This is a genomic window from Amycolatopsis vastitatis (assembly GCF_002234595.1).
Lineage (GTDB): Bacteria > Actinomycetota > Actinomycetes > Mycobacteriales > Pseudonocardiaceae > Amycolatopsis > Amycolatopsis vastitatis.
The window spans coordinates 1-46,402 of record NZ_NMUL01000032.1 but is presented as its reverse complement, the minus strand read 5'-3'; the positions used below and the strand labels follow the sequence as shown (position 1 = coordinate 46,402).

Here is a 46,402-nt window from a genome sequence, read left to right as displayed (position 1 = left end):
CCCCCGCGTTACCACTCACGACCGCGTCAGCGGCGGACCTCCGCCAGCTCGACCGGACGGCGTTCGCGGCGGGAGACTTCGCACGCCTCGGCGATGTAGAACGCTTCGAGCGCGTCGGCCGCGACGCACGGCGAAGGGGCGCGACCCGCGACGACGTCGAGGAACGCCCGCAGTTCCGTCGTGTACGCCGGGCGGAAGCGCTCCATGAACCCCGGGTACGCCGGCCCCGGCAACGGCGCCACGCCCGGCTCCACCGACCGCAGCGGCGACCGGTCGTCCAGGCCTACGACGACCCCCGAAACCGAGCCCAGCACGTCGAGGCGCACGTCGTAGCCCGCGCCGTTGTAGCGGGTCAGTGACACGGTCGCCAGGGTTCCGTCGTCCAGGGTCAGCGTCGCCGCCGCCGTGTCGACGTCGCCCGCGTCGGCGAAGAACTGCTCGCCGCGGTTGGCGCCGACCGCGTACACCTCGGTGACCTCGCGGCCGCTGACCCAGCGGACGACGTCGAAGTCGTGCACGCCGCAGTCGCGGAACAGCCCGCCCGAGTGCGCCACGTACTCCGCCGGCGGAGGCGCCGGGTCGAACGTCGTCGCGCGCAGCGTGTGCAGCCAGCCCAGCTCGCCCGACGCGACCGCCGCCCGCGCCGCCGCGTAGCCCGCGTCGAACCGGCGTTGGAAGCCGATCTGGACCGGGACGTCCGAAGCGCCGATGCGGTCGATGACGGCCAGGGTGCCCGGGATGTCCGCGGCCACCGGCTTCTCGCAGAACACCGGGATGCCCGCGTCGACCGCGGCGATGATCAGGCCAGGGTGCGCGTCGGTGGCCGCCGTGACGACCAGCCCGTCCAGCCCCGCGGCGAACAGCGCGTCCAGCGACTCGGCGGCTTCGACACCGATCTTCGCGGCGGCGGACGCGGCTCGCGCGGTGTCGACGTCGGCCACGACGACCGACTCGACCTCCTCGAAGCCCTTGAGCGTTTCCGCGTGCGCGGTGCCGATCCGGCCGGTGCCCGCCAATCCCAACCTCATCGTGGTGTTCCTCCTGTTTCGGAAAACTGGGAAGTGGTCGAGCGGACCACCAGGGAGGGGTGCAGCAGGTGCCGGACCGGCTCCGTGCGCTCCCCGCGGACGCGTTCGAGCAAGGCCGCGAAGGCCAGCCGCGCCATGTCCTTGCGCGGCTGGTCCACCGTGGTCAGGGAAAGGTGCCGCAGCGCGGCGAGCGAGGTGTTGTCGTAGCCGACGACCGAGACGTCCTCGGGCACGCGGAGCCCGGCCTCTTCGAGGGCCGAGATCGCGCCCACGGCGTTGAAGTCGTTGCCGGAGACCAAACCCGTCGGCAGCTCGGCTCGCGAGTACGCGGCGAGCAGCTCCCGCACGGCCTTCTCGCCCCCGATGTCGGTGTGTTCGCTGCGCACGACGATCGACTCGAGACCGTGCCGCCGCATCGCCGACTCGAAGCCGCGCCGCCGCTGCGCCGCTCCGGCTGCGCCGCCGCCGTCGAGGTGCGCGATGCGCCGGTGCCCGAGGCCGACCAGGTGGTCGACGGCCAGCGCGGATCCCGCTTCGCCGTCGTCGTTCACCGTGTCCACTGTGGACGACCGGGCCGTCCGCGAGACCAGGACCACCGGGCACTGCCGGGCCGCGACCTGGATCGCCGAGGCCGGGACGACCGGGGAGAGCAGGATGATCCCGGCCGGACGGAAGGAAAGCAGGTTGTGCAGGGCGTTCCACTCACGCGTGGGGCTGCGGCCACCGGTGTTGAGGATCAGGTCGAACCCCGCCGCCTGCGCGGCGGTGTCCAGCTCTTCGACGATGTCGGCGAAGAAGGCGTTGCGCAGGTCGTTGACCATCACGCCGAGCACGGTGGACGTCCGGCTGGCCAGCGACCGCGCCATCACGTGCGGCTGGTAGCCGAGCTCTTCGGCCGCGCGCAGCACGGCCGCGCGCCGCGCGTCGGAGACCTTCGGTGAATTGTTCATCACCAGGGAGACCAGCGCGCGGGAAACTCCCGCCCGTTCGGCGACGTCCTCCATGGTCGGACGCACCATGCGCACCTCCCCTGATCACCGGAAACTCGGCCTTGACTTTGCTGTGACGGACGCTACAAGATTAGAGCGCTCTAATCAATAGAGCGCTCCAACGGACCAACGGAGGCCCTTGTGACAGCGACGATCCGCGTGGCCGCCGCCCCCATCTCCTGGGGCGTCTGCGAAGTCCCCGGCTGGGGCCGGGTGCTGGACGCGGCGACCGTGCTCGGCGAGATGGCGGCCCTCGGCGTCCAGGCCACCGAGCTGGGCCCGCCCGGTTACCTGCCCCGCGACCCGGCGGAGCTGCGGGAGCTGCTCGGGAAGTACGGCCTGCGGCTCGTCGGCGGCTTCCTCGCCGTCGTGCTGCACGAAAACCAGCAGCAAGCGCTCGAGGAAGCCGAGGAGTCGGCCGCGCTCTTCGCCGCCTGCGGGGGTGACGTCCTCGTCCTGGCCGCCGCGACCGGTCTCGACGGCTACGACGACCGCCCGAAGCTCACCGACACCGAATGGGCGACGCTCGTCGGCACCGCCGGCATGATCCGTGACATCGCCGCCGCCCACGGCCTGCGCACCGTGCTGCACCCGCACGTCGGGACGCACGTGGAGCAGCAGGACGAGGTCGAGCGCTTCCTCGCCGATTCCGATCTCGGCTTGTGCCTCGACACCGGGCACCTGATGATCGGCGGGACGGATCCGGTCGAGCTGGCGAAACGGTATCCCGAACGGGTGGGGCACGTGCATCTGAAGGACGTCCGAGAAGACCTGGCGGCCGAGGTCCGCGCGGGCAGGCTCGGCTACACCGACGCGGTCGGGCGGGGCCTCTACACCCCGCTCGGCGAGGGGGATGTGGACGTGGCGTCGATGGTGCGCTCCGTCCAGGCGGCCGGCTACGACGGCTGGTACGTCCTCGAACAGGACACCGCCCTCGGCGAGGAGAGCCCCGACGACCTGCCCCGGCGGGACACCGGGCGCAGCCTGGCCCATCTCGCGAAGATCACCGACTCCCTGTAACTGGTCCCAAAGGAGTGACTGTGTTCTCTTTCCGGAAACTGGCCGTGGCGGCCGCGATCACCGCCACCGGGCTGGTGCTCGCCGCGTGCAGCGGCCCCACCGCCGACAACTCGAACAGCAGCTCCAGCTCTTCGCCCGCCGCCGCGCCCAGCTCGGGTGGCCCGCTGAAGGTCGCCGTCGTCACGCACGGCAGCGCCGGTGACGCCTTCTGGAACGTCGTGAAGAACGGCGCCGAGCAGGCGGGCAAGGACCTGAACGTCGGCGTCGACTACTACTCCGACGGCGACCCCGGCAACCAGGCGAAGCTGATCGACAACGCCGTCGCGCAGAAGGTCGGCGGCCTGGTCGTCTCGATGGCGAACCCGCAGGCCCTGCAGACGTCGATCCAGAACGCCGTCAAGGCCGGCATTCCGGTCGTCACCATCAACTCCGGCGAGGACTTCAGCGCCCAGTTCGGGGCCATCGCCCACGTCGGCCAGAGCGAGGGCCTCGCGGGCCAGGGCGCCGGCCAGCGGCTCAAGGCGGCAGGCAAGACGAAGCTGCTGTGCGTCATCCACGAGGCCGGCAACATCGGCCAGAACCAGCGCTGTGACGGCGCGAAGCAGACCTTCGGCAACGTCAGCACGCTGCAGGTCGACATCTCCAACCCGACCGACGCGCAGTCGCGGATCCGCGGCGCGCTGCAGTCCGACCCGTCGATCGACGCGGTGCTGGCCCTGAACTCGCAGGTCGCGGCCCGCGCGGTGAGCGCGGCGAAGGAAGCGAGCTCCAAGGCGCAAGTCGCCACGTTCGACCTGAACGCCGACGTCGTCGCGGCCATCAAGGACGGCAGCATCCTCTTCGCCGTCGACCAGCAGCAGTACGAGCAGGGCTACCTGCCGATCGTGTTCCTCAAGCTGTACAAGGAGAACGGCAACACCATCGGCGGCGGCCACCCGGTCCAGACCGGCCCGGGCTTCGTCGACAAGACCAACATCGACACCGTGGCCCCGTACGCGCAGCGCGGCACGCGATGACCGCAGCCATCCAGGCACACCCCGACGAGCGCGTCGCCAGGAAAGGCCTGATGGACCGTCTGGTCGTCCGGCCGGAGATCGGCGCGCTCCTCGGCGCGGTGCTGGTGTTCGTCTTCTTCTCCGTGGTCACCGGCCAGTTCCTCAGCCCGCTGGGCGTGGCGACCTGGCTCGACGACTCGTCGACCCTGGGCATCATGGCCGTCGTGGTCGCGCTGCTCATGGTCGGCGGCGAGTTCGACCTGTCGGCGGGCGTGATGACGGCGTCGACGTCGCTGGTCACCGCGATCCTGGCGACGCAGGCGGGCTGGAACGTCTGGCTCGCGCTGCTGGCGTCGCTGGTCTTCGCGCTCGGCGTCGGCGCGTTCAACGGCTGGCTGGTGATGAAGACCGGACTGCCCAGCTTCATCGTCACGCTGGGATCGTTCCTGGCCCTGCAGGGGCTCAACCTCGGCGTGACGCGGCTGGTCACCAACACCGTCCAGGTGTCGGGCATGCGCTCGACCAGCGGCTACGAGTCCGCCGGCGGGGTGTTCGCGTCCACCTTCGACATCGGCGGCACGGAGTTCCAGTCCTCGATCCTCTGGTGGATCGCCGTCACCGCGATCGCCGCGTGGCTGCTGGTGCGGACCCGGTTCGGCAACTGGATCTTCGCCGTCGGCGGGTCGCAGGTGTCGGCCCGCTCGGTCGGCGTGCCGGTGGTGCGCACGAAGATCCTGCTGTTCATGGGCACCGCGCTCGGCGCGTGGCTGGTCGGCTCGATCAACATCCTGCGCTTCGCCAGCGTGCAGGCCAACCAGGGCATCGGGCTGGAGTTCCAGTACATCATCGCGGCGGTGATCGGCGGCTGCCTGCTCACCGGCGGGTTCGGCTCGGCGGTGGGCGCGGCGATCGGCGCGCTGATCTTCGGCATGGCGCGCCAGGGCATCGTGTTCGCGCAGTGGAACAGCGACTGGTTCATGCTGTTCCTCGGCATCATGCTGCTGGCCGCGGTCCTGGTGAACAACGCCTTCCGGCGCCGCGCGGAAAGGGTACGCCGATGAGCCTGATCGAAGTTCGCGAGGTCGGAAAGACGTACGGCAGTGTCATCGCGCTACGCGATGTGTCCACTGTGGTCAACGCGGGCGAGGTCACCTGCGTGCTCGGCGACAACGGCGCCGGGAAGTCCACGCTGATCAAGATCCTGGCCGGCGTGCACCAGCACGACCGCGGCGAGTTCCTCGTGGACGGCGAGCCGGTGCGGTTCGCCTCGCCCCGCGAGGCCCTGGACCGCGGCATCGCGACCGTGTACCAGGACCTCGCGGTGGTCCCGCTGATGAGCGTCTGGCGGAACTTCTTCCTCGGCTCCGAGCCGACGACCGGGTTCGGCCCCTTCCGGATGCTGGACCGCAAGAAGGGCCGCGAGACGACCAAGAAGGCGTTGTCCGACATGGGCATCGACCTGCGGGACGTCGAGCAGCCGGTCGGGACGCTCTCGGGCGGCGAACGCCAGTGCGTGGCGATCGCGCGGGCGGTGTACTTCGGCGCGAAGGTGCTGATCCTCGACGAGCCGACCGCCGCGCTGGGCGTCAAGCAGGCGGGGGTCGTCCTGAAGTACGTCGCCCAGGCGCGTGACCGCGGCCTCGGCGTCGTCCTGATCACGCACAACCCGCACCACGCGTACCCGGTCGCCGACCGGTTCCTGCTGCTCAAGCGGGGTGCCGCGCTCGGGCACTACGAGAAGTCCGAGATCGACATCAACGAGCTGACGCGGCAGATGGCGGGCGGTGCGGAACTGGAAGCGCTGGAACACGAGCTGCGGCAGGTGGAAAAGGCGTGAGTCTCGAAGCGTTGACGATCGGCCGGGTCGGAGTCGACCTCTACCCCGAGCAGAGCGGCGTCCCCCTGGCCGGGGTCAGCACGTTCGCCAAGTCGCTCGGCGGGACCGCGACCAACGTCGCGGTCGCCGCCGCGCGGCTCGGCCGCCGGACGGCGGTGCTGACCAAGGTCGGGCCGGACGGCTTCGGCGACTACGTCCGGCAAGCCCTGGACGGCTTCGGCGTGTCCCCGGCGTACGTGGGCACCTCCGACGGTCTTCAGACGCCGGTCGTGTTCTGCGAGCTGAACCCGCCCGCGGACCCGCCGCTGCTGTTCTACCGCTCCCCCATCGCCCCCGATCTCACGCTCACCGACGACGACGTGCCCTGGGACGTCGTCGGGTCGGTGCCGCTGCTGTGGGTCACCGGCACCGGCGTCTCCGCCGAACCCGCGCGGACGACCCAGCGCAAGATCCTCGAGGCCCGCGGACGGCGGGAGCACACCGTCCTGGACCTGGACTACCGGCCGATGTTCTGGCCGTCGGTCGAGGAAGCCCGCGAAGAGATCGGCGGGATGCTCGACCACGTCACGGTCGCGGTCGGCAACCGGACCGAGGTGGAGGTCGCCGTCGGCACCGCGGACCCGGACACCGCCGCGGACCGGATGCTCGCACGGGGGCTGCGCCTGGCCGTGATCAAGAAGGGCGCCGAAGGTGTCCTCGTGGCGACTCCGGACGGCCGCTGGACGGTGTCGCCGCAACGCGTCGAAGTCGTCTGCGGGCTCGGCGCCGGCGACGGCTTCGGCGGCGCCCTGATCCACGGGCTGCTCTCAGGCTGGGACCCGGTGCGCATCGCCGAGTACGCGAACGCGGCGGGCGCGCTCGTCGCGTCCCGGCTGGCCTGCGCCGACGCCATGCCGGCCCCCGAGGAGATCGAGGAGCTGCTGTGATCCTCACGGACGAGCGCTGGAAGGAGCTCCTGCACGTCCGCGCCACGAACCCGGGCGCGATCCGGCAGGCGTACGCGACGCGCAAACGGCGTGCCACGCTGCTGTCCGACAACGGGACGCTGTTCCTGGTCGCGGCCGACCACCCGGCCAGGGGAGCCTTGTCGGTCGGCGAGGACCCCCTCGCCATGGCCGACCGGCGGACGCTGCTCGACCGGCTGCTCGTCGCGCTGGCGAACCCGGCGGTCGACGGCCTGCTCGGCACCCCCGATGTCGTCGAGGAGCTGCTGCTGCTCGGCGCGCTGCACGACAAGGTGGTCTTCGGGTCGATGAACCGCGGCGGCCTGGCCGGCGCCGACTGGGAGATCGACGACCGGTTCACCGGCTACGACGCCCGGACGCTGGTCGACTGCGGGCTCGACGGCGGCAAGATGCTGCTGCGGCTCGTCGACTCCGACCCGGGCACGGTCCCGACCCTGCAGTCCTGCGCGGACGCCGTCACCGAACTGGCGGCGTACGGCCTGGTCGCCATGGTCGAGCCACTCCCCTACGCCCGTTCGGACGGGAAACTCGTCCTGCAGACGGATCCCGTGTCACTCGCGCGAGCGGTTACGGTGGCCTCCGGGCTCGGCACGACGTCGGCGCACACCTGGCTGAAGCTGCCGTCCACCGACTCGCCCGAAGTCCTGGGCGCGACGACGCTGCCGGTGGTCGTGCTCGGCGGCATGCCGTCCGGCGACACCGCCGCCGACCTCGCGTCGTGGGGCCGGACGCTGCGCCACGACGTCGTGCGCGGCCTGGTCGTCGGCCGCACCCTGCTCTACCCGCCCGACGGCGATGTCGGCGCCGCCGTGGAAGCCGCCGCGAAGGTCTTGGAGGCCGCGAAGTGAGCACGAGGTACTCTTTCCCGCCGAGTGCGCATGGGCACAGCAAGCTGCACCGTCCACTCGGGACACTGTCGGACGACGCCGATCCGGTCCGGCTCACGCCGGACAGCGCGGGCTGGACGTTCACGGGGCTGCGCGTCCTCTCGCTGGCCCCCGGCGAGGTGCGGACCTTGCACACCGGCGAGTTCGAAGCGTTCGTGCTGCCGCTCTCCGGTTCCGCGACCGTCCGGGTCGACGGACAGGTCTTCGAGCTGGCTGGCCGTGAGTCCGTCTTCACGCGGGTGACGGACTTCGCCTACGTCCCCAGGGACGCCGAAGTCGAGTTGTCGACTGAGGACGGTCTGGAAGTCGCACTGCCGATGGCCCGCTGCACCCGCCGCCTCTCACCGAAATACGGCCCCGCCGAAGACGTGCCGGTCGAGGTGCGCGGCGCCGGGCAGGCGACGCGGCAGGTGACCAACTTCGGCGTGCCCGGGGTGTGGGACCACGCCGACAAGCTCAACGCGTGCGAGCTGATCACGCCGGGCGGCAACTGGTCGTCGTACCCGCCGCACAAGCACGACGAGGTGAGCGAGTGCGAGGTCGTCAACGAGGAGATCTACTACTTCCGCATCGCCGGCCGTGACGGCGTGACGCCGTCGCGCGAAGGCTTCGGCCTGCACCGGACCTACACCGCGGACGGCGACCTGGACGAGGACGTCGCCGTGCGCGACCACGACGTCTTCCTCATCCCGCGCGGCTACCACGGCCCGTGCGTCGCCGCGCCGGGCTACCCGATGTACTACCTGAACGTCCTGGCCGGTCCGGCCGACGAGCGGTCCATGGCGTTCTGCGACGACCCGGCCCACGGCTGGGTCCGCGATACGTGGGCGACGCAGGACCTCGACCCGCGGTGCCCCGTCACGAGTCACGAAGGGCGTGTGCAGTGAAGCTGACGACGGCTCAGGCGCTGGTCCGCTGGATCCTCGCCCAGCGCTCGGAAACCCTCGACGGGCACGAGGTTCCGCTGTTCCCCGGGGTGTTCGCGATCTTCGGGCACGGCAACGTCCTCGGCCTCGGCACCGCGCTGGAAGAACACCGCGGGGACATCCCGGTCTGGCGCGGGCACACCGAGCAGGGCATGGCACTGGCCGCGGTCGGCTACGCGAAGGCCACGCACCGGCGGCAGGTCGGCGTCGTGACGTCGTCGATCGGGCCGGGCGCGCTCAACATGGTGACCGCGGCCGGGGTCGCGCACGCGAACCGGCTGCCGGTGCTGCTGCTGCCGGGCGACACGTTCACCAGCCGGGCCCCGGACCCGGTGCTGCAGCAGGTGGAGCACTTCGGGGACGCGACCGCGACGGTGAACGACGCGTTCCGCGCGGTCTCGCGCTACTTCGACCGGATCACCCGGCCCGAGCAGCTGCTTTCGACGTTGCCGCAGGTCGCGCGCGTGCTCACCGATCCGGCTGACGCCGGCCCGGTGACCCTGGCCCTGCCGCAGGACGTCCAGGCGGAGACGTACGACTTCCCGGACGCGCTGTTCGAGCCGGTGACGCACCGTCCGCAGCGCCCGCGTCCGGACCGGCGTTCGGTCACCGAGGCGGCCGGGGTCCTGCGTTCGGCGAAACGGCCGCTGATGGTGCTCGGCGGCGGTGTCCGGTACTCGGGTGCCGGGCAGCGAGCCCTCGACTTCGCCGAGCGGCACGGGATTCCTCTGGTGGAAACGACCGCCGGCCGCACGCTGGTTCCGCACACGCATCCGCTGCACGCGGGGCCGCTGGGCGTCACCGGCTCGACGTCGGCGAACGTCGTCGCGGGCGCGGCGGACGTCGTGCTCGCGGTCGGGACGCGGCTGCAGGACTTCACGACGGCGTCGTGGACGGTGTTCTCCCCCGACGTCCGCCTGGTGGCGCTCAACGCGGCCCGGTTCGACGCCGTCAAGCACGGTGCACTGTCGGTCGTCGGGGACGCCGACGCGGGCCTGACGGACCTCGCCGCCCAGCTGGAGAGCTGGCGCGTCGACCCGGCGTGGAACGCGCGGGCCGCGGCCGAGCGCGCTTCCTGGGACGCGCACATCGACACGCTGCGGTCGGCTGTCTCCGAACTGCCGGCGTATGCGCAGGTCGTCGGCGTGGTGAACGAGCTGTCGGCGCCGGAGGACTACGTCATGACGGCGTCCGGCGGGCTGCCGGGCGAGCTGATCGGCGGCTGGCGCGGGTCCGGCTCGGTCTCGATGGACGTCGAGTACGGGTTTTCGTGCATGGGTTACGAGCTGTCGGGCGCGTGGGGCGCGGCGATCGCCCATCCGGGTCTCGTCACGACCCTGCTGGGCGACGGCTCGTACCTGATGCTGAACTCGGAGCTGTTCTCGGCCGCGTTCGCCGGTCACCCGTTCGTCGCGGTCGTGTGCGACAACGACGGGTATGCGGTGATCGCGCGGCTCCAGGAGGGCCAGGGCGGCAAGCCGTTCAACAACTTCTACGCCGACTGCACGACTTCGCACGCTTCGCCGCCGCGAGTGGACTTCGCGCGCCACGCGGAATCGCTGGGCTGCCTGGCGTTCTCGGCGTCCACTGTGGACTCGCTGCGGAACGCGTACGCCGAGGCGCGCAAGGCGGCCGTGGCCGAGCGGCGCCCGGCGGTGGTCGTGGTGAAGACGCAGCCGTCGGCGTGGACCGAGGCCGGGGCCTGGTGGGAGGTCGGGGTGCCGGAGCACCTCGCGGGCCGGGACGAGTACGAACGCGCGAAGGGCGGTCAGGTGCGCTACCTCGGGTCCTGACAGCGCAAGATCCCGACAGCGCAAGATCCCGACAGCAGGCCGCGGGGGCGCCCCCCGTTTTCCACTTTACCGGAGGGCACCGACATTTTCGGTCGTCGCGCGCACCCGCGGCCGCAGGGTGAACCCGCTCGGCTTGAGCGTCAGCGATTCGACGATCTCGAGTTCGTACGCCGGATCGACGTCGAAGTCGTAGCGCTGCAGCACCATCCCGAGGGCCAGCACCGCTTCGTGCAGCGCGAACTGACGGCCGATGCAGGCGCGCTCGCCCGTCCCGAACGGCTTGTACGCCTGCGCCGGCCGCTTCTTCACCGCAGCGGGCTCGAACCGGTCCGGGTCGAAGACCTCGGGATCGGCCCACACCTTCGGGTCGCGGTGGAGCAGCGGGAGCGGCACGATCACCCAGTCGCCCTTGCGCATCCGGTACTTCCCGCCGAGCACGACGTCTTCGCGAGCCGCGCGGGCATAACCCGGCGCTGTCGGCCAGAGCCGCATCGCCTCGTCGAGCACGCGACGCACGTAACGCAGCTTCGCGACGTCGGAGAACGCCGGCTCGCGGCCGTCCCACACCGCGTCGACCTCGGCGCGGGCCTTCGCCAGCAGCTCGGGGTGGCGGGTCAGGTAGTACAGTGCGAACGACAGCGCGCCGGACGTCGTCTCGTGGCCGGCGACGACGAACGTGATCGCCTGGTTGCGGATGTTCACCGGGTCCAGCCGCTCGCCCGTCTCCGGGTGGCCTTCGGTGAGCATCAGGCCGAGCAGGTCACGGCTCTCCTCGCCGCCGCGGCGCCGCCCGGCGATGACCTCGTCGACCAGGTTCGTCATGGTCGCGATGTCGGCCCGGTTCTGCGCGGCCGACCCGGCGAACGCGCGCCGGATGAACGGCAGCTTCGCGTTCTGCAGCTGCGCGAACCGCAGCGCGCGGAGCATCGCCGTGACGAACGGGTGCGGCTCGACGCGTTCGAAGGAGCCGAAGCGGTAGCCGAACCCGGCCAGGCCGATCGTCTCGAGGGTCAGCCGCGTCATGTCGGCGGAGACGTCGACCGGCCCGGTCGCCGCGTCCCACGCCGCCACGAGCTCGCGGGCGGCCTCCAGCATCACCGGGTGGTAGCGGCGCATCGCCTCCGCGGAGAAGGCCGGCTGCAGGATGTCGTGCGCCAGCCGCCAGTTCGGCTCGTGCGTGTGCGCGGTGAACAGGCCGTCGCCGCCGAGCGCGCGCAGGTTCTCGACGCCCATGCCGACGTGCTTGCCGAACTTCGTCTCGTCGTTCAGCTCGGTGACCAGGTCGACGCCGGAGACGAGGACGACTTCCATGTCGAAGAACTTGCGGCTGAAGATCGGCCCGAGCCGCTTGCCGAGGCGCACGGTGTCCTGCAGCGGCGTGCGGGGGTTCGCCCCGAGCAGGTCGCCGACCAGCGGCAGGCGGCCCGGCCGGTGCGGAATCCCGGTGGTGTCCACGGCAGCTCCCTATTGAACCCGAATCCAATAGGGTCACGATCCCCCGCTGTTGAACCTGTGTCAAGTAAGCTCGGGAGATGCGGACGAGGCTGAGCACCGAGCGGCGGCGCGAGCAGCTCCTGGCCATCGGCGCCGGCTTGTTCGCGAAGCGGCCGTACGACGAGGTGTGGATCGACGAGGTCGCCGAGATCGCGCAGGTCTCGCGCGGCCTGCTGTACCACTACTTCCCGACCAAGAAGGACTTCTTCGCCGAGATCGTCCGCGGCCAGCGCGACCAGCTCCTGGAGATGAGCGCGCCCGACCCGGCGCTGCCCGTGACCGAGCAGTTGCGGGCCGGGCTCGACGTCTACCTGGAGTTCGCGCGCACCCACCCCGACGGCTACCGGATCGTGCACCGCGCCACCGGCGGCGCCGACGGCGAGATCCGGGAGATCCGCGAGGCGGGGATGACCGCGAACGCCGACCGCATCCTGGCCGCGCTCGGCGAGCTGACCACCGTCACCGAGACGACGCGGGTGGCCGTCCGCGGCTGGCTGACGTTCGTCGCCACGGTGATCCTCGACTGGCTCGACCAGCCGAAGATCACCCAGGACGAGCTGCGCGACCTCTGCGTCCGGACGCTGTTCGCGGCGGTGGGCGTCACCCCGTGACGGCCGGCGACGCGGCGTCCCCGGCGAGTTTCCGCGGCGCGCCGGAGCCGTCCGCCGGAACGGCCCAGACGGCGTTGTCCAGTCCATAGAGGACGGTGTGGTCGTCCGGCCAGAGCGCCTGGTCGTCGACGCTGCGGGTCTCGGCCAGCTCGGTCTCCCGCTGGCTAGCCAGATCCAGCACCGAGAGCCGCCAGACGCCCGCGCCGACCTTCTTCTTGAAGGCGACGCGCTTGCCGTCCGGAGACAGCGACGGGCATTCGACGTTCTCCCTGACCGCCTTCCCGCGAAAACGCGCGTAGTCGGCTTGGACGAGGTACGTCTTGCCCTTGCTGCCCAGGGTGGCGTAGAAGCGGTTGCCGTCGGGGGCGAAGGTGATGCCCCAGTAGTTGACGTCGGACGCGAAGTAGCGGTCGCCGACGACGAATACCGGCAGCTCCTCGATCGTCTTGACGAGCCGTCCGCTGTCGACCTCGTAGAGCCCCGCGCGGGTCGAGAAGCCGGTTTGCGCGTAGGAATCGCCGGTGACGAACAACGTCCAGGAGACGCGCTTGCCGTCCGGCGACACCCGGGCGCGGCTCGGCGTGCCCGGCAGCGTCTCGGTGTGGCGGACGCCGAGGTGGTCGTCGAGGACGAGGACGTCGGTCACCGCCGGGAGCGTGCCCGGCTGCACGGCCAGGCACACCGCGGTCTGTTTCGCGACCGCGAACCGGTCGCACTTCAGGGCACTGAGCTGCGGTTTCGCGCTTGGATCGGCGAGCGGGACGGCGCCGACCCGGCCCGTCGGGACACTGCGGAACAGCAGCTGCCCGGGCGCCAGGGTCAGCTGCGCGACAGGTTCGGCATCCGCACTGTCGTGGCGGGCGCTGACCGTGTACGTGACAGCCGCGGCGACCAAGAGCGCGGTTCCGGTGAAGGCGAGGACGAGTTTCTTCACGGCCGCACCGGCTTCACGAACGCGGCGGCGAGCGCGACGGCGGCCAGGCAGGCCGCCGCGACGAGCACCGCGGGCCGCAGGTCCCACAGCGTCCACGCCAGTCCGAAGAGGACGGACGAAAGCATCCGGGCCACGGCCTGCCCGGTCTGGACGACGGCCATCCCGGTGGCACGCAGCCCGGCCGGGATGAGCGGGCCGGCGGCGGCCATCAGGACGCCGTCGGTGGCCGCGTAGAACACACCGTGCAGGCCGAGGGCGACGACGGCGAGCCAGAGCCCCGCCCGCGGACCGCAGAGCAGCACCAGCGCCACGACCAGCGCGGCGTGCCCGCCGAGGAACACCGGCCAGCGGCCCACCCGGTCGGCGAGCCTGCCGAGCGGCACGGCCAGCACCAGGTAGACCCCGGCCGTGCCCAGCGGCAGCAACGGGAAGAACGTCGCCGCGATCTCCCACCGGCGTTGGAGGACCAGGTAGACGAACGAATCGCCGACCGTCACCAGGCCGAGCAGGGCCGCCCACAGCGTCACACGCCGGAAGTCCTCGGCGCGTAGCAAGCCGAACGCGGCTCTCGCGGAGACGGCCGCGCGGTCGACCGCGCCGGGACGGTCGCGGACGAACAGCGCGAGCAGGAGCACGGCGATCGCCGCGACGCAGAAGCTGGTGAAGAACACGCTCGGATAGCTGCCGAGGCTCAGGGCGAGGACCGCCATCGCCACCAGCGGGCCGAGGAACGCCCCGACGGTGTCGAGCGCGCGGTGCACCCCGAACGACCGGCCGAGCGCGTCCGGTTCGCTGCTGAGGGAGATCAGCGCGTCGCGCGGGGCGGTCCGCATCCCCTTCCCGGTGCGGTCGGCGGCGAGGACGACGCCGATCGCCGCGACCGACGAGCCGGCCGCGATCAGGCCGAGCTTGCACACCGCGGACAAGCCGTACCCGAACCCGGCGACCGCCTTGAGCCGCCGCCACCGGTCGGCGAGGTGCCCGCCGAGCACCCGCACGACCGCCGTGGCACCCGCGTAGAGGCCGTCGAGCAGGCCGAACTGCAGCGGGTTCAGGCCGAGGCCGAGCACGAGGTAGAGCGGGAGGACGGCGGTGACCATCTCCGACGAGACGTCGGTGACCAGGCTGACCACGCCGAGCGCCACGACGTTGGCGGACACCCGTTTCAGCGCGGGTTTCCGCTCGGTGCCGGCCGCCACGTCCGAGGTACGGCTTGCCGCGATGTACATGCCGGGGCCTACTGGTGGCAGGTGTAGGTCGGGCTGCTGTCCAGGACCTTGCCGTCGACGCCGATGAGCTGCGTCTGGAACGACGTGTCCGTCATCGACAGCTTCAGGACGCCGAAGGTCTTGAGCAGCTTGGCGGTCGTCGGGTGGGCCGACTTCAGGTCGTACAGGCCGGCGCCGCCGGAACCGCCGACGATCTCGACGGGACCGCTCGCGTCGGCCTTGCCGCCGGCGTTCTGCGGCACGAACCGCTCGTAGTCGTGGTCGTGACCGTTGAGGACGAGGTCGACCTTGTTGGCGACGAGGAGGTTCCACAGTTCGGTGCTGTCGGTGTTGTCACCGTGGTCGCCGGAGCTCCACCGCGGGTGGTGGTAGTACGCGGCGACGCAGCCCTTGGTGTTACTGGCCAGATCCTGCTTCAGCCAGGTGATCTGCGGCGGCTCGGCGAAGTCGTCGTGGGTGACGAAGTCGTTGGAGTCGAGGGCGATGAAGTGCCAGTTGCCCATTTCCCAGCTGTAGTACCGCTGGCCCTGGGGCTTGGCGATGGCGCCGAAGTACTGGTCGTAGCCCGTGAACCCGGAGTAGGACTCGTGGTTGCCCGGGATCGGGTGGGTGATGCTCTTGAACTTGCCCCAGGTCTTGTCGTAGTAGTTCTTGAAGTCGGCCAGGGTGGGCTCGTCGTACTGATTGTCGCCCATGGTGATCACGGCCGCGGGCGCGATGTTTTCGACGAGCTTCGCGGTCTTGGGGTGGACGCAGCCCGAACTGCTCGCCGTGCACTGTTCGGCGATGTCACCGGCGGCGGCGAGGACGAAGCTCGTCCCGCTGCCCGCCTTGGTCTTCGCGGTGATCGGCGAGCTGGCCGGCGACGTGTTGCCCGCGGCGTCGCGCGCGCGGACGGCGTAGGTGTAGGAGGTGTCCGGCGTGAGCCCGGTGTCGGTGTAGGACGGCGTTGTGCTGGTCGCGACGGCTGTGCCGTTGCGGAGGATGTCGTACCCGGCGACGCCGACGTTGTCGGTCGAGGCGTTCCACGTCAGCGCGACGCTCGTGGCGGTCGCCGTGCCCGCGGCGAGGCCGGCCGGCGTGGTCGGGGCCTGGGTGTCGCCCGAGGAGTCCGTGGTGCCGAAGACCTGCATCTCCCAGAAGGAGTAGCCGTAGCTGGTGCCGCGGGTCAGTCCCACGAAGCGGACGTACCGGCCGTGGGCGTCGAGGCCGCCGAGGTCGTCGATCTTGCCGTCGCCGGTGTCGACGGTGGCCGCCGTGGTGAACGACGTGCCGTCGTCGGAGACCTCGATCCGGTACTTCTTGGCGTAGGCGGCTTCCCAGTCGAGGAGCACGCGGTGGATCGTGGCGGCCTGGCCGAGGTCGATCCGCAGCCACTGCGGGTCGGAGCCTTCGGCGCTGGCCCAGCGGGTGGTGGTGCTGCCGTCGACGGCCTTGGCACCGGTGTACGAGGAACTCTCGGTCGTCGACGTGGCAACGGGCTTTCCCTGCGACAGCAGGACATCGGCGGCCTGCGGGGTGGCCGCCGCGGCGATCGCCGAGGGCAGCAGCACCACGGCGGCGATCACCGGGGTGAGTCGGGCAAGAGGTCGTAGTCGTGTCGAAGGCACGTCGCGCTCCTTACGGGCCTGGCGGTGGCTGGTGGGCTGCGGCGTCGGGTTAACGTTCGGCAAACAGTTAAGAAAGTTTCTTAACTATTCGGACTGTAACGACGGGTCGTCCCGGATGACAAGACTTGTCTTGTCCTTGAATCGGTCAAGAGGGTGAGTTTCCGACGGTTTCCGCTGCTCAGCACGTGTGTCGATGAGCGGGATACTGCCCCGTGGCGCGGGACTCAGCTCGAGCGGGGCGGCGCCTGCAAACCGGAAAAGACCGTAGCGATGAGACGTCGATCCTGCGCGGCGCCGTCGTCGTTGTTCGCGACGCGCCAGAGGAAGCTCATGAGCATGATGATGTCGGCGGGATCGTGCCCGGCCGCGATGGTGCCTTCGGCCACGCACGCGTCGACGAGCTTCTTGACGGCCGCGGTGGTCGGCGCCCACGACGCGCTGACGAGCTCCTGGGCCGCGCGCTCTGGGACTTCGCCGACCGCGACGAGGCGTCGAACCGCGCGATCATCGAGGCGGTCGGGAAGGTCGCGGCCGCGCACGGCGTGAGCCGCGCGTCCATCGCGCTGGCGTGGCAGCACCGCCAGCCGGTCGTCACGGCTCCCCTGGTCGGCGCCGGCTCGGTCGAGCAGATCGACGACGCGGTGGCGTCGCTGGACGTCGAACTCACCGACTCGGACGTGCGCGCGCTCACCGCCCCCTACACGCCACGGTACGACTGGCAAGGAGTCTCGGACGAAGCGACCATGGCAGCGATCCGCGCCCGCGTGCCGGGAATGGCGTTGACGTGAGCATTTCCGTTGCGGGGCAAGGGAAACCGCATTTCGGGGAAGATCACCCGATTCAGCGATGGTGTTCGCACAGATGTTCGGTAGCTTTGGTCGTATGCCTCTTACCGACCTCGTCTTCGTCTTCCGGCGAAGACCTTCACCGCTCCGAACGCAGCAGCGTCCGGATCTCCGTCACCGCGGCGCGGCCCGCCCGGTTGGCGCCGATCGTGCTCGCCGACGGCCCGTACCCCACCAGGTGCAGGCGCGGCTCCAGCACCACCCGCGTGCCGTCCATGCGAATCCCGCCACCGGGTTCGCGGACGTGCAGCGGCGCGAGGTGGTCGATCGCCGCGCGGAAGCCGGTGGCCCAGAGGATCACGTCGGCGTCGAACCGCGAGCCGTCCGCCCAGACGACGCCGTCCGGCGTGATGCGGTCGAACATCGGCCGCCGGTCGAGGATCCCGGCCGCGCGGGCGGCCCGCACCTCCGGCGTCACGGCCAGATCGGTCACGCTGACAACGCTTTCGGGCGGCAGCCCGGCCCGCACCCGCTCGTCGACCTTGGCGACGGCGTTGCGTCCCCAATCCTCGCTGAAGGGCTCGTCGCGCCACGCGGGCGGCCGGCGCGTGACCCAAGCCGTCGCGCGGGCGAGCGGGGCGAACTCCATGAGCAGCTGAACGGCGGACGACCCACCACCGACCACGACCACCCGGCGCCCGCGGAAGTCTTCCGGTCCGGTGTAGTCGGCGGTGTGCAGCTGCCGCCCGGCGAAGGTCTCCTGGCCGGGATAGCGAGGCCAGAAGGGACGGTCCCAGGTCCCGGTGGCGCTGATGACGGCCCGCGCGGCCCAGGACTCCACCGGGCTCGAGACGATCAGCCGCTCCCCCTCCCGCGTCACGGACTGGACATCGACGGGGCGGAGGACGGGGAGGTCGTAAACGCTTTCGAAGCGCGCGAAGTATTCGGAAACGACTTCGGAGGCGGGGCGCGTCACGTCCGGCGTGCCGAACGCCATGCCGGGCAGGTCGTGGATGCCGTGCACCTTCCCGAGAACCAGCGACGGCCACCGGTACTGCCAGGCACCTCCGGCCCGCTTCCCGTGATCGAGCACGACGAACCCGCTCCGGTTGGCAAACCCGGCCCGCCGCAGGTGGTAGGCGGCGGACAACCCGGCTTGCCCGGCCCCGATGACCACCACGTCCGTCTCGTGATCCGCGCCGCTCATAGAAGGTGCAACGACAGGCGCGGCGGCGTATTTCGCGCGCTACATCACAGCGGCAGACCTGCGAACGGCCACGGCGGTCCGGCGCCGGCCGGACCCGGACCACACCATCGTCCCTATCGCAGCCAACCCGATCTGCGCCGTTCTCCGCGCAACCCGGCGCCCACACCACGAGCCGACCGCGACCAGCCCCGCTACGACACAGCCCAATCCCCCATCACCGCAAGCCGTGCTCGGCGCAGCCAACCCCCCGAACCGTCTCCTCACACCGCGACCCGGTTGCGACCGGCCTCCTTCGCCCGGTACAGCGCCGCGTCGGCGGTGCGGAGGACATCGTCGAGGGCCGGGCCCGCGTCCGGGTGCCGCGCGACCCCGATCGACACCGAAAGGCCGCTCACCCGGACCGTCCCCGTACCCGTACCCGTACCCGTACCCGTACCCGTCGAGATCACCACGTTCAGCTCGCCCACCGCCACCCGCACCCGCTCGGCGATGGCGAGCACGTCGGCGCGGCCGATGCCCGGCAGCAGCACCACGAACTCCTCACCGCCGAACCGGCCCACCGTGTCGCCCTGGCGCACCGAACCGGAGATCGCCACCGCGACGGCGGCCAGCACGTCGTCGCCGGTCAGGTGGCCGTAGGTGTCGTTGATCCGCTTGAAGTGGTCGAGGTCGATCATCAGCACCGCGAAGCCTCCGTCGGTGCCGCGGCGCTGTGCGCGGGCGTGCTCGCGCACAGCGGATTCGTGCCAGCCGGCGGTGTTGAGCAGCCCGGTCTTCTCGTCGGTGACGGCCGCGACTTGCAGCTGCTGCTTCAACAGCAGGTAGCGGTGCAGCAGCAGCAACGGCGCCACGACGAACAGCACGAGTACCGGCTGCTCGACCAGTGCGAGGGCGGCGAGCCCGCCGAGACAGAGGGTCGCCAGCTCGAACGCGTTGTCCTCCCACGTGCCGACGAGGTCGGCCGCCGAGCGCTTGCTGGTGTACAGGTAGATGCCGGCCGCCACGAGGCCGACGTTGACCAGCTCGAACACCGCGGCCGCCAGGCAGAGCGCGAACAACCCGCGCGGCGTCTGCAACGGCGTCCCGTGCAGGCCCAAGACCGCCAGAACGGAGGAAGCAGCGAAGCAGGAGAGCATCGCCCAGGCCGTGCTCGCGACGAAACGGTGGGCGGGCCGTGTACGGACCTGTCGCCACACGCGCACCCACAGGTGCGTGTAGAGCACGACGGCCAGCAGCGCCACCCAAGCGGGCGGGAGCAGGACGACCCCGGCGAGGTACCAGACGGAAGTGACGTTGATGTGCGTCTGCCCGCTCATCCACCGGCGCAACCGCTCGATGCGGCGCGACATCTCGGCCTGGACCACCCCGAGGGCGACCAGCACGGCGAACCACACCGGACGCACCGGGCCGCCGAACCCGGTGGCCAGCGCGGTCCCGGTCGCGACGACGGCGAACAGTTCGCAACCGAGGGCATAAGCGATCCAGCGGGTCTTGGCACCGCCCCACATCGCCCACCGCACGGGCCAGCCCGGCCAGGTCGAAAGCGCTTCCCGGCGCAAGGCGGCCTGCGCTCTCAAGAGCCGAGGCCACAGACGTGACGAACCGGCATCGTGACGTACCCCTTGCGCGAAGTTCGGCCGACCAGGTAGCCCAGCGTAGCCGTTCCGGCGAGCCGCGTCGCCAGTCCGGGGGAATTGCGGGCAGCGCACCTGCTCGAAGACCCGCCCAGGGTAGATCAGCCCAGCTCAGCAACCCACCGGCAGCTCACCGAAGGAGGATGCCAAAGCCCGGCCACCGGCGCGGATCAGCTCACTCGCGCAACGGGCGCACTCGCCACCCAACCACCGCGGCAATACCGACCAGCACCGGAGCCACCGATCGAGCGCGGACGGGGACACCGCCCGGGCACGCCACCGACGCAGCTCCGCTCACTTGCGCAACGCCCGCACGATCGCCATAAACCACAACCACCGACGGGACACCGCTCAACCCGCGCCACCAGGGCGGATCAGCTCACTTGCGCAACGCGCGGATGATCGCCACCAACCCCACCACCGCGGCGATCCCGACCAGCACCGGCGCCACCCGCTTGAGCACCGACTGGCCCGCGTAGTCGAGCAGGTCGATCGCTTCGGTCTCCGGGGGCGCCGGGACGCTGTGCAGCGCCGGCCGGTCCGCGGGTTTGGCCTTCGGCTCCGTGTTGATCTCCGCCGTGGTCGGGGCCTTCACCGCCGGTTCGGGCTTGGCCACCGGCTCGGCCGTGGCCGTCGGCTCGGTTGTCGGCGCGGCCGGGTCCGGTACCGGCTTCGCGGCCGGCTCGGCCGCCGGTTGCCCGGCCGCCGGCTTCTCCGGGGCCAGCTTGCCCGACAGGCACCCCGCGAACGTGTCGAGGATCTTGCCGCCCACCTCGCTGATCAGGCCGCGGCCGAACTGGGCGGGCTTGCCCGTGATCGCCAGGTCCGTCGCCACCGCTCCGTGGGTTCCGCCCTCGGCCTCCGTCAACGTCAACGTCACCGTCGCGGCCGCCGTGCCCGCTCCGCGGGAGTCCTTGCCCGAGGCCTTGATCGTGACCTTGTGCGCGGCTTCGTCCTTCTCCAGGAACTCGCCGTTCCCCTTGTACAGCAGGGAAATCGGCCCGAGCTTGACCTTCACCGTGCCGCTGAACTTGTCCCCTTCGACCTTGGTCAACGTGGCGCCCGGCATGCACGGCGCCACGCGCTCGGGGTCGACGACCGCCTGCCAGACCTCGCCGATCGGAGCCGGGACGGTGAATTCGTGGTCGAGCCGCACGGGCCGACCTCCTCTCTGCCAGTCCTTGAGGTGTCCGGTGCCCACCCTAGCCGCCGCCGGGACGGCGGCCAGGGGGACGAACGGACGGCTCAGGCTCCGGCCGCCGCCGCGATGGCCCGGCCCGTCAGCACCTCCGCGAGGTGACGGCGGTATTCGACGTCGGCGTTGCTGTCGACCGGCGGATTCGTGCCCTCCGCCGCGTGCGAAGCCGCCGCGGCGATCGAGTCGGCCGAGGCCTGGACGCCGACCAGCGCCGCTTCTACGCCCGACGCGCGGACCGGCGTCGAGCCCATGTTCGTCAGCGCGACACTGGCCTCCTCGATGACACCCCCTTCGGTGCGGACAGTGACCGCCACCGCGACCATCGACCACGCCTGGGCGACCCGGTTGAACTTCTCGTAGTGCGCCCGCCACCCCGTGTGCTTGGGCACGCGGACCTCGACCAGCAGCTCGTCCGGGGCCAGCGCGGTGGTGAACAGGTCGCGGAAGAAGTCCGCGGCCGGTACCGTGCGGCGCCCCGAAGGCCCGGCCACCACCAGCGAAGCGTCCAGCGCCAGCACCGGCGCCAGCAGGTCGCCGGCCGGGTCGGCGTGGGCGATCGCGCCGCCGAGCGTGCCGCGGTGGCGGATCTGCGGGTCGGCCACCGTGTCCGTCGCCTCTTTGAGCAGGGCCGCGTGCGAAGCCACCAAGGCGTCCCGCTGGACGTCGTAGTGCGTCGTCATCGCGCCGATCACCAACTCGTCGCCCTCTTCGCGGATGCCGCGCAGTTCGGCGACGCGCCCGAGGTCGATCAGCGTGGTCGGCGCGGCGAGCCGCATCCGCAGCACCGGCAGCAGGCTCTGGCCGCCGGCCAGCACCTTGGCGTCCTCGCCCGCCGACGCCAGCGCCTGGATCGCTTCGTCCACTGTGGACGGGCGGACGTAGTCGAACGGAGCCGGGATCACTGCGCACCTCCGGTGGCGTCGATGGAACCGAGCCCGCCGCCCGCTTCGCCGCGGCCGGGGCCGCCCGCGTCGGTGGTGCCGTGCTGGATGGCGTGCCACACCCGCATCGGGGTCAGCGGCATCTCGATGTCGTCGACCCCGAACGGGCGCACCGCGTCGATCACCGCGTTGACCACCGCCGGGGTGGACGCGATGGTCCCCGCCTCGCCGACACCCTTCGCGCCGAGCGGGTTCGTCGTCGACGGCGTTTCCGTGCGGTCGGTGGTGAACGACGGCAGGTCGGCCGCCGAGGGCAGCAGGTAGTCGGCGAACGTGCCGGTGGTGAGCGTGCCGCTCTCGTCGTGCTCGGTGCCTTCGAACAGCGCCTGCGCGATGCCCTGCGCGAGCCCGCCGTGCACCTGCCCCTCGACGATGAGCGGGTTCACCGCGACGCCGACGTCGTCGACGCAGACGTACGAGCGCAGCTTGATCCGGCCGGTCTCGGTGTCCACCTCGGCCGCGCACAGGTGCGTGCCGTGCGGGAACGAGAAGTTCTCCGGGTCGAAAGTCGCGTCCGAGTCGAGCGACGGCTCGACCCCGTCCGGCAGGTTGTGCGCGAAGAACGTCGCGAGCGCGACGTCGCCCATGGTCGTGGACGTGTCGGTGCCCTTCACGGTGAACTTGCCGCCGGCGAACTCCAGATCGTCCTCGGCGCATTCGAGCAGGTGCGCCGCGATCGGCTTGGCCTTGGCGACGACTTTCTCCGCCGCCTTGACGATGGCGATCCCGCCGACGACCAGCGACCGCGAGCCGTAGGTGTCCAGGCCCTTGTGCGAGGACTGCGTGTCGCCGTGCAGGATCTCGACGTCCTCGAACGCGACACCCAGCTGGTCGGCGACGATCTGGCTCCACGCCGTCTCGTGGCCCTGGCCGTGCGCGGACGCGCCCGTGGTGACCTCCACCTTGCCGGTGGGCAGCATCCGGATCGACGCGTACTCCCAGCCGCCGGCGCCGTAGTCGAGCGAGCCGAGCACCCGCGACGGCGCCAGCCCGCACATCTCGGTGAACGTCGAGATGCCGATGCCGAGCTGCACCTTGTCCTTCGCCGCGCGGCGATTCTCCTGCTCGGCGCGCAGGCCGTCGTAGTCGAAGAGCTGCTTGGCCTTCTCGGTCGCGGCCTCGTAGTTGCCGGAGTCGTAGGTCAGCCCGCACACCGTGGTGAACGGGAACTCCTCGTGCTTGATCCAGTTCTTCTCGCGCAGTTCCAGGGGGTCCATGCCCAGTTCGACGGCGAGTTCGTCCATGATCCGCTCGATCGCGAACGTCGCTTCCGGGCGGCCGGCGCCGCGGTAGGCGTCGGTCAGCGTCGTCGTCGTGTACACGTTGGTGCACGCGAAGTGGTACGCCGGGATCTTGTAGATCGCGTTGAACATGAACGCGCCGAGGATCGGGACGCCCGGGCCGACCAGGCCGTTGTACGCGCCGAGGTTGGCGAGCAGCTCGACCTTCAGGCCGGTGACCCGGCCGTCGCGGGTCGCCGAAATGGTGATGTCCTGGATCTGGTCGCGGCCGTGGTGGGCGGCGAGCATGGTCTCCGACCGCGTCTCGTTCCACTTGACCGGTTTGCCGAGCTTCTGCGCGATGAGCAGCGACATCATCTCTTCGGGCAGGACGCCGATCTTGCCGCCGAAGCCGCCGCCGACGTCCGGGGCGATCACGCGCAGCTTGTGCTCGGGGATACCGAGCGTCAGCGCCGACATCACACGCAGGATGTGCGGGATCTGCGTGGCCGACCACACGGTGATCTGCGCGCTGGTCGGGTCGACGACGCACGCGCGCGGCTCCATGAAGGCCGGGACCAGGCGCTGCTGGCGGAAGCGGCGCTTGAGCACGACCTCCGACGAGCTGATCGCGTCCTCGACGTTGCCGCCGGTGCCCGCCTCGGCGGAGTCGAACTTCCAGACCGCGTTCGTGTTGGTGCCCAGGTCTTCGTGGACCAGCGGCGCACCGTCGGCGATGGCGGCTTCCATGTCGAGGATGACCGGCAGCTCGTCGTATTCGACGTCGATCTCCTCGAGCGCGTCGTGCGCTTCGGCCGACGACCGCGCGACGACGACCGCGACGCCCTCACCGGCGAAGTTGACCGTCCCGGCGGCCAGCACCGGGCGGCGCGGCGCCTTCATGTCGGGCGTGATCGGCCACGCGCAGGGCATGCCGAACGCACCGTCCGGATCGAGGTCCTCGGCGGTGTAGACGGCGATGACACCGGACGCGCTCTTCGCCGCCGACGTGTCGATCGAGACGATCTTCGCGTGCGCGTACGGGCTGCGCAGCACCGCCAGGTGCAGCATGCCGGGCAGCGTGATGTTGTCGGTCCAGCGGGTGCGGCCGGTGATCAGCCGCTCGTCCTCCTTGCGGCGGCGAGACTTCCCGACCTCCGGTTCGATCGTGGCGGTCATCAGTCACCACCCACGCCGACATGCTTGTTCTCGGCGATCCGCTCGGCTTCGGGGCCGGCGCCGGGACTCATGTGCTTCGCGGCGTCCCGGACCGCGCGGACGATGTTCTGGTAGCCGGTGCAGCGGCAGAGGTTTCCTTCCAGCCCCTCGCGGACGGCGTGCTCGTCCGGGTCGGGGTTGTCGGCCAGCAGGTCGATCGACTGCATGATCATCCCGGGCGTGCAGAACCCGCACTGCAGCGCGTGGTTGTCGTGGAAGGCCTGCTGCACCGGGTGCAGCTTGCCGTCGCGGGCGAGACCTTCGATGGTGGTGACCTCGCAGCCGTCGGCCTGGACGGCCAGCACGGAGCAGGACTTCACGCTGTGCCCGTCCAGGTGGACGGTGCACGCGCCACAGTTGCTGGTGTCGCAGCCGACGACGGTGCCGACCTTGCCGAGCCGCTCCCGCAGGTACTGCACGAGCAGGGTGCGGGGTTCGACTTCGTCGGTGTACTTCGTCCCGTCGACGGTGACGGTGATGCGCATCAGGCCTCCAAAAGCGGTTCGGGAACGGCCTGCCCGACAGTGATCGGGCTCACAAACCCCGAGCGTGCTACGCGACCTTCGCGCCGACAAGCCCTGATGTCACACGTTCAACTACTGGTTCCGCAGATACGCGTCGAGACGCGACACGACTCCGCATGTGCGGACATCCGGACGGGTGAACTTTTATCGGCCCCCTCCGGCGTCAGCCGTGGATCCGCCCGGAAAGCTCCGCGAGCCGCTTGCCGCCGCCGCCCCAGCGGAGCGCGATGATCTCCGCCGCGATCGACACCGCCGTCTCCTCCGGCGTGCGCGCCCCCAGGTCGAGGCCGATCGGCGAAGACAGCTTCTCCAGCTCCGCCTCGGTGATCCCCGCCTCGCGCAGGCGCGCGAAGCGGTCGTCGTGGGTCTTGCGGGAGCCCATCGCGCCGACGTAGCCGACGTCCAGGCGCAGCGCGACCTCCAGCAGCGGGACGTCGAACTTGGGGTCGTGGGTGAGCACCGCGATCGCGGTGCGCTGGTCGATGCGGCCGGCGTCGGCCTCCGCACGCAGGTAGCGGTGCGGCCAGTCGACGACGACCTCGTGCGCGTCCGGGAACCGGCTGGCGGTGGCGAACACCGGCCGCGCGTCGCACACCGTGACCTGGTAACCGAGGTAGGCGCCCATGCGCGCCATCGCGGCGGCGAAGTCGATCGCGCCGAAGACCAGGAGCCGCGGCGGCGGCTCGAAGGAGTTGACGAACACCGCCATCCCCTCGCCGCGGCGCTGCCCGTCCGGGCCGTAGTGCAGGGTGCCGGTGCGGCCGCTGGCCAGCAGGCCGCGCGCGTCGTCGGCCACCGCGTCGTCCATCCGCGACGAGCCCAGCGAACCCGCCGTGCGGTCCGGCCACACGATCATGTGCTCGCCGACCAGGCCTTCGCGTTCGTGCTCGATGATCGTGACGACCGCGACCGGCTCGCCCCCGCGCACGGAGGCGACGACCTCGCCGAGCTCCGGCATCGACTCGCGGTCGACCGGCTCGACGTAGATGTCGATGATCCCGCCGCAGGTCAGGCCCACCGCGAACGCGTCGTCGTCGGTGACGCCGTAGCGCTGCAGCACCGGCTTCCGCTCGGCGACGACCTCCTGCGCCAGCTCGTAGACCGCGCCTTCGACACAGCCGCCGGACACGCTGCCCGCGACGGTGCCGTCCCCGGCGACGACCATCGCGGCGCCGGGCGCCCGCGGCGCCGAAGAAAAGGTGGCGACCACGGTGCCGAGCCCGACCGTCTCCCCCGCCGACCAGCGGCGGAACACGTCGTCCAGTACGTCACGCATCGGAAATCTCCCCGAGCAGTCGTTCCAATGTGGCCAGGGTGTGCCCGGCCAGCAGCCGGTCGATGTGGGGCAGCGCGGCGACGATGCCCGATTGGACCGGCGCGTACCCCGCGCGGCCGGCGTGCGGATTCACCCAGAATACGGCGTGCGCGAGCCGGCGCAGCCGGGCGAGCTGTTCGCCGAGCAGCGCGGTGTCGCCGCGTTCCCAGCCGTCGGAGAACACGGTGACCACGGCGCGGCGCGCCACACCGCGCTGCCCCCAGCGGTCGAGGAACGCCCGCAGCGTCTCGCCGAGCCGGGTGCCGCCCGCGAAGTCCGGCACCGCCGAGCCCGCCGCGAGCATCGCGCGTTCCGGGTCGCGCTGGCGCAGCTGGCGCGACACCCGGGTCAGCCGCGTGCCGAGCGTGAACACCTCGACGAACTGCGGAGCGGACCGCGTGAGGACGTGCGCGAACCGCAGCAAGGCGTCGGCGTACGGGCTCATCGACCCCGAGACGTCGATGAGCAGCACGATCCGCCGGGGCCTGCTGCCGCGCCGGACGTGCGCGAGTTTCCGGGGTTCGCCCCCGCTGGCGAGCATCGCCCGCAGGGTCCGCGAAGGATCGAGCCGCCCCCGCCGCGACGGGGTCTTCCGCGCGGCCGGCCTCCGCGGCGGTCGCGGGCGGAGGGTGGCGAGCAGCTCGCGGAGGTGTTCGCGCTCGGCGGTGGTCAGGGCGGCGAGGTCGCGGTGGCGCAGCACCTCTTGGGCACTCGCGGCGACCTTGAGCTGGTCGTGACCGTCACCGCCCTCGGCGTCGCCGCCTTCCGCGTCGACGAGGGGCGCGATCCGAGCCTGCTTCGGAACGGCGGCCTTCGCGCGCTGCGGGGCCGGCGGCTCGAGGGAAAACCACTGGCCGAACGCCTCTTCGTAGTACGGCAGGTCGTCCGGGCTCGAACACAGGGTCAGCCGGCCGGCCCAGTACAGCTGCGTGGGCTCGGCGACGTCGACCTCGGCGACGGCCGCCAGGTACGCCTGTACGCGGTGCGCGTCGCAGGCGACACCGGCTTCGCGCAGTGCGGCGGCGAACCCGGCGTAACCGGCGACGGGGTCGGCGGCGGTGGTCATGCCTCCATTGTGCGCGCATTCGAGGTGCACTGTCGGTGTCCCGGCGAGGATTCGAACCTCGGACCTCGGCGTTCGTAGCGCCGCGCTCTGTCCTGCTGAGCTACCGGGACGGAGCGGTCTGCGCACACACCCCTCCCCGGGCGGGCGCGCAGACCGCGCTCTTCGCCGCAGCCGACCCAAGGTAGCGGCGGGTGGGCGCGAAGAGCCTCGGAAAAGAAAGGGAATTTCAGCGAACGGCGCGGGAGATCGTGCCGCAGCGGTTCCGGTATCGGGTCACGATCTCCTCCTCTCGGTGGTCTCGTCTGCTGTGCTGGGAAAAGAATGCCCGAGTCCCCCGGGTGCGGGCAACGCAATTAAAAGCGCCCGTCCCGGAAGTCCTTTGTGGACTTCCGGGACGGGCGCTTTCGCGGCTTGGCCTCAGGCGGCGACCTTCATGCCCGGCTGGATGTTCGCGCAGCCACGCAGGCCCGCCGTCTTGTTCAGCTCCAGGATCGGCGGCAGCGTCTTCTGCGCGTACGCCTGGAGTTCCGCGAGCTTGGTGTCGTCGACCAGGTCGCGGCGGACGTGGTAGCTGACCCAGTTGCGCGAGTCCACGGTCATGTCGCCGATCTTCGGGTTGAGGAAGATCGTCGCGTAGTCGCGCTCGAACCGCGGGTCCTGGTTGAACTGCAGCGTGGTGATCCACGAGCCGATGAACGTGATCAGCTCGGGCTTGGCCTGGGTGAAGACGTAGTCGCGCAGGCCCTGCATGTCGGCGCGGTGCAGGTAGTCGGCGATCGGCTTGTCGCCGAGGCCGGCCAGGTCGAGCACCCGGATGCGGCTGCCCAGCGACGTCCCGCCGAGGTCGATGAGGCCGACCTGGGCGGTGTCGGGCAGCTTGAGGATGTCCGCGAAGCCGTTGATGGCCTGGGCGTCGCGCTCGGCGACGATGCACATCGCCGTCTTGACGTTGGCGCGGTAGCTCTTGCCCTGGTCGTAGAGCCCGCTCACCGAGCTGACCAGCGCCACCACGAGCAGGCAGGCGAGCACGATCCGGCCGCGCAGCCGGGCCGCGGCCAGTGCCTCGACGACCACGATCGCGCCGCCGAAAGCGCCGAGCGTCCAGACCGGGGTGGCGAACCGCAGCTGCCCCATCCAGTCGAACTCGAGCACGATGTAGGCGACCACGGTGAGCCCGAACGGCACCAGCAGCGCGATCAGGCCGGTGCGCAGCCGCGACGGCCGGACCAGCAGCATCACCAGGCACGCGACGGCGACCGCGACGACCAGCCAGCCGACGTAGGACACGATCTCGCCGGGACGGGCGAGGTCGTCGAGGGTCGGCGGCTCCTGTCCCTTCGCGACGGCGGTGTTGGGCACCAGCCGGCCGAACTCGAACCACCGGAAGATCACGTACGCGCCGTACGGCACGGCGAAGCCGGCGACGGAGACGACGACGGCGCGGATGCTGCGGCCGAGCAGCTCCCGCTTGAGGAACAGCGCCGCGACGATCGGGTAGGCGCCGGCGTAGATGATCCCGTCGGGCCTGGTCAGCGCGGCCAGCATGGCGATCAGGCCGGTACCGAGCGCGACCTGGGTGTCCAGGAGCCTGCCGCCCTGGACGGCCCGCAGGATCAGCACCGCGAGCGCGGCGACGGTGAGCGCGTAGAAGGAGTTCTCGAGCCCGGAGAAGCACCAGATGACGAACGACGGGATCGCGGCGAGCGAGGCACCGGCGACGAAGGTGATCAGGGCCGGGCGGCGGCTGAGGGTCTTCGCGCCGAAGTAGAACAGGACGAGGACGCCGGCGCAGCAGGCGAGCGCGAGCCCCTTCGGGAAGAGGATCTGGTCGTTGACGCCGAAGAGCGTGCCGTGGTCGAACAGCCCGACGAGCTTGCCGAGGGCGAGCAGGACCATCCAGGTCGGGTTGGAGTACCCCTCGACCGGCGCGGCGCCGGGCTGGAGCACCGGCCCGAAGCCGTCGGCGACGTTGCGCGAGTAGGCGAACGTGATGGCCGCGTCGTCGATCAGCCAGCGGCCGTACAACGACGCGTGCGCGGCGATCAGCGCGGTCCCGCCGAGCACCGCGGCCACGGCGGCGAGCTTGCCCCGCCACCCGCGCCTAGCGGTCGCCGTCCCGGCCGGTCCCGGCCGCTCCGGCTCCGCTTCCGACGGCGGTCTCGTCTCCGTCGTCTCCGCCACGCTCATCCGCAGGTCCTCCCCCGCTCCGCCACACCGGGCACGCCGACCGGGTGGTCAGGCGAACAAGGCGTCGAGTTTCGCCCTGACCCGGTCGAGGTCTTCGCTGTATTTAAGGACGGCCCCGAGCGTCCGCGCCGCCGTTGCCGCGTCCAGCTCGTCACGCCCCAGAGTCAACAGAGCCCTCGCCCAATCGAGTGACTCCGCTACTCCCGGTGGTTTCAGCAGGTCCATTTCGCGGAGCCGATGCACCGCTTCAGCGATCTGCCGAGCCAGAACTTCACCTATTCGCGGGATCCTACGGCGCAGGATCGTGACCTCCCGCACCAGGTCCGGGTGTTCGAGCCAATGGTAGAGGCAGCGCCGCTTGAGGGCGTCGTGCACCTCCCGGGTCCGGTTCGAGGTCAGCACCACCAACGGGGGATGCTCGGCGCGGACCTCGCCGTACTCGGGGATGGTCACGGCGTGTTCGTCGAGCAGCTGCAGGAGGAAGGCTTCGAACTCGTCGTCGGCGCGGTCGATCTCGTCGACCAGCAGCACGCACGGCGCGCTGATCAGGGCCTGCAGCAGCGGCCGGGCCAGCAGGAAGCGCTCGGTGTAGAGCGAGCGCTCGGCGGTCTCGACCTCGATGTGCCCGTCGCCGGCGGCCTCCAGCGCGCGCAGGTGCAGGAGCTGCCGCGGGAAGTCCCACTCGTAGAGGGCCTGGGCGGCGTCGATGCCCTCGTGGCACTGGAGGCGGATGAGCGGCAAGCCCAGCGCGGCGGCCAGCGCGAGGGCGAGTGACGTCTTGCCGGTGCCCGGCTCGCCCTCGCAGAAGAGCGGACGGCCCATCCGCAGGGCGAGGAACCCAGCGGTCGCGAGCCCGTCGTCGGCGAGGTAGCCGGTCGCGTCGAGCGCGGCGGCAAGTTCTTCAGGCGAGGCGAGCGAGTCCGTCACGGTGTCGATCGTAGGCGGCGCGGAAGCCGCGTGCGGGTCAGCGCCCGGGCAGGTCGGCCCGCCGATCGACGTCCCGGCCGCTGCCGAGGTCACCGCACTCGACGAGCCGGAGGTCGGTGCGGGTGGCGAGCCAGTCGCGGGCACCGCGGTCGCCATGGGCGGCGTCGGCGATTTCGGCCCACCAGCGCCGTCCGAGCAGCACGGGGTGGCCGGGGACACCGTCGTAGGCGGCGCGGGCGACCGTTTCGGTGGACGCGTGCGCGGCGACGCGGGCGAGCACGTCCGGGCCGGCCCACGGCAGGTCGACGAGGTGAACGAGGGCGGCGACGGGGCCTTCGGTGGCCTCGAGCGCGGTCAGGCCCGCTTTCAGGGAGGCGCCCATGCCGGCCTCCCAGTCTTCGGCCCGGACGGCTTGGGAGGGATCGGGCAGCAGGGCGAGGACTTCGTCGGCGGCGGCGCCGACAACCACGCGAACCGGGGCACAGCCCGCCTCGGCGAGGGTACGCAGGGCCCGGAGAACGAGAGGTTCCCCGTCGAGTTCGGCGAGAGCCTTCGGGCCACCGAACCGGCGGCCCGCTCCGGCGGCGAGGAGGAGACCGGCGACCGGTTCAGCCATGGGCGCGGCCCGGGGCACCGACCGCCAGGTCCGCTTCGATCGCGCGGGCCGTCTCCAAGAGCGGGGGGACCAGGTTCTTCTCCACCGACTCCGCTGTCGTGCGGCTCGCGTGCGTCGACAGGTTCACCGCCGCCACCACGCGGCCCGTGCGGTTGCGGATCGGGGCCGCCACCGAACGGAGGCCTTCCTCCAGCTCCTGGTCGACCATCGCCCAGCCCTGGGCGGTGACCTTGGCCAGCTCCGCGCGCAGGCGGTCCGGTGCGGTGACCGTGCGTTCCGTCAGGCGGTCGAGCCTCGCCACCACGAAGTACGCCTCCAGCTCCGCCGCGCTCAGCCCGGCCAGCAGCACGTGCCCCATCGACGTCGCGTACGCCGGGAAGCGGGTGCCCACGTTGATGCTGACCGTCATGATGCGGGAAACCGCCACCCGCGCCACGTAGACGATGTCCGTGCCCTCCAGCACCGAGACCGAGCTCGACTCGTGCACCTCCGCGGACAGGCGCTCCAGGTGCGGCTGCGCCACCTCCGGCAGCGTCATGCTCGACAGGTACGAATACCCCAGCTCCAGCACCCGGGCCGTGAGCGAGAAGTACTTGCCGTCGGTGCGGACGTAGCCGAGGTCGGTCAGGGTCAGCAGGAACCGCCGCGCCGCCGCGCGGGTGAGGCCGGTCGCGCGGGCGACGTCGCTCAGGGTCAGCTCCGCCGCGCCCGCGTGGAAGGCCTTGATCACGGCCAGCCCGCGCTCCAGCGACTGCACGTGGTGGGCGCCACGGTGCGCCGGCTCTCCGTCCAGCTCGGCTTCGATGGGCCGCCCCACGTCCATGCCCGGCACCTTATCCGGCGTCGGCGGGCAGGGCGCTCGGCTCGCCGAGCTCGGCCAGGGTGCGCTGCGCGATGGCGAACGCCGCGTTCGCCGCCGGCGCCCCGGCGTAGACCGCCGTGTGCAGGAGGACCTCGCCGATCTCCGCGGCCGTCAGGCCGTTGCGGACCGCGGCCCGCACGTGCATCGCCAGTTCGTTGTGCGCGTGCAACGCGGTGAGCGCCGCCAGCGTCACGCAGCTGCGTGTCCGGCGGTCGAGACCGTCGCGGGCCCACACCGAGCCCCAGGCACCCTCGGTGATGTAGTCCTGGAACGGGCGGCTGAACTCCGTGGTGCCCGCGACCGCGCGGTCGACGTGCTCGTCGCCGAGCACCTCGCGCCGCACCTTCATGCCGTCCTCGTGCCGGTTCGTCAAGTTCGCTCCAAGTGGTCGAGGATCAGTCGGGTGAACTCCGCGGGCCGCTCGTAGCTGCCCAGGTGCGAGGCGTTCGCCACCACCTCCAGCCGCGCGCCGGGGATGGCCTCGGCGATCGGGCGGGCGTGCTCCTCCGGCGACGTGGCCCGGTCGTCGGCGCCGGCGATGACCAGCGTCGGCGCGCTGATCTTCGGCAACGCGTCCAGCTGGTCCATCCGCTCGATGAGCTCGCAGCACGCCGCGTACCCCTCGGCCGGGACCGCGGCGATCATCGCCCGCAGGAACTCCGCGACGTCCGGGTGGCTCTTCGCGTACGGCTCCGTCAGCCACCGGCCGACCCCGGCTTCCGCGATCGACGCCGTGCCTTCCGCGCGGACCTTGCGGGCGCGCTCCACCCACATCGACGGCGGGCCCAGCTTGGCCGAGGTGCAGCACAGCACCAGGCTCGCGATCCGGTCCGGGACGTGCACGCCGAGCCACATGCCGGTCATCCCGCCGAGCGACAGCCCGACCAGGTGGGCGCGCTCGACGCCGAGGTCGTCGAGCAGGGCCACGAAGTCGGCGCCGAGGTCCTCCAGCCGGTACGGCGGGGGCGGGACCGGTGAGCCGCCGTGGCCCCGGGCGTCGTAGCGCACCACCCGGTAGCCGCGCTCGACCAGCGGCGCGACCTGCGGCTCCCACATGCGCAGGTCGCTGCCCAGCGAGCCGGCGAAGACCACGACCGGGCCGTCCTCCGGGCCCTCGACCACCCGGTGCACCCGCACGGCGCTCACGCGCTCACCTCCGTTCACAGCGCGAAGAACACCGTCTCGCCGTCGCCCTGGAGGCGCACGTCGAAGCGGTAGCCGTCGTCGGTCTTCGCGGCGATCAGCGTGCCGCGCCGCTCCTCCGGGACGGTCGTCAGCACCGGGTCCCCGGAGTTGTCCTGGTCTTCGAAGTAGATCCGCGTGACGACCCGGTTCAGCAGGCCGCGCGCGAACACCGACACGTCGATGTGCCGCGCCTGCGTGGTGCCGCCCTCGCCGGGCACGACGCCCGGCAGCAGGGTGAGGATCCCGTACGTGCCGTCGGGGTTCGTCGGGCAGCGACCGAAGCCGCGAAATTCGCCGGACGCCTCGCCGCGCGGGTCGTCGGGGTGGCGGAACCCGCCGCCGGGGTCGGCCTGCCAGGTCTCGATCATGGCGTCCGGGACCGGGTCGCCGTTGCCGTCGCGGACCGTGCCGCGGATCCAGAACGCGCCGGGGGTGCCTTCGGGCACGACGTGCGGGCCGTCGGGCCAGGGCAGCCCGATCGACAGGTACGGGCCGACGGTCTGCGAAGGAGTGGGCAGCAGCCTGGGCATCAGTCCTCGTCCTCTTCCTCTTCGAACACCGACGCGTCGCGCCCGCGCAGCACGATGTCGAACTGGTACCCGAGCGCCCACTCGGCCTGGGTGATGTCGTGGTCGTAGCGCGAGACCATCCGCTGCCGGGCCTTCTCGTCCGGGATCGAGTTGAAGATCGGGTCCTGGGAGAACAGCGGGTCGTCCGGGAAGTACATCTGGGTGACCAGCCGCTGGGTGAACGCCGAGCCGAACACCGAGAAGTGGATGTGCGCCGGGCGCCAGGCGTTGTCGTGGTTCTTCCACGGGTACGCGCCGGGCTTGATGGTGGTGAAGGTGTAGCGGCCGTCGCTGTCGGTCAGGGTGCGCCCGACGCCGTCGAAGTTCGGGTCGAGCGGCGACGGCCAGCGGTCGCCGGTGTGCCGGTACCGGCCGCCCGCGTTGGCCTGCCAGATCTCGACGAGCGAGTCGCGCACTGGGCGGCCGTCGCCGTCGAGCAGCCGTCCGGTGACGATGATCCGCTGTCCCTGCGGTTCGCCCGCGTGCTGCCGGGTGAGGTCGTTGTCGTGTTCGCCGAGCCGGCCGGGGCCGAGCAGCGGGCCGGTGACCTCGGTGAGCATCTGCGGGAGCAGCACCAGTTCCTGCTTCGGGTGCCGCAGCGCTGTGGAGCCGTAGCCGCTGAAGTCGAGGGGCGGGTGCGTGCCGTCCGGGTCCTGCTCGTACCGCGGCAGCCTGAATTCGGTCGGAGTAGCCACGTCGATCTCCTTTACCGGCCTTCGAGGACGACGGCCAGGCCCTGGCCGACGCCGATGCAGATGGCGGCGAGTCCCCAGCCTCCGCCGCGGCGGTGCAGGTCGTGCGCCAGGGTGCCGAGGATCCGGCCGCCGGACGCGCCGAGCGGGTGCCCGATGGCGATCGCGCCGCCGTGGGTGTTCACGATCTCCGGGTCGAGCTTCTTCCAGTCGCGCAGGCAGGCCAGCGACTGCGCCGCGAAGGCTTCGTTGAGCTCCACCGCGGCCAGGTCGTCCCAGCCGATGCCGGCCCGCTCCAGCGCGATCTCCGCCGCGCGCACCGGGCCGATGCCGAAGACGTCCGGGTCGACGCCGGCCGCGCCGCGGCCGGCGATCCGGGCGAGCGGGGCTTTGCCCAGCCGGCTCGCGGCCGTCTCGTCGCCGAGCAGGAGCGCCGAGGCGCCGTCGTTCAGCGGGGAAGCGTTGCCCGCGGTGACGGTGCCGTTCTCCTTGCGGAAGACTGGCTTCAGCTTCGCCAGCTTCTCGGGGCTGGAATCGGCCCGGATGCATTCGTCACGGGCCAGGTCCACGCCCTCGACCGGCACCACCAGGTCGTCGTAGAAGCCCTCGTCCCACGCCTTCGCCGCGTTCACGTGGCTGCGCGCCGCGAAGGCGTCCTGCTCGTCGCGGCCGATGCCGTAGCGCTCCGCGAGCTGCTCGGTGGACTCGCCCAGGGAGATCGTCCACTGCGACGGCATCTCGGGGTTCACCATGCGCCAGCCGAGCGCGGTGTTGTACAGGGTCTGGTTGCCGGCGGGGAACGCCTTCTCCGGCTTCGGCATGACCAGCGGGGAGCGGGTCATCGACTCGACGCCGCCGGCGACGACCAGCGACGCGTCGCCGACCTGGATCGCCCGGCTGGCCTGCATCACCGCGTCGAGACCGGAGCCGCAGAGGCGGTTGACGGTGCTGCCGGGGACGCTCGTGGGCCAGCCGGCGAGCAGGGCGGCCATGCGGGCCACGTTGCGGTTGTCCTCGCCCGCGCCGTTCGCGTCCCCGAGCACGACCTCGTCCACTGTGGACGGATCGAGGTCGTGGCGGGACCGCAGGGCCTTGAGGACCCCGGCGGCGAGGTCGTCCGGGCGGACGCCGGCCAGCGCGCCACCGTAGCGGCCGAACGGGGTGCGGATCGCGTCGAGGACGTAGACGTCGGTCATGCGCTCGCCTTCTCGAGGTCGCGGAGGAGGGTCAGTTCCTGCTCCGTGGGGGCCGGGGTGGTCTTCAGGTCGTCCGACACCTTCAGTTTCCACCCCGTCGCCTTGATCGCCCGGTCCAGCTCCACGCCCGGGTGCAGCTCGGTGAGCGTCAGTTCGGCGGTCTCCGGATCGGGCCGCAGCAGGCCCAGGTCGGTGACGACCAGTGTCGGGCCCCGGCCCGGGAGCCCGAGCTTCTCGCGGTCGCCACGGCCGGTGCCGTGGCCGAACGACGTCACGAAGTCCACCTTCTCGACGAACGCCCGGGGGCTCTGGCGCAGCACGAGGAACACCTCACCGCAGGAAGCCGCGATCTCCGGGGCCCCGCCCGCGCCGGGCAGGCGGACCTTCGGGTCACGGTAGTCCGACCCGATCACCGTGGTGTTGATGTTGCCGAACTTGTCCAGCTGGGCGGCACCGAGGAAGCCGACGTCGATGCGGCCGGGCTGGAGCCAGTAGTTGAACACCTCCGGCACGCTGACCACGGCGTCCGCGGTGTCGGCCAGTTCGCCGTCCCCGATCGACAGCGGCAGCCGCGACGGCTTCGCGCCCAGGCAGCCGGATTCGTAGATCAGCGTGAGGTTCGGGGCGTGCGCGCGGCGCGCGAGGTTGGCCGCCTTGCTCGGCAGCCCGATGCCGACGAAACAGGACATGCCGTCCCCGAGCGCGCGGGCCGCCGCGACGCTCATCATCTCGTCGGCGGTGTACTCGGCGCTCATGCCTTCACCCCGGTCAGGTCGTTCAGCCACTTCGTGAACTCCTCACGGTCACGGCCCACCTCGTCCCACGCCTGGTAAGCCGCGTTGTCACGCTCGTAGTAACCGGCCGCGTACGACGGCTTCGCGCCGCCCGGGACCTCGGCCACCGCCGTGACGACCCACGCCGGGAGCACGACCGCACCCGGGCGCGGCTCCAGCTCGTCGACGACTTCTTCGACCGTCACCAGAGACCGTTTCGCGGCCAGGACTGCTTCCTTCTGGACGCCGGTGATCCCCCACATCTGGACGTTGCCGCTCCGGTCGGCGCGCTGCGCGTGGACGATCGTGACGTCCGGGTTCAGCGCCGGCACCGCGGTCAGGCGTTCGCCGGTGAACGGGCACGTGATCGGCTTGATCGTGTCCGTCTGCGCCGGCAGGTCGGTGCCCGTGTAGCCACGCAGCACCGCGAAGGGCAGGCCGGACGCGCCGGCGACGTACCGGTTGGCCATGCCCGCGTGGCTGTGTTCCTCGATCTCCAGCGGCACCGGCCAGTCGTGCTGGACCGCGTCGCGGAAGCGGTGCAACGACCCGACGCCGGGGTTGCCGCCCCACGAAAAGATCAGCTTGCGCGCGCAGCCCGCGCCGATCAGCTGGTCGTAGACGATGTCCGGGGTCATCCGCACGAGCGTGAGATCCCGGCGGCGTTGCCGGATGATCTCCTGCCCGGCCGCGACCGGGATGAGGTGCGTGAAGCCCTCGAGCGCGACGGTGTCACCGTCGCGCACCAGCCGGGCCACGGCCTGCTCCAGCGACAGCAGCTCCGCCATCACGCCCTCCGATTGTTCGCATCATGCACACTCGTTCTGAAAACGAACATAGCATCGTCGCCGGTGCCGCGGCCAGCCGTCTTCCACCCAATGGATGGCCCGCGCAGGAAAACGGGGACTTTTCCCGCCGTTCGCGCGGAAAGTCCCTTCGGGGGAACGATCAGCCGGCCGCCTCCGCGGCTCTCCGGAGGTGCTCGTTGCGGAGCCGGATGAGCCGGGGCATGTACCAGCCGAGCACGGTCCGCTCGGCGATCCTCCCGAACGGACCGAACGGAGCGGCGAAGTCGATGACATCACGCATGACGGTGCCGCCGTCGCCGTCCGGCTCGAAGTGATGGGCGTGGTGCCAGCGTGCGAACGGACCCGCGACCTGCTCGTCGACGAAGTAGCCGGGCGGGTCGCAGGCGCTGATGCGGGAGGTCATCCGCCAGCGCACCCCGAAGTGCTTCGCTTCCCAGGTGACGGTGTCGCCGAGCCGCATTCGCCCGGAGGTGACGCCGCCGATGACGCGCTCACCGGAGCCGGCCATCGAAGCGGTGTGCACCTCGACCTCCAGGGAGAGGTCGAAGACCCGCCGCGGAAGCGCCGCGATCCCGGTGGTGACCTCGAAGCGCGTCATGCGGCGACTCTACGACCCCTTACTCCTCGAGCCCGCTCGCCGCGATCCCGCGGACGACGAACCGCTGGGCGACCAGGAACATCGCGACCAGCGGCGCGATGGTGACCAGGGCGCCCGCGAACAGCGCCGGCAGGTTGACCGACTGCGCGGTGAGGAACGTCGAGAGCGCGACCTGCGCGGTCCACGACGACGGGTCCTGCCCGATCACCAGCGGCCACAGGAACGCGTTCCAGCTTTCGATGAACATCAGGGCACCGAGGGAGGCCAGCATGCTCCCGGAGTTCGGCAGGACCAGGCGCCGGTAGACGCCGAGGTAGCCGAGCCCGTCGAGCCGCCCCGCCTCCTCGATCTCGGCCGGGAACCGCAGGTAGAAGTTGCGGAAGAGGATCACGGTGAACGCGCTGAACAGGTTGGGCGCGATGATGCCCCATTCCGTGTCGACGCCGCCCAACGAGCCGACGACGACGAACGTCGGCACGAACGTCACCGACTGCGGGATCATCAGCGTGACCAGCACATAGGTGAACACCGCGCGGCGGCCCGGGACGGCGATCCGGGCCAGCGCGTACCCGGCCATCGACCCGAAGAGCGTGCCGACCGGCGCGGTGCCGACCGCGACCAGGAACGAGTTCCACAACGAGTGCGCCATCGGCACCGACGCGTCGGCGAACAGGTCGCCGAAGCCGACCCACGACACCGGGTCCGGCAGCCACGACCAGTCCGGCGAGCCGACCTGCTGCCGGGTCATCAGCGCGTTGCGCACCATGATGTAGAAGGGCAGCAGGAAGATCACCGACAGCACCGACGCCAGGACGTACTTCGGAGCCCGCCGCGGCAGGGGGACGACGGCCATCAGTCCTTCTTCCCGAAGCCCACGAACCGGCCCTGCAGCAGGGTGATCACGACGATGATCACGGTCAGCAGGAACGCGCCCGCCGAGCCGACGCCGTAGTTCTGGTCGCCGAGCGCGGAGTCGTAGAGGTAGACCAGCGGCGGCTTCACCGGCGCGGTCGCCGTGCCCGAAAGCCCGGTGCCGAACAGGTTGTAGAACTCGTCGAAGGCCTGGAACGCGGCGATCAGGATCAGCAGCAGCACGGCCACGGAGGTGTTCCGCAGCTGCGGCAACGTGATGTGGCGGAAGGCCTGCCACTTGCTCGTGCCGTCGAGTTCGCCCGCCTCGTACAGCGACGGCGAGATCGCCTGCAACCCGGCCAGGAAGAGGATCATGTACAGCCCGACCTGCAGCCACAGCCGCAGCGTCACCACCGCGACCCAGTACACCGGCGGGCTCGTCGTCGACAGCCACGGCACCGGGTCGGCGCCGAACAGCCCGCCGACGACGTTCGCGACACCCGACGGCAGGCCGTTGAACAGCGCCATCTTCCACACCAGCGCCGCGACGACGTACGACACCGCGGCCGGGATGAGGAACACCGTCCGGAAGAACGCCTTGCCGCGGCGGATGCTGCCGACCAGGACCGCGAGACCGAGCGACGCGACGAACGTGATCGGCACGATGAACACCGTGAACACCGCGATCGTCGTCAGCGAGGTCCGGAAGGCGTCGTCGCCGAGCAGGAACGCGTAGTTGTCGAAGCCGATCCAGTGCCCGAGCGAGAGGGTGCCGCGGGCGTCGTTGAAGCTGAGCAGGAAGCTCCAGCCGATGGCGACGTACTTGAACAGGCCCAGCCCGACGACCACGGGCCCGGTCAGCACCGCGAACGCCCCGATCGCGCGCCAATCGCGACGCCGTCGACGCTTCTTCGCCGCCACCGACACGGTCGGGGTCTCCAGCACGGCCGTCATCAGGACAGCTGCTTGTCGACTTCGGCCTGCGCCTTCTTCGCCGCGTCGGCGAGTTCGGCGGCCGGGTCGGCCTGCCCGTTCGCGATCTTCGTCGCGGCCTGCAGGAACAGCGTCGCTGATGCCTTGTTCCACAGCCCCGAATAGGACTTGCCGTTCTGCTGCGAGATCGTCACGGCGTCCTTCGCGGGGCCGCCGGAGAACTCGGTCGTCCGCGCCGCGATCTCCTTGCGCGCCGGGATGTGGAAGCCGTACTTGACGCACCAGTCCTTCTGCAGGTCGCCGTTCTTGATCCACAGCCAGTCGACGAACTTCTTCGCGGCGTCCAAGTGGGCGCTGTTCGCGTTGGCCAGCTGGTACCAGCCGCCGACGCGGGCGACCTGCTTGCCCGCGTCACCGAACTTCGGCCACGGGACCACGCCGAAGTCGTCGCCGAGTGCCTTCTTGATGTCCGGCAGCGACCACAGCCCACCCCACTGCATCGCCGTCGCGCCGTTGGCGAAGGCGCCGGGGTCGGACCAGTCGGTCGGATAGCCCTGGAGCAGGCCGCCGGTGTCGTGCAGCTGCTTGAGCCCGCCGATCGCGGCGATCGCCTCGGGCGCAGCGAAGGCGACCTTCTTGCCGCTGCTGTCGAAGAAGTCGCCGCCGGACGACCAGAGCAGGAGCGTCGCCGCTTCGCCGACGCCGTCGGTGCCGACGTACAGGCCCTTCTGCTTGCCGTTGTTCAGTTTTCGCGTGGCTTCGAGCAGCTCGGCGAACGTCCGCGGCGGCTGGACGCCCGCGGCCTGCAGCGCGCTCTTGCGGTAGTACAGCATCATGACGTCGTCGATCATCTTGACGCCGTAGACCTTGCCGTCGACGGTCGCGGTGTCCAGCGCGGCCTGGCTGAAGTCGCCCTTGACCGGGCCGACGACGTCGTCGAGCGGCGCGAGCAGGCCGTTCTTGACGTTCTGGTAGCGGAAGTCGCCGATCTCGAACAGGTCCGGCGCCTGCGCGGTGAGCATCGCCGAGTTGAGCTTGGTCTCGTAGTCGCCGGCGATCCAGCTGACGTTGATCGCGATGTCCGGGTTGGCCTTGGTGAACTCCTGCGCGTACCGCTGGACGGCTTGCTGCGTCCCGGATTCGCCGTACGCGTGGTACCACTGCTGCAGCGTGACCTTCGCCCCCGAAGAGGCGTTCTTGTTCAACGGGTCCGAGGTGCAGCCCGCGAGGGCCGCTCCCCCGGCGAAGAGGACGGAACCGACCAGGAAGCTTCGACGATTCATGGGGTTCACGGGACTTCTCCTTAATCGCTGTCGGACACGAACAGGCTCTGGACGGCGACGGCGGCGGCACCACGGGCCCACTCCTCGAACGGGAGCGGCCGGATGACCAGGCGGCAGCGGGCGGCGCTGCCGAACACCTGGACCGCGAAGGTCCGGCGGATCTGCTCCTCGAACAGGTCGTAGGTGGCGACGCCCTCACCCGAGACCACCACCCGTTCCGGGCCGAACAGGTTGACCAGCGCGGCCAGCCCGAGGCCGATCGCGTGGCCCGCGGCGGCGAAGACCTCCCGCAGTGGTTGGTCGCCGCCACGGGCGCGCGTCACGGCGTCGTCCATCGACAGCGCGGGTTCGCCGGTGACCTGCCGGGCGCGCGTCAGGATCGCTTCGGTGGACGCGATCGCCTCGACACAGCCCCGCCCACCGCAGTGGCAGGACGGGCCGCCGTCGGCGACCGGGACGTGCCCGATTTCGCCCGCGACGCCGTGGGCGCCGCGGACCAGACCGCCGTTGACCACGAGCGCGCTGCCGATGCCCGTGCCCACCGTGACCAGTGCGAACGACGACGCGCCGACCCCTTCGCCGAACCACTGCTCGGCGACGGCGAGGGCCTTGACGTCGTTTTCCAAAGTCACCGTGAGCCCGGTGGCGTCTTCCAGGAGTGCAGCCAGGGGGACGTCCCGCCAGCCGAGGAACGGCGAGTACCGGACGACGCCGGACGCGCGGTCGACGTCTCCTGACACCGCGACACCGAGGCAGTAGGCGCGCTCGCGGAGGTTGCCGGCGCCGGCGAGCAGCTCGCCGACGAGGTCGGCCAGCGCCCGCACGACGTGATCGACGTCATGGCCGGCCAGCGCGTGGTGGGCGCTGACCCGGACGTCGGCACGCAGGTCGGTGACGACGCCGATCAGGTCGTCCCCGGTGATCTTGACGCCGACGAAGTACTCCCGGTCCGGCCGGATGGCCAGGGGGTTCGCGGGGCGGCCGGCGCCGGGCGCGGTCCGGCCGCCGGAAGCGAGTTCTTCGAGGTAGCCGGCTTCGATGAACGGCCTGGCGGCCTTGGTGACCGCGGCCGAGGAGAGCCCGGTGCGGCGGGCGACGTCGACCCGGGAGACCGGCCCTTCGGTGAGGACCGTGGTGAACACGGTCGCTGCCGCGGGACTGGTGATCGGCGCCCTTGCCGGTGCACTGCGAGGCATGGCCGGAAGGTTAGGAGCTATTAATTAACTTCGTCAAGAATTTATTTTTCGGCCGCCGGTCTCTACGCTCACGGGCATGTCGCTCGTGGATCACGACCCCGCACACCGGCTCTGGCTGCTGCGCACCCCTGAGAGCTCGTACGCCTTCCGGCTGGACTCCGCCGACCGGCCGCGGCACGTGCACTGGGGCCCGCCGCTGACGCTCTCCCAGGCCACGCAGGTCGCCGCGCGCCGCAACCCGGCCGACAGCAGCTTCGACGAACCCGGCGACGACCGGCAGGAGCTGCCGGCCGAGGGCGGCGCGTTCTTCGGCGTCGCGGCGCTGGCCGTGCGCTACGAGGACGGGACGTCGGCGCTGGAGTGGCACTACGACGGCTTCGCGCTCGAAGACGACGCGCTCGTCGTCCGGCTCACCGACCGCCACTACCCCCTCGAACTCTCGCTGCACTACCGCGTCCGCGGGGACGTCGTCGAACGCTGGACGACCCTGCACAACACCGGCGAAGTGCCGATTTCCCTGCTCCGCACGGATTCGGCGGCCTGGACGCTCCCCCGGCGCGACGGCGCGCGGCTGAGCCGGACGTCCGGCGCGTGGAGTGCCGAGTACGGCGTGCTGCGCGAACCGCTCCCGGTCGGCGAGACCACGCTCACCAGCCGTCGCGGCACGTCCAGCCACCAGGTCAACCCCTGGGTGATGCTCGACGCGGGCGACGCGACGGAGACCGCGGGCGAGGTGTGGTCCACCGCGCTGGCGTGGAGCGGCAGCTGGCGGATCACCGTCGAGCGCACCCACACCGGCCGCGTCACGTGGACCGGCGGGTTCGGGCACGAGCACGTCGGCTGGCGGCTGCGGCCCGGGGAAACGTGGGAGACGCCGGTGTTCGCCGGCCTCTACGCGGCCGACGGCTTCGGTGGCACCAGCCGGCGCTGGCACGCCTACGTCCGGGAGTTCGTCCAGCCGCATCCCGGGGAACTGCGGCCGATCGTCTACAACTCCTGGGAAGCGACCGGCTGGGACGTCGACGAGCGGACCGAGACGCAACTGGCCGCCGCGGCGGCGGAACTGGGCGCCGAGCTGTTCGTCATGGACGACGGCTGGTTCGGCGCCCGCACCGGCGACGCCGCCGGGCTCGGCGACTGGACCCCCAACGAACAGCGCTTCCCGGCCGGGCTGCGGCCGCTGGCCGACGCCGTCCACGCGCACGGCATGCAGTTCGGGCTGTGGGTCGAACCCGAGATGGTCAACCCGGACAGCGACCTCTACCGCGCGCACCCCGACTGGGTGCTGCACATGGCGAACCGCGAGCGGACGACGCTGCGCAACCAGCTCGTGCTGAACTTCGCGCGGCCCGACGTCGCGGACTGGGCGCACAAGTGGCTCGACCGGCTGGTCGGCGACCACGGCGTCGACTACCTCAAGTGGGACATGAACCGGGCGTTCACCGAAGCGGGCTGGCCGGGCGAGGACGCGGGCCGGGTGTGGGTCGGCCACGTGCGCGCGGTGTACCGGATCCTGGACCGGCTCCGCGCCGACCACCCGAACCTGCGCATCCAGGGCTGCGCGGGCGGTGGCGGGCGCACCGACCTCGGCATCCTCGCGCGCACCGACGAAATCTGGGCGTCCGACAACACCGACGCCGCCGACCGGATCTCCATCCAGCACGGCTACGGCCAGATCTACCCGGCGGGCACGATGTCGGCGTGGGTGACCGACAGCCCGAACCCGGCCACGCATCGGGAGGCGCCGCTGAGCTTCCGCTTCCACGTGGCGATGGCCGGGGTGCTCGGCCTGGGCGGCGACCTGCCGCGCTGGAGCGCCGGGGAACTCGCGGAGGCGGCGGCGCTCGTGGCGCTGTACAAGGAGATCCGGCCCGTGGTGCAGCACGGCGCGCTGTACCGGCTGGCGGATCCCGCGGTCTCGGCGCTGACCGCGGTGCAGTACGTGCTGGACGGCGAAGCCGTCGTCTTCTTCTGGCGGCGGCCCACGGAGTTCGCGCGCCCGTTCACGCCGCCGCGCCTGCGGGGCCTGGCACCGGCCGGGCGGTACCGCGACCAGGACGGCGTCGTGCACGACGGCGCGGTGCTGATGAGCCACGGCCTCGCCGTGGACTTCCCGGGCAGCGGGTACGCGAGCACGGTGGTGCGGCTGACGAGGGTGGGGTGAAGGTCTCCCGTCGCCTAGGCTGTCGGGGTGCCCAAGATCGCGGTGACCCGCTGGATTCCCGACGACGCGGTGAAGCTCCTCGCCGAAGCGGGTGAGGTGGCGGTGTCGCCCGCCGACCGTCCGTTGACGACGGACGAGCTGCACGAGTTCGTGGCCGGCGCGGACGCCGTGGTCGGCATGCTGCACGACCGGCTCGACGGCGCGCTGGCCGACGCCGCGGGCCCTGGCCTCAAGGTCGTCGCGAACGTCGCGGTCGGGTACGACAACGTCGACGTCACGGCGCTGGCCGGACGCGGGATCGTCATCACGAACACGCCGGGCGTGCTCACCGACGCCACCGCCGACCTCGCCTTCGGCCTGCTCCTCGCCGTCACGCGGCGGATCGGCGAAGGGGAACGGCTGCTGCGCTCCCGCACGCCGTGGTCGTTCCACCTGGGCTTCCTGCTCGGTTCCGGGCTGCAGGGCAAGACGCTCGGCATCGTCGGGTTCGGGCAGATCGGCCGGGCGATGGCGAAACGGGCCGAAGCGTTCGGCATGTCGATCGTCTACACAGGACGGTCGAAACAGGACACCGACGCCGAATTCGTTTCGTTCGAGGAGCTGCTGGCGCGGGCCGATGTCGTTTCGCTGCACTGCCCGCTAACACCCGAGACGCGGCACCTCGTCGACGCCGCCGCGTTGCGCGCCATGAAACCCGGCGCCTACCTGGTGAACACGACCCGCGGCCCGGTCGTCGACGAAGCCGCGCTGGCCGACGCGCTCGAAGCCGGGGAGATCGCCGGCGCCGCACTCGACGTGTTCGAAAAGGAACCCGAGGTGGAACCGCGCCTGCTCGGCCGCGACGACGTCGTGCTCAGCCCGCACCTCGGGTCCGCGACGGTCGAGACCCGCACCGCGATGGCCGTGCTGGCCGCCCGCAACGTCGCGGCGGTGCTCGCCGGGCGTCCCCCGCTGACGGAGGTGAAGCCGTGACCCGTGTCGTCATCGCGCCCGACAAGTTCAAGGGCAGCCTCACCGCGGTCGAGGCCGCGGAGGCGATCGCGCTCGGCGTGCGAGACGCCTTGCCGGAGGCCGAAATCGTCTCCTGCCCGGTCGCCGACGGCGGCGAAGGCACCTTGGACGTGCTGGAAGCCGCGGGCGCGCGGATCGTCCGGCTGACGGTCCGCGGCCCGCTCGAGGAAGCGGTCAAAGCGCGGTACGCCGTGCTCGACGGCACCGCGTACATCGAATCGGCGCGCGCGTGCGGCATCGAATTCGTCGAGCCGAGCCCCGCGACGGCGCTGGCCGCGCACACGTGGGGTGTCGGCGAGCTGCTCATGGACGCGGTGATGCACGGCGCGAAACGACTTGTCCTGACGGTCGGCGGCACCGCCAGCACCGATGGTGGCGCCGGGATGCTGGGCGCGCTCGGCGCGGGCGTCCTGGACGCGTTCGGCGCGCCGGTCGGGCTCGGCGGCGGCACACTCACGCGAGTCGCTTCGACCGAGCTGACGCCGGCGCGGGAACGACTGGACGGCGTGCGCGTCGCCGTCGCGACCGACGTCACGAACCCGCTGCTAGGCCCGTCCGGCGCGGCGGCGGTGTTCGGGCCGCAGAAGGGCGCGGGGCCTTCCGAGGTGGCGTTGCTCGACGAAGCTTTGGGCCGGTGGGCGCACGCGTTGCAGGTGGGCGGCGCGCCGGACGTCAGCCAGGTGCCCGGCGCCGGAGCCGGCGGCGGGGTCGCGGCCGGCGCGATCGCCCTCGGCGCGACGGTGGAATCGGGCTTCGACCTCATCGCCGGGCTGACCGGGGTCGACGCGGCGCTCGAAGGTGCCGATCTGGTCATCACCGGCGAAGGTTCACTGGACGAGCAGAGTCTCAACGGCAAGGCCCCGGCCGGGATCGCCGACCGGGCGCGGCCGCGGGGGGTACCGCTGATGGTGTTGGCGGGCCGGATCCAGCTCGACGAAGCCGGGCTGGCCCGGCTCGGCGTGGTGGGCAGCAGCGCGTTGATCGACCACGCGCCCTCGCTCGACCACGCGCGGGCCCACGCGGCGGAACTGCTGCGTGCCCGGGCCGCGGAACTCGTCCGGGAATGGCGGTCCCGCTAGGCCTCCGGACAACCGCCGAGGCTCAAGCGCCCCAATGTGGCGTT

General features: G+C 71.3%; 44 protein-coding genes and 1 tRNA gene. 13 read left to right on the top strand and 32 right to left on the bottom strand.

The genetic code is table 11. From position 1 onward, the window contains the following. Window positions 1–26 precede the first annotated feature (26 nt). A complete protein-coding gene (locus tag CF165_RS29900; RefSeq protein WP_205661009.1) occupies window positions 27–1,028 on the bottom strand; it encodes a Gfo/Idh/MocA family protein in 1,002 nt (333 codons plus the stop codon). Continuing rightward, window positions 1,025–2,047, bottom strand: a complete 1,023-nt coding sequence (locus CF165_RS29895) for a LacI family DNA-binding transcriptional regulator (RefSeq protein ID WP_093950934.1) — start codon at window positions 2,045–2,047, stop codon at window positions 1,025–1,027. Before CF165_RS29895 ends, CF165_RS29900 begins: the two co-directional genes overlap by 4 nt. Window positions 2,048–2,158: 111 nt before the next feature. Between CF165_RS29895 and CF165_RS29890 the strand changes: the two genes are divergently transcribed. Genes CF165_RS29890 through iolD form a run of 8 tightly spaced genes read left to right on the top strand, consistent with a single transcriptional unit; the run spans window position 2,159 to window position 10,440 of the window. After that, window positions 2,159–3,037: a TIM barrel protein gene (locus CF165_RS29890; RefSeq protein ID WP_093950933.1), complete on the top strand. Its 879-nt coding sequence runs from the start codon at window positions 2,159–2,161 to the stop codon at window positions 3,035–3,037. Window positions 3,038–3,057: 20 nt separating this feature from the next. After that, a complete protein-coding gene (locus CF165_RS29885) occupies window positions 3,058–4,053 on the top strand; it encodes a sugar ABC transporter substrate-binding protein (protein WP_093950932.1) in 996 nt (331 codons plus the stop codon). Continuing rightward, the gene (locus CF165_RS29880) at window positions 4,050–5,093 is read left to right on the top strand and encodes an ABC transporter permease (RefSeq protein ID WP_093950931.1); all 1,044 of its coding nucleotides are present in this window, start codon (window positions 4,050–4,052) and stop codon (window positions 5,091–5,093) included. The genes CF165_RS29885 and CF165_RS29880 overlap by 4 nt, the downstream gene beginning before the upstream one ends. Next, window positions 5,090–5,869 carry an ATP-binding cassette domain-containing protein gene (locus CF165_RS29875; RefSeq protein ID WP_093950930.1) on the top strand — a complete coding sequence of 260 codons (780 nt, stop codon included), beginning with the start codon at window positions 5,090–5,092 and terminating at the stop codon, window positions 5,867–5,869. The genes CF165_RS29880 and CF165_RS29875 overlap by 4 nt, the downstream gene beginning before the upstream one ends. Further along, a complete protein-coding gene (iolC, locus tag CF165_RS29870; protein WP_093950929.1) occupies window positions 5,866–6,795 on the top strand; it encodes a 5-dehydro-2-deoxygluconokinase in 930 nt (309 codons plus the stop codon). The genes CF165_RS29875 and iolC overlap by 4 nt, the downstream gene beginning before the upstream one ends. Next, window positions 6,792–7,682 (top strand): Cgl0159 family (beta/alpha)8-fold protein, encoded by an 891-nt coding sequence (locus CF165_RS29865; protein WP_093950928.1) that lies wholly within the window; start codon window positions 6,792–6,794, stop codon window positions 7,680–7,682. The genes iolC and CF165_RS29865 overlap by 4 nt, the downstream gene beginning before the upstream one ends. Then, the gene (gene iolB / locus CF165_RS29860; RefSeq protein ID WP_093950927.1) at window positions 7,679–8,608 is read left to right on the top strand and encodes a 5-deoxy-glucuronate isomerase; all 930 of its coding nucleotides are present in this window, start codon (window positions 7,679–7,681) and stop codon (window positions 8,606–8,608) included. The genes CF165_RS29865 and iolB overlap by 4 nt, the downstream gene beginning before the upstream one ends. After that, a complete protein-coding gene (gene iolD / locus CF165_RS29855) occupies window positions 8,605–10,440 on the top strand; it encodes a 3D-(3,5/4)-trihydroxycyclohexane-1,2-dione acylhydrolase (decyclizing) (RefSeq protein WP_093950926.1) in 1,836 nt (611 codons plus the stop codon). The genes iolB and iolD overlap by 4 nt, the downstream gene beginning before the upstream one ends. Before the next feature lie 66 nt (window positions 10,441–10,506). On the opposite strand, the gene CF165_RS29850 is transcribed toward iolD, so the two are convergent. Further along, window positions 10,507–11,895, bottom strand: coding sequence for a cytochrome P450 (locus CF165_RS29850; protein WP_143268695.1), 1,389 nt, complete (start codon window positions 11,893–11,895; stop codon window positions 10,507–10,509). A gap of 77 nt (window positions 11,896–11,972) precedes the next feature. On the opposite strand from CF165_RS29850, the gene CF165_RS29845 reads away from it, so the two are divergent. Then, complete coding sequence (locus tag CF165_RS29845) at window positions 11,973–12,545, top strand: TetR/AcrR family transcriptional regulator (RefSeq protein ID WP_093950925.1); 573 nt, start codon at window positions 11,973–11,975, stop codon at window positions 12,543–12,545. On the opposite strand, the gene CF165_RS29840 is transcribed toward CF165_RS29845, so the two are convergent. The 4 genes from CF165_RS29840 to CF165_RS29825 all read right to left on the bottom strand — a co-directional run bounded on the left by CF165_RS29840 (window position 12,535) and on the right by CF165_RS29825 (window position 16,857). Further along, the gene (locus tag CF165_RS29840) at window positions 12,535–13,479 is read right to left on the bottom strand and encodes a TolB-like translocation protein (RefSeq protein ID WP_093950924.1); all 945 of its coding nucleotides are present in this window, start codon (window positions 13,477–13,479) and stop codon (window positions 12,535–12,537) included. The genes CF165_RS29845 and CF165_RS29840 overlap by 11 nt on opposite strands. After that, window positions 13,476–14,708, bottom strand: a complete 1,233-nt coding sequence (locus CF165_RS29835) for an MFS transporter (RefSeq protein ID WP_093950923.1) — start codon at window positions 14,706–14,708, stop codon at window positions 13,476–13,478. Before CF165_RS29835 ends, CF165_RS29840 begins: the two co-directional genes overlap by 4 nt. A gap of 8 nt (window positions 14,709–14,716) precedes the next feature. Continuing rightward, the gene (locus tag CF165_RS29830) at window positions 14,717–16,276 is read right to left on the bottom strand and encodes a discoidin domain-containing protein (RefSeq protein WP_093950922.1); all 1,560 of its coding nucleotides are present in this window, start codon (window positions 16,274–16,276) and stop codon (window positions 14,717–14,719) included. Between the two features lie 266 nt (window positions 16,277–16,542). Beyond that, the gene (locus tag CF165_RS29825) at window positions 16,543–16,857 is read right to left on the bottom strand and encodes a hypothetical protein (protein ID WP_240521855.1); all 315 of its coding nucleotides are present in this window, start codon (window positions 16,855–16,857) and stop codon (window positions 16,543–16,545) included. Window positions 16,858–16,860: 3 nt separating this feature from the next. Here CF165_RS29825 and CF165_RS29820 point away from each other — a divergent pair, with 3 nt between their 5' ends. Continuing rightward, window positions 16,861–17,106, top strand: a complete 246-nt coding sequence (locus tag CF165_RS29820) for an aldo/keto reductase (protein WP_240521854.1) — start codon at window positions 16,861–16,863, stop codon at window positions 17,104–17,106. Between the two features lie 136 nt (window positions 17,107–17,242). On the opposite strand, the gene CF165_RS29815 is transcribed toward CF165_RS29820, so the two are convergent. From CF165_RS29815 to CF165_RS29695, 25 genes are all read right to left on the bottom strand, one after another. After that, window positions 17,243–18,310 (bottom strand): NAD(P)-binding domain-containing protein, encoded by a 1,068-nt coding sequence (locus tag CF165_RS29815; protein ID WP_093950921.1) that lies wholly within the window; start codon window positions 18,308–18,310, stop codon window positions 17,243–17,245. Window positions 18,311–18,570: 260 nt separating this feature from the next. Continuing rightward, a complete protein-coding gene (locus CF165_RS29810; protein WP_093950938.1) occupies window positions 18,571–19,818 on the bottom strand; it encodes a GGDEF domain-containing protein in 1,248 nt (415 codons plus the stop codon). Between the two features lie 505 nt (window positions 19,819–20,323). Then, the gene (locus tag CF165_RS29805; protein WP_093950920.1) at window positions 20,324–21,100 is read right to left on the bottom strand and encodes an SRPBCC family protein; all 777 of its coding nucleotides are present in this window, start codon (window positions 21,098–21,100) and stop codon (window positions 20,324–20,326) included. Between the two features lie 89 nt (window positions 21,101–21,189). Then, window positions 21,190–22,044 carry an FAD binding domain-containing protein gene (locus CF165_RS29800; RefSeq protein ID WP_093950919.1) on the bottom strand — a complete coding sequence of 285 codons (855 nt, stop codon included), beginning with the start codon at window positions 22,042–22,044 and terminating at the stop codon, window positions 21,190–21,192. Then, the gene (locus CF165_RS29795; RefSeq protein WP_093950918.1) at window positions 22,041–24,482 is read right to left on the bottom strand and encodes a xanthine dehydrogenase family protein molybdopterin-binding subunit; all 2,442 of its coding nucleotides are present in this window, start codon (window positions 24,480–24,482) and stop codon (window positions 22,041–22,043) included. Before CF165_RS29795 ends, CF165_RS29800 begins: the two co-directional genes overlap by 4 nt. Continuing rightward, complete coding sequence (locus tag CF165_RS29790) at window positions 24,482–25,006, bottom strand: (2Fe-2S)-binding protein (protein WP_093950917.1); 525 nt, start codon at window positions 25,004–25,006, stop codon at window positions 24,482–24,484. Before CF165_RS29790 ends, CF165_RS29795 begins: the two co-directional genes overlap by 1 nt. 202 nt (window positions 25,007–25,208) lie before the next feature. Next, the gene (locus CF165_RS29785) at window positions 25,209–26,321 is read right to left on the bottom strand and encodes an XdhC family protein (protein ID WP_093950916.1); all 1,113 of its coding nucleotides are present in this window, start codon (window positions 26,319–26,321) and stop codon (window positions 25,209–25,211) included. Continuing rightward, window positions 26,314–27,426 (bottom strand): vWA domain-containing protein, encoded by a 1,113-nt coding sequence (locus CF165_RS29780; RefSeq protein ID WP_093950915.1) that lies wholly within the window; start codon window positions 27,424–27,426, stop codon window positions 26,314–26,316. Before CF165_RS29780 ends, CF165_RS29785 begins: the two co-directional genes overlap by 8 nt. Window positions 27,427–27,462: 36 nt before the next feature. Beyond that, window positions 27,463–27,536 (bottom strand) — tRNA-Arg (locus CF165_RS29775). A 307-nt stretch (window positions 27,537–27,843) separates the two neighbouring features. Continuing rightward, window positions 27,844–29,613, bottom strand: coding sequence for a glycosyltransferase family protein (locus CF165_RS29770; RefSeq protein WP_093950914.1), 1,770 nt, complete (start codon window positions 29,611–29,613; stop codon window positions 27,844–27,846). 48 nt (window positions 29,614–29,661) lie between these two features. Continuing rightward, on the bottom strand, window positions 29,662–30,540 hold the full coding sequence (locus tag CF165_RS29765) for an AAA family ATPase (RefSeq protein ID WP_093950936.1): 879 nt from the start codon (window positions 30,538–30,540) through the stop codon (window positions 29,662–29,664). Window positions 30,541–30,577: 37 nt separating this feature from the next. Beyond that, the gene (locus tag CF165_RS29760) at window positions 30,578–31,156 is read right to left on the bottom strand and encodes a nucleotidyltransferase family protein (protein ID WP_093950937.1); all 579 of its coding nucleotides are present in this window, start codon (window positions 31,154–31,156) and stop codon (window positions 30,578–30,580) included. Next, a complete protein-coding gene (locus CF165_RS29755) occupies window positions 31,149–31,979 on the bottom strand; it encodes an IclR family transcriptional regulator domain-containing protein (RefSeq protein ID WP_093950913.1) in 831 nt (276 codons plus the stop codon). The genes CF165_RS29760 and CF165_RS29755 overlap by 8 nt, the downstream gene beginning before the upstream one ends. A gap of 10 nt (window positions 31,980–31,989) precedes the next feature. Next, complete coding sequence (gene pcaC, locus CF165_RS29750) at window positions 31,990–32,391, bottom strand: 4-carboxymuconolactone decarboxylase (protein WP_093950912.1); 402 nt, start codon at window positions 32,389–32,391, stop codon at window positions 31,990–31,992. Further along, window positions 32,388–33,164 (bottom strand): 3-oxoadipate enol-lactonase, encoded by a 777-nt coding sequence (gene pcaD / locus CF165_RS29745; protein WP_093950911.1) that lies wholly within the window; start codon window positions 33,162–33,164, stop codon window positions 32,388–32,390. The genes pcaC and pcaD overlap by 4 nt, the downstream gene beginning before the upstream one ends. A 14-nt stretch (window positions 33,165–33,178) precedes the next feature. Then, window positions 33,179–33,733: a protocatechuate 3,4-dioxygenase subunit alpha gene (gene pcaG / locus CF165_RS29740; RefSeq protein ID WP_093950910.1), complete on the bottom strand. Its 555-nt coding sequence runs from the start codon at window positions 33,731–33,733 to the stop codon at window positions 33,179–33,181. Next, a complete protein-coding gene (gene pcaH, locus CF165_RS29735) occupies window positions 33,733–34,467 on the bottom strand; it encodes a protocatechuate 3,4-dioxygenase subunit beta (protein ID WP_093950909.1) in 735 nt (244 codons plus the stop codon). Before pcaH ends, pcaG begins: the two co-directional genes overlap by 1 nt. A gap of 11 nt (window positions 34,468–34,478) precedes the next feature. Next, window positions 34,479–35,660, bottom strand: coding sequence for a thiolase family protein (locus tag CF165_RS29730; protein WP_093950908.1), 1,182 nt, complete (start codon window positions 35,658–35,660; stop codon window positions 34,479–34,481). After that, window positions 35,657–36,415, bottom strand: a complete 759-nt coding sequence (locus CF165_RS29725; protein ID WP_093950907.1) for a CoA-transferase subunit beta — start codon at window positions 36,413–36,415, stop codon at window positions 35,657–35,659. Before CF165_RS29725 ends, CF165_RS29730 begins: the two co-directional genes overlap by 4 nt. Continuing rightward, window positions 36,412–37,221, bottom strand: a complete 810-nt coding sequence (locus tag CF165_RS29720; protein ID WP_093950906.1) for a CoA transferase subunit A — start codon at window positions 37,219–37,221, stop codon at window positions 36,412–36,414. Before CF165_RS29720 ends, CF165_RS29725 begins: the two co-directional genes overlap by 4 nt. 160 nt (window positions 37,222–37,381) lie before the next feature. Next, complete coding sequence (locus CF165_RS29715; RefSeq protein ID WP_093950905.1) at window positions 37,382–37,840, bottom strand: SRPBCC family protein; 459 nt, start codon at window positions 37,838–37,840, stop codon at window positions 37,382–37,384. A gap of 19 nt (window positions 37,841–37,859) precedes the next feature. Continuing rightward, a complete protein-coding gene (locus tag CF165_RS29710; protein WP_093950904.1) occupies window positions 37,860–38,693 on the bottom strand; it encodes a carbohydrate ABC transporter permease in 834 nt (277 codons plus the stop codon). Then, window positions 38,693–39,646: a carbohydrate ABC transporter permease gene (locus CF165_RS29705; RefSeq protein WP_093950903.1), complete on the bottom strand. Its 954-nt coding sequence runs from the start codon at window positions 39,644–39,646 to the stop codon at window positions 38,693–38,695. The genes CF165_RS29710 and CF165_RS29705 overlap by 1 nt, the downstream gene beginning before the upstream one ends. After that, window positions 39,646–40,908 carry an ABC transporter substrate-binding protein gene (locus CF165_RS29700; protein WP_093950902.1) on the bottom strand — a complete coding sequence of 421 codons (1,263 nt, stop codon included), beginning with the start codon at window positions 40,906–40,908 and terminating at the stop codon, window positions 39,646–39,648. Before CF165_RS29700 ends, CF165_RS29705 begins: the two co-directional genes overlap by 1 nt. A gap of 20 nt (window positions 40,909–40,928) precedes the next feature. Beyond that, the gene (locus CF165_RS29695) at window positions 40,929–42,104 is read right to left on the bottom strand and encodes an ROK family protein (RefSeq protein WP_240521852.1); all 1,176 of its coding nucleotides are present in this window, start codon (window positions 42,102–42,104) and stop codon (window positions 40,929–40,931) included. 76 nt (window positions 42,105–42,180) lie between these two features. Here CF165_RS29695 and CF165_RS29690 point away from each other — a divergent pair, with 76 nt between their 5' ends. From CF165_RS29690 to CF165_RS29680, 3 genes are read left to right on the top strand one after another with little or no spacing between them, the layout of a single operon-like run. Beyond that, complete coding sequence (locus tag CF165_RS29690) at window positions 42,181–44,268, top strand: alpha-galactosidase (protein ID WP_093950900.1); 2,088 nt, start codon at window positions 42,181–42,183, stop codon at window positions 44,266–44,268. Between the two features lie 27 nt (window positions 44,269–44,295). Beyond that, on the top strand, window positions 44,296–45,240 hold the full coding sequence (locus CF165_RS29685; RefSeq protein WP_093950899.1) for a 2-hydroxyacid dehydrogenase: 945 nt from the start codon (window positions 44,296–44,298) through the stop codon (window positions 45,238–45,240). Further along, entirely contained in the window at window positions 45,237–46,358 is a 1,122-nt protein-coding gene (locus CF165_RS29680; RefSeq protein ID WP_093950898.1) for a glycerate kinase, read from the top strand. The genes CF165_RS29685 and CF165_RS29680 overlap by 4 nt, the downstream gene beginning before the upstream one ends. Window positions 46,359–46,402 lie beyond the last annotated feature (44 nt).

Excerpts from the sequence above, each read along its gene's own strand:
- CF165_RS29900 (WP_205661009.1), bottom strand. The coding sequence starts at position 1,028 with ATGAGGTTGGGATTGGCGGGCACCGGCCGGATCGGCACCGCGCACGCG.
- CF165_RS29895 (WP_093950934.1), bottom strand. The coding sequence starts at position 2,047 with ATGGTGCGTCCGACCATGGAGGACGTCGCCGAACGGGCGGGAGTTTCC.
- CF165_RS29880 (WP_093950931.1), top strand. The coding sequence starts at position 4,050 with ATGACCGCAGCCATCCAGGCACACCCCGACGAGCGCGTCGCCAGGAAA.
- CF165_RS29875 (WP_093950930.1), top strand. The coding sequence starts at position 5,090 with ATGAGCCTGATCGAAGTTCGCGAGGTCGGAAAGACGTACGGCAGTGTC.
- CF165_RS29845 (WP_093950925.1), top strand. The coding sequence starts at position 11,973 with ATGCGGACGAGGCTGAGCACCGAGCGGCGGCGCGAGCAGCTCCTGGCC.
- CF165_RS29835 (WP_093950923.1), bottom strand. The coding sequence starts at position 14,708 with ATGTACATCGCGGCAAGCCGTACCTCGGACGTGGCGGCCGGCACCGAG.
- CF165_RS29815 (WP_093950921.1), bottom strand. The coding sequence starts at position 18,310 with ATGAGCGGCGCGGATCACGAGACGGACGTGGTGGTCATCGGGGCCGGG.
- CF165_RS29810 (WP_093950938.1), bottom strand. The coding sequence starts at position 19,818 with ATGTGGGGCGGTGCCAAGACCCGCTGGATCGCTTATGCCCTCGGTTGC.
- CF165_RS29795 (WP_093950918.1), bottom strand. The coding sequence starts at position 24,482 with ATGACCGCCACGATCGAACCGGAGGTCGGGAAGTCTCGCCGCCGCAAG.
- CF165_RS29790 (WP_093950917.1), bottom strand. The coding sequence starts at position 25,006 with ATGCGCATCACCGTCACCGTCGACGGGACGAAGTACACCGACGAAGTC.
- CF165_RS29785 (WP_093950916.1), bottom strand. The coding sequence starts at position 26,321 with ATGCGTGACGTACTGGACGACGTGTTCCGCCGCTGGTCGGCGGGGGAG.
- CF165_RS29780 (WP_093950915.1), bottom strand. The coding sequence starts at position 27,426 with ATGACCACCGCCGCCGACCCCGTCGCCGGTTACGCCGGGTTCGCCGCC.
- CF165_RS29770 (WP_093950914.1), bottom strand. The coding sequence starts at position 29,613 with ATGAGCGTGGCGGAGACGACGGAGACGAGACCGCCGTCGGAAGCGGAG.
- CF165_RS29760 (WP_093950937.1), bottom strand. The coding sequence starts at position 31,156 with ATGGCTGAACCGGTCGCCGGTCTCCTCCTCGCCGCCGGAGCGGGCCGC.
- CF165_RS29755 (WP_093950913.1), bottom strand. The coding sequence starts at position 31,979 with ATGGACGTGGGGCGGCCCATCGAAGCCGAGCTGGACGGAGAGCCGGCG.
- pcaG (WP_093950910.1), bottom strand. The coding sequence starts at position 33,733 with ATGCCCAGGCTGCTGCCCACTCCTTCGCAGACCGTCGGCCCGTACCTG.
- CF165_RS29730 (WP_093950908.1), bottom strand. The coding sequence starts at position 35,660 with ATGACCGACGTCTACGTCCTCGACGCGATCCGCACCCCGTTCGGCCGC.
- CF165_RS29725 (WP_093950907.1), bottom strand. The coding sequence starts at position 36,415 with ATGAGCGCCGAGTACACCGCCGACGAGATGATGAGCGTCGCGGCGGCC.
- CF165_RS29720 (WP_093950906.1), bottom strand. The coding sequence starts at position 37,221 with ATGGCGGAGCTGCTGTCGCTGGAGCAGGCCGTGGCCCGGCTGGTGCGC.
- CF165_RS29715 (WP_093950905.1), bottom strand. The coding sequence starts at position 37,840 with ATGACGCGCTTCGAGGTCACCACCGGGATCGCGGCGCTTCCGCGGCGG.
- CF165_RS29710 (WP_093950904.1), bottom strand. The coding sequence starts at position 38,693 with ATGGCCGTCGTCCCCCTGCCGCGGCGGGCTCCGAAGTACGTCCTGGCG.
- CF165_RS29705 (WP_093950903.1), bottom strand. The coding sequence starts at position 39,646 with ATGACGGCCGTGCTGGAGACCCCGACCGTGTCGGTGGCGGCGAAGAAG.
- CF165_RS29700 (WP_093950902.1), bottom strand. The coding sequence starts at position 40,908 with ATGAATCGTCGAAGCTTCCTGGTCGGTTCCGTCCTCTTCGCCGGGGGA.
- CF165_RS29695 (WP_240521852.1), bottom strand. The coding sequence starts at position 42,104 with ATGCCTCGCAGTGCACCGGCAAGGGCGCCGATCACCAGTCCCGCGGCA.
- CF165_RS29690 (WP_093950900.1), top strand. The coding sequence starts at position 42,181 with ATGTCGCTCGTGGATCACGACCCCGCACACCGGCTCTGGCTGCTGCGC.